This window comes from Amycolatopsis sp. cmx-11-32 (assembly GCF_047608695.1).
GTDB lineage: Bacteria > Actinomycetota > Actinomycetes > Mycobacteriales > Pseudonocardiaceae > Amycolatopsis.
Window position 1 is genome coordinate 171,678 of sequence record NZ_JADNQN010000012.1, and the last position, 56,536, is coordinate 228,213.

The window sequence follows — 56,536 nt, forward strand, 5'->3', positions numbered from 1 at the left end:
GCTCGTAGTGGTCGGCGTCCTGCCGGGTCAATCCGCCGATATCCGCGAAGCCACTTCCTGCGGCTTTGAGGGAGAAGTACGAGTGATACAGCCTGGGCGAGCGCACAATGCGGATGGTTGTCGAAAACGCCTGCCCGAGGGTGGTCAGGACACGTTCGAAGACGTTCGCGAGTTCCGGTCCGGTACCGCGGCCGACGGCCAGTCCGATGGTGGGGTCCACCGTGCTCCTTTCGCTGCTCGGAGGCCGGGTTCAGGCTGTGGGCGCGCCGCTGACCAGGTGATCGCCGGCGATGCCCGTCTTCGTCGGGCTGTAGTAGTCCTTGATCCCGGTCACCCAGGTCGAGACGGTGATCTGGTCATCGGCGGACGGGCCGAAAGCATCGAAGAGCGCGTCGATGTTGGCCCGTTCGAAACCGATCGCCGTCATAAGCGCGTGGAAGACGTGCCGCTCGATGAATCCGTCCCCGTCGGGGTCTCCCAGCGCCGCGAGCGACTCGGCGAAAACACTGATGGTCGAATCGAACCGTTCCGGTGACAGCACGACTGCGGTGTACTCGTCGAAGCTGACCTCGCCGTCACGGTCGACGTCCAGTTCCTCGGCCAGGGTCCGCCAATACTGCTGGAACGCCGCCCGCATCGCGTCCTTGGCCGCTGCACTGGATTCGGGTGCCGCCTCGACGACATCGATCGCCATGATCTCGAAATCATCGGCTTCGAGATGCCCGTTTCCGTTGCGGTCGAACAGATTGAAGATGAGCGTGACACGTTCGAGGGCATCCGTCTGCATCAAGGAACCATCCTTCACTCGGATCGAAATGGGGAATGGTGAAATACTCGGTCGTGACTATGCCAGCGGCGACGCCAGGGAAAAATACGAAGAACCCGGCCACCACCGTAAAGTGTGGTTTCCCGCCGAAAGCGTCCAGAACGCCCGAAAGCCCGTTGATTCACCCCCGGCCAGTGTGCAGCGCCCACACTGGGCCGGCACCGAAGCAACTCTCGGTCTTCACTCTCACGCCGAGGCTCCTCCCCCGGCAGCACCCGAGTCCTGATCGGGTCCCCGGCCGCGACCCACCGTCACCCGGTTCGAGTCGACGCCCTACTCCGATATGCAGGTCACGCGGTGATACGCATGACCGTCGAATGCCGGAGCACCACCCCGGATCGCATTGCCCATGAAGCATGGATGGAGCGCATCGGCACAGCTGTGGCGCGACGTCACCCGCGGCTGCGCACGCACCGACAGCGCCGGCGCGCCGATGCCACGGTGGCCCGCCTTGTCCTCATTCCGGCGTGACGTCCGTGCAGGACTGGGCTGACGATCTCGAGTACCGCCCAGCTGCGGGTTTGTCCCGTGGTCCTGGCGAGGTGTCCCGGACAGTGAGGTGGACCGGGCCGATACCCACAGTGGGCCAGTGCACAGCCATCGGTAACGCTCCTCGATCTCACATGTCAGGGTCGCCCGAAACGTCCGGCGGATTTGCGCGAAGATCGGGCGTAACCAGCTCAGGGAAATCGCCATCACGCCGGTGATCGCCAAATCCTTGGCCAGTTCCAGGCGTGGGCCGCCAGTCACCACGGCGACGGTGATTCCCATTCCGAAGCGGACAAGGTAAATCTTATTGGTACGCTGGAAAGTCACGATCGAGCCGAGCAGCGACACGGACGTGGCGCCGACCAGCGCTACACCACAGGCCAGCAGTCCGAAGTAGACGATTAAGAGAAAAGCGACGTTTTTCCTATCGCAAGCCAAAATCGCTGCGTCCCCTGCCACAAGGTGTAGCGCGCGTCAGGAGATCACGCTCGATCGGAGTCATCACCACCGAGCCGGTGAAGATCCCGTCGCGATCGTGGTGCGAGAACCCCCAGCACCGAACGCACCTACCCCTTCCGCGGCACGGTCTTTCACAGCTACAGAAGGCGCATGGCTGGTGACACGAAACACAACAGGCTCTTCTACTACCTGCGCTGGCCGGGAGGGAACAACCGCGGCGACGCCGGGCTTCCGTCAGCCATCCGGCTCCGGGAGGACGAATTACTCGAAGCCGACCTGACCGAGGTGGCACGCGGCAGGGCTCGGTTCTGCGGCAGACGCGAAACGACGTTCCTGACGACCCCTTCGCCAGAACTACAACAAGCTCGAGGACGACAAGATCACAGCACTGGCCGCGATCGCCCACCTCGACGCGGAAGACAAGAAGCAGTCGGCGAAGGCCACGTTGGCAGATCTGGCCTTGGGCGCTACTCCGCCGTCTCTTCGAGGTCACCCAGCTCACCGTCAAGGTGCGTGGCGTGGGTGACCATTACCATCGAACTGCCGGTCGACTGCCGGAAACCGCGGAAAGGATCGGCGACACGATGACTTCATCCAAATGCAAGAAGTCCCGACCGAAACGGTCGGGACTTCTTGGGTGGAAGCTGTCTGTACCCCCGATGGGATTCGAACCCACGCTACCGGCGTGAGAGGCCGGCGTCCTAGGCCGCTAGACGACGGGGGCTAGGATCTTCCTCCTGCGAGAGGAGGGTTTTCAGTTGTTCACCTGCGGTGTTGCTGTGGAGAAACTTACCAGACCGGATTCCCCACCTTCTCAGGGGGGTCACTCTGTGTTTCACTCCGGAGAGTTCTCCAGCTGGGGTACCAGGACTCGAACCTAGACTAACTGGACCAGAACCAGTCGTGCTGCCAATTACACCATACCCCAGTGAGGTACCGTTCCGGTCTCGACCGGCTCAGTACCGCACGAGAAAGAATACTAGAGCACGCTGTTCCCCACCGTGAAAGCGGGGGTCTCACTAGCACGCTGAGCCGGGACGCCGAGTTTCGCGAACTCGGAAACGAGCAGCTCAGGCAGCTCTTCGAGGCCGGAGATGGTGTGCACGCCCGCCGGGGCGCGCTCGGCGATGCCGTCCCTGTCGAGCCAGACTGCGCCCAAGCCGGCGTCGCGCGCGCCGATGGCGTCGGTGTCGAGCTTGTCGCCGACGTGGACAGCCTGGGCCGGGTCGCAGCCGAGGCCGAGGCAGACCGAGTGGAACATCGCCGGGTCCGGTTTGGCTACTCCGAGTTCACCGGCGATGGCCACGTGGTCGAAGAACCGGGCGAGCCCGAGGTCGGCGATCTTCTTGCGTTGATGCGTGCCCGAGGCGTTCGTGACGGCCGCGACGAGGACACCGGCGGCTCGCAGCCATTCCAGGCACGGGAGGACATCTTCGAACAATTGCCACGAACGGGTGAGGATTTCACGGCGACGCCTTTCGAAGCCGGCGACCTGGTCTTCGTCGGCCAGAATGCCGATCTCGTCGAGGAAGCATTCAGTACGACGGTGATGCATGGTCGCGTAATCGATTTCACCCGCCACCACCAGCGCGACATGCTCTTCGGTGATCAGATCCCACAGTGGCCAAAGGTCGTTCTGGCCGGTGAGCGCGCGCAGGCTGAGCCGGATCGCCGCCGTGCAGTCGATCAGCGTGTCGTCGATGTCGAGGCACACCAACCGTAATTCCGGGGGCTCCCAAGGGACGCCGTCCCGAACGTCCGGCGTGGTTCGTGACGGGGTCCGGGGCACGAGAGCGAAATTCACCAAGTGAGGCTAGGGCACTCAGCGCGATCGCGACTCTGCCGATGAGGTGATTAAGGCTGCTCTGTTCCGGCGCGGGCACTCTACTCCCAGTTGGTGAGATGTCGTGTTTTAGTTACCGGGCAACGACTAAGCGGGCGCCCGAGTGAATTGTCGATACCCGGCGGCCCGTCCGATTCGCGGCGCGTACACCCTGTGACGACAACGAAATCCTTACGCGGCTTGCGGCGTCGACCGTCCACAAGGGCGCTTCGCGGCCGTTGTCCTTCCAGGACCATCCGGGCTTCTTGAGTCCTGTTTGGACAGTCGGTCGGGCGTCCGCCGAACACACGCGGACCGGTGAGACCTCGACCATGGCCCGAACAGCGTATCTGCCCGGATGGCGCTTGACGCGTCGGTCGAGCAGGTGCATGCTGAGCTTATTCAACGAGTGATGAATAAGGATTCGAAGGGGTGGGACGGATGAACGAACGCACGAACTGCGTGGTCGTCGGCGGTGGCCCCGCGGGCATGGTCGCCGGATTGCTGCTGGCCAGGGCCGGGGTCGAGGTCACGGTGCTGGAGAAGCACAAGGACTTCCTGCGGGACTTCCGCGGCGACACGGTGCACCCGTCGACGCTGACCCTTCTCGACGAACTGGGGCTCGGCGAAAAGTTCCTCAGCTTGCCGCACAGCGAGATCGCCTACGCCGGCTTCCCGACCGAGGACGGCACGATGATGCGACTGGCCGATTTGACCCGGCTGAAGGTGGCGCATCCCTTCATCGCCATGGTCCCGCAGTGGGACTTCCTGGACCTGCTCGCCGACGCCGGCGCGAAGGAGCCCACGTTCACGCTGCGACAGAGCACCGAGATGACCGGGCTGATCCTCGAGCGGGGCCGGGTGACCGGTGTGCGTTACCGCGACACCGAAGGGAAGACCGGCGAACTGCGTGCCGACCTGGTGATCGCGGCCGACGGCCGCTGGTCGCAGGCCAGGCGGGAGGCCGGGCTGGTTCCGAAGGAGTACGACACCCCGTTCGACGCGTGGTGGTTCCGGATCTCGCGGCGTGACGGGGAACTCGAGGGCAGGCTGGCCCCGAAGATGCGAGACCGCCGGTTCGCCGTGCCGCTGCCACGCAAGGGCTACTTCCAGATCGCCTACCTCAGCCCCAAAGGCGACGACCTGCGTGACAAGGGCATCGAAGCGTTCCGGGCCAACGTGGCCGCGGTCCTGCCCGAACTGGCCGACCGCGTGGACGAGCTGAAGACGACCGACGACATCAAATTCCTGGACGTCAAGCTGAACCTGTTGCGGAAATGGCATCTCGACGGGCTGCTGTGCATCGGTGACGCGGCACACGCGATGTCACCGGTCGGCGGAGTCGGTATCAACCTCGCGGTGCAGGACGCGGTCGCGGCCGCCACCCTGCTCGCCGGCCCGTTGCGCCGGGGGCGGCCGTCGGTGGCGGATCTGGCGAAGGTCCGCAAGCGCCGTCTCGCGCCGACGATGCTGGTGCAGGGGCTGCAGCGCATGCTGCACAAGAACGTCCTGCGGCCGGTGATGGAGGGCAGGCGTAATGGTCCGCCCGCGCCGATGGTGAAGCTGTTCAGCCGTTTCCCCGTGCTGTCCTACGTCCCCGCGCGGCTACTGGGCCTCGGCCTCCGGCCCGAGCACGCCCCGACCTTCGCGCGGCGGGCGATGGAGCCAGTGGACGGTTAGCCTCCGGATGCTATGAACGGTCCGTTACTTGCGAATTTTGCAAGTAACGGACCGTTCATAGCACGCTTCAGACGCTCTGCACCGGGTTCGTCAGGGTGCCGATGCCCTCGATGGTGATCGAAACGGACTGACCGTCCTCGATCGGGCCGACGCCCTCGGGAGTACCCGTCAGGATGATGTCGCCGGGCAGCAGGGTCATCACGCCGGACACGAACTCGACCAGCTCGGGGATCTTGTGCACCAGGTCCGACGTCCGGCCGTTCTGCTTCAGGACACCGTCCACCTCGGACTTGAGCGCGAGGTCGGCCGCGTCGATCGAAGTCTCGATCCACGGACCGAGCGGGCAGAAGGTGTCGAATCCCTTCGCGCGGCCCCACTGACCGTCGGCCTTCTGCAGGTCACGCGCGCTGACGTCGTTCGCCACCGTGTAGCCGAGGATCACGCTCGCCGCGCGGGCGGCGGGCACGTTCTTCACCGGCTGGCCGATGACGATGGCCAGTTCGCCCTCGAAGTCGACGCGGCCGATGCCGTCGGGAACGCGAATGGGCGTGTTCGGGCCGATCACCGTGGTCGACGGCTTGATGAACAGCATCGGGTCCTGCGGGACCTCGTTGCCGAACTCGGCCGCGTGCTTGGCGTAGTTCCGGCCGACCGCGATCACCTTCGACGGCAGGATCGGCGCGAGCAGCCGGACATCGGCGAGCGGCCAGCGCTTGCCGGTGAAGTTGGGGTTGCCGAAGGGGTGCTCGGCGATTTCGAGTACCTGGGCGTCGTCGCCGTCCCCTTCGACCGAAGCGAACGCGACACCACCGGGATGAGCAATACGGGCTAGACGCACTCCCCCACTGTACGACTCCTCAGGCCGGGGCCGCGGAGAGGGACTTGTGCACCAGCGCGTCGCACAGCGCGAGCCAGCTCGCTTCGACGATGTTGCCGTGCACGCCGACGGTGGTCCATTCCCGCTCGCCGTCGCTGGTCTCGACGAGCACCCGTGTGACGGCGTCGGTGCCCGGATGGCCGGGCAGGATCCGCACCTTGTAGTCGGCCAGCTCGACACTGTCCAACCAGGACAGATGCGGGCTGAGCGCCTCGCGCAGGGCGGCGTCGAGCGCGTGCACGGGGCCGTTGCCCTCGGCGGTGGCGATCACCCGCTGCCCGGCGACGTGCACCTTCACCGTCGCCTCGGAGACGACCTCGCCGTCGGAGCGGTGGTCCAGTACGACCCGGTACGACTCGAGTTCGAACGGCGGTTCGTCGAGGACGTCGCTCTGCGGGCCGTCGACCTCCCGCCGAAGCAAGAGTTCCAGTGAAGCGTCCGCAGCCTCGAAGGACCAGCCTTCGGCTTCGAGTCGCTTCACCTTGCGTATGGCGCTAGCCAGTGCCTCGGGCTGGCCGGCAAGGTCGACCCCGAGCTCACGTCCCTTGAGCTCCAGGCTGGCCCTGCCGGCCATCTCGGTGACCAGTACCCGCATGCCATTGCCGACAGAAGCTGGATCGATGTGGTTGTACAGCAACGGATCCACCTTGATCGCGCTCGCGTGCAGTCCCGCCTTGTGAGCGAAAGCCGACGCCCCTACGTAAGCCTGGTGGGTGTAGGGGGCGAGGTTGGCGATTTCGGCGAGAGCATGGGAGACCCGGGTGAGCTCGGCGGCGCCTCCGGTCGGGAGCACCTCCATTCCGAGCTTGGTCACCAGATTTCCCGTGACGGCGAACAGATCGGCGTTACCCGCCCGTTCGCCGTAACCATTGGCGGTGCACTGGACGTGCGTCACGCCTGCCTGCACGGCGGCGACGGAGTTCGCCACCGCGCAGGAAGTGTCGTCCTGACAATGGATTCCGAGCCGGAATCCGGTCCTTTCCTTGACCTCGCGGACGGTTTCCGCGAGGCCGAGCGGCAACTGGCCGCCGTTGGTGTCGCACAGCACGGCGACGTCGGCGCCCGCGTTCATCCCCGCGTCGAGCACCTTCAGCGCGGTGTCCGGGGAGAACGCGTAACCGTCGAAGAAGTGTTCCGCGTCAAGGAAGACGCGGCGACCTTCGCCGACGAGGAACGCGACGGTGTCCCGCACCATCGCGCAGGCTTCGTCGACGTCGACCCGCAGCGCGCGTTCGATGTGGCGGAGGTCCGATTTGGCCACCAGCGTGATCACCGGCGCCTGCGAATCGAGCAGGGCCCGCACCTGCTTGTCCTGATCCGCGGTGGTGCCCGCCTTCCGCGTCGCGCCGAACGCGACGAGTGCCGCGTGGCGCAGCTTCAGTTCGCCCGAAGCCGCGCGGGCGAAGAATTCCGTGTCCTTGGGCAGCGCGCCCGGCCATCCGCCTTCGATGAACCCGACCCCGAGGTCGTCGAGCAGCCTCGCCACCGCCAGTTTGTCCGTGACGGAGTAGGAGATCCCCTCGCGCTGCGCGCCATCGCGCAACGTCGTGTCGTACAGATGGAAGGCGTCGCCGAGCGGCGTATCGGCGGGCTCCGTGCGGGTCACGGGGGACTCCTCGTGGTGACAAAGCTGATTCGGGCAACAAAAAAACCTCCCGCATGGGTGCGAGAGGTTGCGCGCCGGGGGCTCTTGTGGAGCTGTTATCCGGCGCGCTCGGCGATAATGATGGTGCAGGAGGTCACGGACGCATCATCGCACACGCTCCGTCGGGCGTCCACAAGCCGGGCGACAGTTCCCATTCGCTGAGACGGCGGCTGAAGGGGACTTTGCCCGCGTCTCACGCGGTGAAGGGGACTTTCCCCGCATGACATGCGGGGAAAGTCCCCTTCAGCCGACCGGCAGAGGCAAGAAGCGTGAGTGGCGATTCGTGTATCGGGCGAAGGTGCCGTGTCGGATCGCAGGTCCGTAAAGGCCTCCTTAAGGGACTCTGGGTCCCTCAAGGAGGCCTTCACGGACTTCGTAGCCGAGCCACTGACGTCACGGGCGTCCCAGTGTCACCCAGGGATCACATCAGCGGGTGGTGAAAGCCTCCTAAACGCACGCGGGCGCGGGGCGACCAGGCACCACAGCGTTCGCCCTCGGACGCGATGAACGGGACTCTTCTTGCGAAATTTGCAAGGAAGGTCCCGTTCATCACACGGTGACTAGTGCGTGACCGGGCGCACGTTCGATGAGACGAGCGCCGCCAGCCGGTCACCGATCGCGTGCGTCGCACCGGGCGACGCCTGGTCGCGGGTCGCCAGGTCGAAGGCCACCGAGGCCTCGATCCGCCGCGCCGCTTCCTTCTGTCCCAAGTGGTCCAGCAGCAGCGAGACCGACAGCACCGCGGCGGTCGGGTCGGCGAGACCCTGGCCCGCGATGTCCGGCGCGCTGCCGTGCACCGGCTCGAACATGCTCGGGTTCCGCCGGGTGATGTCGAGGTTCCCGCTCGCCGCCAGCCCGATGCCACCGGTCACCGCCGCCGCGAGGTCGGTGATGATGTCGCCGAACAGGTTGTCCGTCACCACGACGTCGAACCGCGAGGGATCGGTCACCAGGTGGATGGTCGCGGCGTCCACATGGGAGTAGGCGACCGTCACCTCCGGGTGCTCCAGAGAGACCTCTTCGACGATCCGTGACCACAGCGAACCCGCGTACTCCAGCACGTTCGTCTTGTGCAGGAGCGTCAGGTGCTTGCGAGGCCGCGCCTCGGCACGGTTGAACGCGTCGGTCACCACGCGCCGGACGCCGAACGCCGTGTTGACGCTGACCTCCGTCGCGATCTCGTGTTCGGTGTCCTTGCGCAGCAGGCCACCGTTGCCGGCGTACGGGCCCTCGGTGCCCTCACGCACGACGACCATGTCGATCTCGCCCGAGTCGGCGAGCGGGCCACGCACCCCCGGGTACAACCGGGCGGGCCTCAAGTTCACGTGGTGGTCGAGCTCGAACCGGAGCCGCAGCAGCAAACCACGCTCCAAAATGCCGCTCGGCACCGTCGGGTCGCCCACCGCGCCCAGCAAAATCGCGTCGTGCTGACGGAGTTCGCCGAGCACGGACTCCGGAAGCAGCTCACCGGTGGAGTGCCACCGGGCGGCGCCGAGGTCGTAGTTCGTGATCTCCGCCGTCGGCGCGACCTCACCGAGCACTTTGAGCGCCTCGGCGACCACTTCGGGCCCGATCCCGTCTCCTGGGATCACCGCGAGCCGCATCCACACACCTCCGTAGACCAGGCCACCGACAGTCCGGATGGCCCATCCGCAAGAAAACGCCAGCAGCGGAAGGTTACCGGCCGTAGCCCGGTAGCCGTAGCCGCACCACCCTTATGCCGGAATCTCCCACAGAGCGAGACAGCCGAAAGAGTGAATACAAGAAGGGACGCCCTGGCGGAAAGCATGCCGCCAGGGCGTCCCTCACCTCATTGAACGCGGGTTACCGCACTACCGCGTCAGCCCACACCGATCGGCTGGCGCCCGGTGTGCCGTCCGCCGTTGCCCGGCCGGTCGACGCCGGCGTTGCCGTTACCGGCGTTCACCTGGATCTTCACCACGTTCGCCCGGTTGCCCGAGGCGTTGTGGTGATCGATCGCCAGCAGGCCGAGGACGGTGTCCTGTGCGGCCGTGTTGCGGTTGACCACCAGCGCCGTGCCCGGCTTCGCGACGTAGCCCAGCGCGGAGTCGCCGCCACCCTGGACCGTGTACGCGGGAGCCAAGGCGTCGAATGAAAGCGGCGTGCCGACGTGGTCGATCGTCGACGAGTCCGCACCCGGCGCCGCGTAGAACCCGGAGGTCCCGACCGTGTAGCTGATCTTGTGCGAAGCGGCGTTCGGGTCGATGCCCAGCGCGGCGATGCTCACCGGCAGCACGACGACGTTGGTGTCGTACACGTTCGTGTCGACGTCGCCGAGCTGGCCGTTGACCGGCTGGATGTCCACCTGCGGGAAGCCCGGCTTCAGTGCCACCGTGACGGCCACCAGCACATCGGTGGCGGTCACCTTCGTGACATAGGTCTCGAAGTCCGGCTGCCCGTCGCCCGTGGTGTCGATGTCCACGAACGGCGAGGTGTTGCTGCCCAGGTTGGCCAGGTCGCTCCAGGTGGTGAGACCGAAGGCCAGCAGCGCGTTCTCCGGCTCTCCCTGCGCCTTGGCCAGCGGAGCCGTGGACGCCGCTCCGACGTAGCGCAGGTCGGCACCCTTGGCGGTCTGGTTCAGCGTGCAGTCGGTGGTGACACCGCCGTCGCACTCGGGCAGCTGCGGGGATTCCGCCTGCAGCTCGAGCACGCTGATCAGCGAGCGGTACCGCTGCGGGCCGGTGCCCTGGTCCACGCCCTTGCCGGTCAGGTTCAGCACGGCCTGGGTCTGGCCGTCGCCGAAGTTGACCGTGCCCGGGGTGTTGATGGCCGAGACGGGCTTCGGCGCGGAGTACACCGAGAGTCGCAGCGGAACGGTGGTTCCGCTCTTCGGAGTGAACGCGATCCGGCCGGAGGCGTCCGCCACGAACTGCCGGGCGAGGCCGACCTGCGAGGCCGCCATGGTCGGGTCCATGACCTTGCGCAGCGCCTTGGGGTCGGCGATCTTCAGGGTCACCTTCACCAGCGCGACACCGCGCGGGTTCAGCTTCACGGTCGGCTTGTCCACTGTGTATTCGACACCGGGGAGCGAGTTCACGGCTTCGTAGCCCACCGAGTACTCGACCGGCTTGATGCCCTTGTTGACCACCTTGACCGTCTTGGTCAGGGTGACCGGGCCGCCCGCTTCGACGACGCCGAAGTTGACCGAGACGAAGCCGGGGTTGTCGACGACGTAGGCCAGGACCTGGTTGTCCAGCGCGGCCTTCGCGTCGATCCGGCCACTGCCGACGCGCTGCGGCCCGTACGTGCGGCCCGACGCGTCGTGGATGTCGTGCCCGGCGGTGTTGATGACCGAGGCCTTGACCTCTTCGACCGACCAGTCGGGGTGCGCCTGACGGATCAGGGCGGTGATACCCGAGGTGTGCGGAGCCGCCATCGACGTCCCGGAGATGACCAGGCGACCGGCCCCGCTTCCGCTCAGCGCGGACGAGATCGAGTCACCGGGCGCCGCGACGTCCGGCTTGAGCGCCGGCCCGCGGCCGCCACGCGAGGTGAACGAGCTCGGGGTGTCCACAATGGACTGGTCGGTGGTCGGCACGGACACGCGGCCCTTGCCGGTCATGCGGACCTGCAGCGTGCCGGCGGCCAGCGCCGGGCGGACCGAGGCGGTCGCGCCGCCGGTCAGCTGGAACGTCGGCAGTGCCGCGTTGCCCGCGATCCCGGCCGAGAAGTGCTCCAGTGTGGACGAGAACAGCGCGCCCTTGGCGCCGGCGGCCTGCGCGTTGTTCGAACGGGCGCCGGAACCGCAGGCGCGGGTCGCGTCGTTGTCGTCCCATTCGAGGAACACGATCTTGCCCGCGGCGGCCGCCTTGTCCGCGGCGGAGTACGGGTTGCAGCCCGCCGCGTTGGCGGCGGACAGTTTGACCACCGGCGCCGTGACGTCGAGCGTGTCGTAGGCCGCGTAGTTCTGGCTGAACTGCCCGGTTTTCGCGCCCTTGACACCGTCGGGAGCGACGGCTTCGACGGCGTCGCGAAGGACGGACGCGTCACGGCTGCTGGCGACGGTCAGCGCCTCGGGCGTGTTGCCCGGCGCGCCGCCGACGTCGTTGAGGTCGCCGCCGTTGCCCGCGGAGAACACCGGCACGACGTTGTTCGCGGCGATCTTGCGCACGAACAGCGAGTCCGGGTCGTCCGGGGTGGCGAAGTCGCCGCCCAGCGACAGGTTGACCACGTCGAGGTGGTCGGTGAAGTCGCCGTCGCCGTCCGGGTCGAGCGACCAGTCGAGCGCCTGCGAGGTGACGTTGGTCGAGCCGTCGCAGCCGAAGACCTTGATCGCGTACAGCAGGGCCTTGGGCGCGGTGCCCGGCCCGATCTGCATCGCTTCGATCTTCTTCTTGTTCAGCTTCTTGTAGTCGCCCGTGAAGGTCTTGCCCGCTTCGTCCACACCGAATCCGGCGACCGTGCCCGCGACGTGCGTGCCGTGGTGGCCGCACGAGATCGGGTTGGGGTCCGGCTTCGGGGTGTTGAGTGCCGGGTCGTCGCTACCCGAGTCGTAGGCGTCGCCGACCAGGTCGATACCGCCGACGACCTTGTCGGTCGGGAAGGCGGGGGTGGCCTGGTCGCGGTTGATCGCCTTGTACGCCTCGGCCGTGCCCGGGCCGCCGAAGGTGGCGTGGGTGTAGTCGATGCCGTCGTCGATCACGCCGACGCGGATGCCGTCGCCGTAGCGGCCGGTCTGCTGCCACGACGCGAGCGTGTTGGTCAGCTGGACCGCGCTGGAGTTCGTGCGGGTCTTCGGGACCACCTTCTTGACCGAGACGACGTCCGGCCGCTTCGCCAGCTCGCGGATCTTCGCCGCGTCGGCCGTGACGACCGCGCCGGCGACCGCGTTGGCGGTCTGGGTGACCAGCTGGGTGCCGGCGTCGGCGGCCTTGAGCTGACCGACGACGGAGTTCACCGTCGCGGCGGCGTCGGCCTTGGCGGCCTTCGCGGCCCGCTTCGCCTGGTCCCGGCCCCCGCCCTTGTTCTGCTCGGCGTTGAAGGCGTCGACGGCGGGCTGCTTGGCCAGCTCGACGAAGGCGGTGATCTTGCCCTGGGCGGCCTTGAGTTTCGGCTCGACCTTCCCCTGGAATCCGTTACGGTCGATCTTCGCCGGCGTGATGCCGTCCGCGAGGGGGACATCCTGTGCGGCTGCGGTCGCCCCGGTCACGGACGTCGCGAGCAACGCGGCGAAGACCGCGGCCGATGAGCGGATGGCCCACCGGGGTACGCGGGATCTGTTCATGAGTACGTGCCCTCACTCGAGGCCTTGACTCGGAACCTGCCTGCCGCTCGAACACACACCCCCGACGGTGAGCCCCGGCGCCGCGCCGTGCCCTTGACGGCGCGATGGTTCGGCCTCGCCGGAGAAACCTATCCGGGGACCAGCCCGACTTCAGTAGGCAATTTTCACCGTTACTGAATCTTGCTCATCACAAGTAGTCGACCACTTGCGCAACGTGACGGCAAATCGTTGCCATATAACGAAAGCCGCGTCCGTTGGACGCGGCTTTCGTTTACGGAATTCGCAGGTCAGCCGAAGTTGACCGCGCGGATCGTGTGCGCGCCCACGGTCGCGCCGATCGGCTCCAGCAGATGCGAGTCCACGGAACGGTCCACCCGCAGCAACATGACGGCGTCCGCGCCGTCGGTGGTCTGGCTGATCTGTGCGGCCTCGATGTTGAGACCGGCCTCGCCGAGCAGCGTGCCGACGCGGCCCATGATGCCCGGGCGGTCCGGGTACTCGAGCAGCAGCACGTTGCCCTCGGCACGCAGGTCGAAGTGGCGGCCGTTGACCTCGACCAGCTTCTCGACCTCGTCCTTGCCGGTGACCGAACCGGACACCGACAGGGTCGCGCCGTCGGCGTAGACCGCGCGGACGGTGACCAGGCTGCGGAACTTGGGGCTTTCGGTTTCGGTGACCAGCTCGACCTGGACACCCAGTTCCTCCGCCACCCGCGGCGCGTTCACGAAGGTGACCTGGTCCTCGACGACGCCGGAGAACACGCCGCGCTCGGCGGCGAGCGGGAGCACGCTGACGTCCTCGCTGGACAGCTCGCCCTTGACCACGACGGTGACCGAGGACGGCGCCTTCGGGTTGAGCGCGGTGAGCACGGTGCCGAGCTTCTGGGTGAGCGAGAGGTACGGCCGCACGAGCTCGCCGACCGTGCCGCCGCCCGCGACGTTCACCGCGTCCGGCACGAAGTCGCCGCGCAGCGCGAGCAGCACGGACTTCGCGACGTCGGTGCCCGCGCGGTCCTGCGCCTCGGCGGTCGAGGCGCCGAGGTGCGGCGTGACGACGACGTTCGGCAGCCCGAACAGCGGGCTTTCGGTGGTCGGCTCGGTGACGAACACGTCGACACCGGCGCCGCCGACGTGGCCGGAGCGCACCGCGTCCGCCAGCGCCTCCTCGTCGATGAGGCCACCGCGCGCGGCGTTGACGATGATGACGCCCTGCTTGACCTTCTTGAGCGCCTCGGCACCGATCAGGCCCTTGGTCTCGGGGGTCTTCGGCAGGTGGATGGAGATCGCGTCGGCGCGCTCCAGCAGCTCGTCCAGCGTCACCAGCTCGATACCGAGCTGCGCGGCGCGGGCGGCGGAGACGTAGGGGTCGTACGCGATGAGCTTGGTGTCGAACGCGGCGAGCCGCTGCGCGAACAGCTGGCCGATCTTGCCGAGACCGACCACACCGATGGTCTTGCCCTGGATCTCGACGCCGGAGTAGGCGCTGCGCTTCCACGCGCCGCCCTGGAGGCTCTGGTCCGCGGCCGGGACCCGGCGGGCGACCGCGAGCAGCAGCGCGACGGCGTGCTCGGCCGCGGAGACGATGTTCGACGTCGGCGCGTTGACCACCAGCACACCGCGTTCGGTGGCGGCGGGGACCTCGACGTTGTCCAGCCCGACGCCGGCGCGGGCGACGACCTTGAGCGAGGTGGTGGCACCGAGGACCTCGGCGTCGACCTTGGTCGCGGACCGCACGAGCAGCGCGTCCGCCGTCTTCACGGCTTCGAGCAGCGCGGGACGGTCCGTACCGTCCACATGCTGGACCTCGACCTCGTCGGAGAAGACACTCAGCACGGAAGGCGCGAGCTTCTCGGCGATGAGGACGACGGGCTTGTTCGGCTTGGTCACGATACGGCTCCCACTATCTGGTCTGTGCCTGCGACTCACTGTTGACGGTCACGCCGTTGTGCCCGGTTGCGCCGCAGTTTAGCCCTGGTGACAGGGGATTGTTAACTCGCCCGTAATCCGGCGAAAACGAGATCAAGGAGCCGTTCGAGGCCCTTGTCACCCGAAAGGTGTTCACTGGCCCAGGAAAGCGCGTGCAGCAGCACCAGCAACTCGTGCACTGTGACGTCGGCCCGGAGCTCACCCGAAGCCTTCGCCCTTTCCACCAGGTGGGACACCTGGTCCCGCATGGCGTGACATGAGGCATACAGCGGTGAGGTCTCGTCGTCGAGGACGTCGACCATCAGTTCGGGCAGGCCGCGGTAGCGCGCCGCCTGTTCACCCATCCCGGCGAACCAGGCCTTGAGCGCTTCCACCGGATCCGGGGAGCCGAGAAGGTCGCGGGCCCCCGCGGCCTGCGCGTCGTAGCCCTCGCGGAGCACCGTCTCGACCAGAGCCTCCCGCGTCGGGAAGTGCCGGTAGAGCGTCCCGATGCCGACACCGGCCCGGCGCGCGATCTCTTCCAGTGACGCCTCTACCCCGCGCGCGGCGAAGGCACGCCTCGCCTCTTCGAGGAGGCGCTCGTAGTTGCGCCGGGCGTCCGCCCGCAGCGGCTTCTTCTGGGTTTCCATCGCGCTCCCGAGCCTAGTCTCGACAAATCGGAGGCAGCCTCCATATAGTCGGACGGCGTAAGCGGAGGCTGCCTCATTTTAACTGGAGAGACTTTGCGATGGACCTGATCGAAGAAACCCGGAACCGGCTGGGCCCGGTGGGTGTCTGGCTGCCGGTCGGCATGTTTACGCCGACACCCGACGAGGAACGGCGGGCGATACAACGGCTGGAAGAGCTGGGCTACCGGTCCGTGTCGGGCGGAGGGGGACCGGGAAACCGGGAGTTGCTCGCGTACAGCGCCATCACGCTCGCCGCCACCGACCGGGTGGTGATCGGCACCGGGATCGCCAACATGGGGTCTCGGCCCGCGTACACCGCCCAAAGCGGCGGACGGACACTCGCGCAGGCCTTCCCCGGCCGGTTCGTGCTCGGCGTCGGGATCGGGCATCAGGCGGCGAAGACCGGCTCGGACTACCGGCCGCTCGAACAGACCCGTAAGTACCTCGCGGCCCCGTCCGCCGCGGAAGCCGAATTCCCTTCACCGATCCCGTTTCCGCGCGTCCTCGCCGCCGTCGGCCTGAAGATGCTCGAACTGGCGAGGGAGATGACGGACGGCGCGCACCCGTTCGCGCAGCCCTTAGAGCACACGCCGTACGCCCGCGAGATCGTCGGGCCGGACAAGCCGCTCATCCCGGAGCATCCGGTCCTGCTCGGCGACCGGGAGGAGGCTCGGGTGCACGTGGCGAGGACCCTCGAACTGATGAAGCAGTACGACATTCCGCACTACTTCAAGGGCTGGAAACGGCTTGGCTACAACGACGCCGACATCGACGGGGTCAGCGACCGGCTCGTGGACGAGCTGACCGCCTGGGGCGACGAGGAGAAGATCGCGGGCCGGGTCAAAAAACTCATCGACGCCGGCGCGGACACCGTGCTCGTCAACCCGGTCGGCGACGGCCCGGAAGCCATCGTGGACCAGCTGGAACGACTGGCCCCGGCGCTGACGGCGGTGATCCGGTGAGCGTCGGCATCTGGACGTTCTCCTTCGACGGCAGGGAAATCGGCGAGGTTCGCGACGCGGCCTCGGAAGTCGAAGAGCTGGGGTTCGACACGCTGTGGTTCGGCGAATACCTGGGAAGGGAGGCGTTCACGCAAGCGGGCCTGCTGCTGGCGGCGACGTCCCGGCTGACGGTCGCCACCGGGATCGCGCGGTTCGGCCATCGGGAACCGATGGCCGCGGCGGCCGCCGAACGGACGCTCGCCGAGGCCTATCCGGGCCGGTTCGTCCTGGGGTTGGGCGGACACCTGCCGGGTGCGAAACCGCTGGAGGCGATGCGCGGATACCTCGACGGGATGGACAAGGCCGAACTGTCCACACCGGACTCTCCGCGTCGTCGGCTGCTGGCCGCTTTGGGGCCGCGAATGCTCTCCCTGGCCGCGGAACGCGCCGATGGGGCGCATCCGTACTTCGTCCCGGTCGAACACACCGCTCTCGCCAGGGAAATCATGGGCCCTTCGGCTTACCTGGGCGTCGAACAGGCCGTGGTTCTGGGCTCGGATCGGGAGATCGCCCGACGACACGTGTCGATGTACCTGGAGCCGGCGGCCCACCATCGGGCGAATCTGCGGCGGTTCGGCTTCACCGAGGAGGATTACGGCTCGGATCACCTCGTGGACGCGCTGGTCGCCGTCGGGGAGGACGCGATCTCCGCGCGGGTGCAAGCACATCTGGACGCGGGCGCGGATCATGTCTGCCTGCAGGTCCTGACCGGGGACGAGCGGATCCCGCTGACGGAATGGCGGCTTTTGTCGGGGGTCGCGGGTAGCGTGCGGAAGCGTGACGTCACCGGCTGAACTCGCTTTCGAACGGGCACGGGAACTGATCGACGCGCGGGACCTCGCCGGGCTCGCGCGCCTGATCGGCGACCTGCCCACGCTCGTCCACGCGCACGGGGAGAACGGGAATGATCTGCTCGGCATGGCCACCGCGACCTGCGACGAGCGGCTGTGCCGGATTCTGCTGGACCACGGGGCCGATCCGGCGTCGGCCAATGTGCACGGCTGGACGGCGCTGCATCAGGCGGGCTACGTCGGCCTGCCACTGCTGGTCACGATGCTGCTCGACGCGGGCGCCCCGGTCGATGTATCCGCGCGCGGCGACGGCGGGACGCCGCTAATGGTCGCGTTGTTCTGGGGTCACCGCGAGGCCGCCGAGGTACTGGCCGCGCGCGGCCTGTCCCCCGCCAACCTGCGCGTCGCCGCCGGTCTCGGCCGCGTGGACCTGCTCGACGCGTTGATCGCGCCGGATGGCACGCTTTCCCCCGCGGCGGGCGCACATCGCGAGTTCCACCGGCCGCATAGCGGTTTCCCGAAATGGCGGCCGAGCGAAGACCCCGCCGAGATTCTCGATGAGGCGCTTTCGTGGGCCGCGCGAAACGACCGCTCTTCGGCTGTCCGCACGTTGGTGGAGCGGGGAGCCGACGTGAACGCCGATGTCTATCGGGGAACGGCGCTGACGTGGGCCGCCGCCCAGGGAAAGGCCGAGGTGATCGGAACGCTCGCGGAGCTTGGTGCTTCGGTGAACCGTCAGGGCACCTTCGGCGGGCTGTCCCACGGGGAAGGTGTCACGGCGCTGCATCTGGCAGTGCAGGGCGGTCACGTCGCGGCGGTTCGCGCTTTGCTGGCGGCGGAGGCGGATGTGTCCGTTGAGGACTCTTTGTACTCGTCGTCGGCTTTGGGGTGGGCTGAGCACTTCGAGCAGGAAGAAATCCTGGCGGTGCTGCGGGACGCTTAAGCTTGGCACTGATGTCCCCAATGCGACATTGGAGACGCTGAGCGTCTCCAATGTGGCATTGGGGGCACTTCCGTTTCGTCTGCCTGGAAACCTCAATGACCACACGCGCGAAGCCTTAGACAAGCTTTCCGGAGGCATCACCGCCGGCCACTGGAAGGACCTTTTCGCGTTCTACGCGGAAGACGCCGTCGTCGAGAACCCGCAGCGCCCGCCCGTGCCGACCCGCTTCGAAGGCCGCGAGACCCTCCTCAAGACTTGGCGGATGAATCAACGTGCGGATGAGCAGGGCAGATGTCCTGATTTATGGGAAAACCGACCCGGAGGTGATCATCGCCGAGTACCGCGACGTCGGCGGTACTCGACACCGGAAAATTCCTTGACATCGCCAATATCCAGCTCCTCCGGGTGCGAGACGGGCTCATCGCGGCGATGGTCTGAAAGAACTGAAGAAGTGCTACGAGACCGCGGAGCGGGAAATCACGCCGGTTCCGCCACGGCCCACGTCGACGGCGGATCCGAAGCCCGCGTGGCGTGTTCGAACGGCTCGTGGACGGCGAGTGGGGCGAACTGTCAGAACTCTATGCCCGGGGCCAAGACGCTGAAGACCCGGCAGGACCTGCGTGAGCATTTCAAGTTCGGCGAGCGGCACGAGGTCGATTTCCAGATCCGTGATCTGGTGATCCACGAGACCCTCGCCCCCGCGGTCGTGATCGGCGAGTTCGATTGTCAGGGTACAGCGGGCGGCAGCCCGCAATTCCGTGCGCGACGGGTTGATCGTCGAATGGCGGCTGGACGAGCTGTTCGCGCTCGGTTAAGCGGGAAGGTCGAATTCGCCGTCCGCGATGCCTTTCACGAAGGCATCCCATTCCCTCGGGGTGAACACGAGGACATGGCCGTCCGGATCCGAGGTCTGGCGCATCGCGGTGTAGGTGACGCCGTCGGTGTGCGGCACCAACGCGTACTCGACGCAGTCTTCGAGGTCGGCACCCTCCGGCTCCGCCCGGATCCACGTCACTTCGGTCAGGTCCAGCTCTGGCCGGATTTGGGCCTTGTCATCCACCGGCTGCTCACTCATGGTTTCCACGCTATCGCTTTCCGGCACGCAAAACGAAGGGGCCCTTCACGATGAAGGGCCCCTTCGCGGTGACAACTAAGCGGTGAAACTAGGCGGTCTCGGTGATCGGCCGGTCCACCCACGACATCAGGTCGCGCAGCTTCTTGCCGGTCTCCTCGATCGGGTGCTGGTTGCCCTGCTCCTCGAGCTTGGTGAAGTTCGGCCGTCCGGCCTCGTCCTCGGCGACCCATTCGCGGGCGAAGGTGCCGTCCTGGATCTCGCCGAGGATCTTCTTCATCTCTTCCTTGACCGCCGGCGAGATGACGCGCGGGCCGCGGGTCAGGTCGCCGTACTCGGCGGTGTCGGAGATCGAGTAGCGCTGACGCGCGATGCCGCCCTCGTACATGAGGTCGACGATCAGCTTCAGCTCGTGCAGCACCTCGAAGTAGGCGATCTCCGGGGCGTAACCGGCCTCGGTGAGCACCTCGAAACCGGTCTGCACCAGCGCGGAGGCCCCACCGCAGAGAACGGCCTGCTCGCCGAAGAGGTCGGTCTCGGTCTCCTCGGTGAAGGTCGTCTTGATGACACCCGCGCGGGCTCCACCGATGGCGGCGGCATAGGACAGCGCGAGGGCCTGCGCGTTGCCGGAGGCGTCCTGCTCGACCGCGATGAGCGCCGGAACGCCCTTGCCGTCGACGAACTGGCGGCGGACCAGGTGGCCCGGGCCCTTCGGCGCGACCATGGCGACGTCCACGCCTGCCGGCGGCTTGATCAGGTCGTAGCGGATGTTGAAGCCGTGCCCGAAGAACAGCGCGTCACCGTCCTTGAGGTTCGGCTCGATGTCCTTTTCGTAGATCGCGCGCTGCTTGGTGTCGGGCGCGAGGACCATGATCAGGTCGGCTTCGGCGCAGGCCTCGGCCGGGGTGAGCACGCGGAGACCCTGTTCCTCGGCCTTGGCCCGCGACTTCGAGCCCTCGGGCAGGCCGATGCGGACGTCGACGCCGGAGTCGCGCAGGCTGAGCGAGTGCGCGTGGCCCTGGCTGCCGTAGCCGATCACGGCGACCTTGCGACCCTGGATGATCGAAAGGTCCGCGTCGTCGTCGTAGAAGATTTCCACTGCCATGAGGGGTACTGTTTCCTTTCCTGACTTACAAAATTAAGGCGCCCTGTGAAGCGCAGCTTCTCTGTTGAGGGTGGCGGCGGGGCATGGATGGATTATCGAGCGGAGGTGGCGGTTATCGACCGCGCGCCACGGCCGACCGCGACCATTCCGGACTGGACCAGTTCACGGATGCCATAGGGCTCCAGCATCCGCAGCAGGGCACCGATCTTGTCCGAGGTCCCGGTGGCTTCGACGGTGAGCGCCTCGGGAGACACATCCACCACTTTCGCACGGAAAAGCTGCACCGTTTCGAGGACCTGGCTGCGCACGGTGGCGTCGGCCCGGACCTTGACGAGCAGCAGTTCGCGCTGCACGGCTGTGGACTTTTCCAATTCCACGATCTTGATGACGTTGACCAGCTTGTTGAGCTGTTTGGTCACCTGTTCGAGCGGTAGCTCTTCGACGGCGACCACGATCGTCATCCGGGACACCTCGGGATTCTCCGTGGGTCCGACGGCGAGGGATTCGATGTTGAAACCGCGCCGGGAGAACAGTCCGGAAACCCGCGCGAGGACACCGGGCTTGTTCTCCACCAGAACGCTCAGGGTGTGCACGCTCATCGGGCGTCTCCTTCTGTGGCGGCGTTCAGCTCCGCCTCCTCGGCGACTTCATCGTCGTCGAAGAGCGGGCGGATCCCGCGCACGGACATGATTTCGTCGTTACCGGTGCCCGAGGCCACCATGGGCCACACCTGGGCATCCTTCCCCACCACGAAATCGATCACGACGGGGCGGTCGTTGATCTCCATGGCGCGCCGGATGGTGGCGTCGACGTCCTCCTTGGTCTCACAGCGGAGCCCGGCGCAGCCGAGCGCCTCCGCGAGCAGGGTGAAGTCGGGGATGCGGTGCTTGTGGGTACCGAGATCGGTATTGGAGTACCGCTCCGAGTAGAAGAGGTTCTGCCACTGGCGGACCATGCCCAGGTTGCCGTTGTTGATGACGGCGACCTTGATCGGCGCGCCCTCGATGGCGCAGGTGGCCAGTTCCTGGTTTGTCATCTGGAAACAGCCGTCGCCGTCGATGGCCCAGACCTGCTTGTCCGGCATACCGAACTTGGCGCCCATCGCGGCGGGGACGGCGAAGCCCATCGTGCCGAGGCCGCCGGAGTTGATCCAGGTGCGCGGGTTCTCGTACTTCACGAACTGCGCGGCCCACATCTGGTGCTGGCCGACGCCCGCGGTGTAGACCGCGTCCGGGCCGACGAGCGAACCGATCCGCTCGATGACGTACTGCGGGGAAAGCGTCCCGTCCTCGGGCCACTCGTAGCCGGCCGGGTAGTCGTCGCGCCAGGAGCTGACCTGCGTCCACCAGTCCTTCAGATCCGGCTTCGCGGACTTGTCGGTCTCGGCGCGGACGGCCTCGATCAGCTCGGTGATGATCTCCGCGCAGTCGCCGACGATCGGCACGTCCGCCTTGCGGTTCTTGGAGATCTCGGCCGGATCGATGTCGGCGTGCACGATGGCGGCGTCGGGTGCGAACGAGGACAGCTGCCCGGTGACGCGGTCGTCGAAGCGGGCGCCGAGCGCGATCAGCAGATCCGCTCGCTGCATCGCGGCGACCGCGGAGACCGAGCCGTGCATGCCCGGCATACCGAGGTGCTGCGGATGCGAATCGGGGAACGCGCCGCGGGCCATCAGCGTGGTGACGACCGGGATCCCGGTCAGCTCGGCCAATTCCATCAGCTGACGCGAGGCGTCCGCCTTGATCACGCCACCGCCGACGTAGAGGACCGGGCGACGCGACTTGCTGATCAGCCGGGCGGCCTCGCGGACCTGCTTGCCGTGCGGGCGCAGCGTGGGGCGGTAACCCGGCAGCCGCATCTCCGTCGGCCAGGAGAAGGAAGTCATCTCCTGGAGGACGTCCTTGGGGATGTCCACCAGGACCGGGCCGGGGCGGCCGGTCGAGGCGAGATGGAAGGCCTCCGCGATGGTGCGCGGGATGTCCGCCGGGTCGGTGACCAGGAAGTTGTGCTTGGTGATCGGCATCGTGATGCCGCAGATGTCGGCTTCCTGGAAGGCGTCCGTGCCGATCAGCGCGCGGGACTGCTGACCGGTGATGGCGACCACCGGCACCGAGTCCATGTTCGCGTCGGCCAGCGGGGTGACCAGGTTGGTCGCGCCGGGACCCGACGTGGCCATGCACACACCGACCTTGCCGGTCGCCTGCGCGTACCCGGTGGCGGCGTGGCCGGCGCCCTGTTCGTGGCGGACCAGGACGTGGCGGACCTTCGTCGAGTCGAGCAACGGGTCGTACGCCGGGAGAATGGTGCCGCCGGGAATACCGAACACGACTTCCGCGCCCACCGCCTCGAGCGAGCGGACGAGCGACTGCGCGCCCGTGACCCGCACGGGGGTCCCGGCCGGCGGTGCCGGCTTGGGTCGGGACCCGGATGTTCCGGTGTTCGCTTCAGCTCGCGAGGTGGCACTAGTCATCGCTGTTTGCCTCGTCTTGTCTAGTCACTCGTTCGGGTATTCATTGGCTGGTTCGGCGGATGAAATTGTTCCAGGCAACGCTGCGCCAATGTTTTGAACATCAAAAAACCCCCGCCGACCGGAGTGGTCGCACGAGGGTCGCGCGTCGACGCAGCGGAGACTTCCCTAAGCGTCGACGCGCTTGGGAAGTACGAGGCCGGTCTGCGTTGTCACGAGAGTGAAGCTAGCCGGTCCCCGTCAAGAGTGTCAACTCTGCGGGACGGCGATTCCGCATGCTGGACACTGTCGGTGTACTACAAGACCCGCGTTCGAGGTCCAAAGGGACGCGGTGCACCATCTTTGACGTGGCAGAAGAAAAGCAGCAGGAACAGGCGAACGAGGCTCCCAAAGCCGTCTTCAAGATTCCGAACACGGCGTTGTTGGCGATCGCTTTCCTCGTCGTTTGTGTGACGCCTGTCGCGTTCGGCGACGTGCCGTACCTCCAATGGCTCTACGTCTTCCCGATCGCGCTCGCGGTGTTCGTCATCCGGACCCGCACGACCGCGACGGCCGAAGGACTGGAAGTCCGCACGGTGTTCGGACGGCGGGACCTGCCGTGGTCCTCCCTCAAGGGCCTCGCCATCACCGACAAGGCGAAGGTGCAGGCGGTGCTGAAGGACGAGACCAAGGTCGCCCTCCCGGCCGTGCGCACTCGCCATCTTCCGGTGATGTCGCTGGTCAGCGCGGGCCACATGGCCGATCCTTCCGGGCTGACCGACGACGCGGGCGAGGCTCCGGAAAAGACCGGCGATTCCGGGGAGTAGGATTGGTAGGACCAGTTTGGCGCTCGTTCACCCCGGTCCCCACCCCGAACCTTGGAGTCAGCCGTGCCCCCACTCCGTTCCCGGACCACCACCCACGGCCGCAACGCGGCGGGCGCCCGCTCGCTCTGGCGCGCCACCGGGATGACCGACAGCGACTTCGGGAAGCCGATCGTCGCCATCGCGAACTCCTACACCCAGTTCGTGCCGGGGCACGTGCACCTCAAGGACCTCGGCGAGATCGTGGCCGGCGCGGTGAAGGAGGCGGGCGGTGTCGCCCGCGAGTTCCACACGATCGCCGTCGACGACGGGATCGCCATGGGGCACAGCGGAATGCTGTACTCGCTGCCCTCGCGCGAGATCATCGCCGACGCGTGCGAATACATGGTGAACGCGCACCAGGCCGACGCGCTGGTCTGCATCTCCAACTGCGACAAGATCACCCCCGGCATGCTGAACGCCGCGATGCGGCTGAACATCCCGGCGGTGTTCGTCTCCGGCGGGCCGATGGAGGCCGGGAAGGCCGTGGTCGTCGGCGGGGTCGCCCAGGCGCCGACCGACCTCATCACCGCGATCGCCGCGTCGGCCAACAGCGAGGTCGACGAGGACGGGCTGTCCATTGTGGAGCGCTCGGCCTGTCCGACCTGCGGCTCGTGTTCGGGCATGTTCACCGCGAATTCGATGAACTGCCTCACCGAGGCGCTCGGGCTCTCGCTGCCGGGCAACGGTTCCACCCTCGCGACGCACGCCGCGCGCAAGGCGCTGTTCGAGAACGCCGGGCGCACGGTCGTCGAACTGTGCAAGCGCTGGTATGAGCAGGACGACGAGTCCGCGCTCCCGCGCTCGATCGCCTCGAAGAAGGCGTTCGAGAACGCGATGGCCCTCGACATGGCGATGGGCGGTTCGACCAACACCGTGCTGCACGTCCTCGCCGCCGCGCAGGAGGGCGAGGTCGACTTCACCATCGACGACATCGACGCCATCGGCCGCCGCGTGCCGTGCCTGTCGAAGGTCGCGCCGAACTCGGACTACCACATGGAGGACGTCCACCGCGCCGGCGGAATCCCGGCCATCCTCGGTGAGCTGTACCGCGGTGGGCTGCTGAACACCGACGTCCACTCCGTGCACTCGCCGGACCTCGACTCGTGGCTGTCCACTTGGGACATCCGCGCGAAGGAGCCGTCGGAGCGGGCGGTCGAACTGTTCCACGCGGCGCCGGGCGGGGTCCGGACCACGAAGGCGTTCTCCACCGAGAACCGCTGGTCCTCTTTGGACACCGACGCCGCGGACGGCTGCATCCACGACGTCGAGCACGCCCATACCAAGGACGGCGGGCTCGCGATCCTGCGCGGGAACCTCGCCGAGAACGGCGCGGTCATCAAGTCCGCGGGCATCGACGAGGAACTCTGGCGCTTCGAGGGCCCGGCCCGGGTGCTGGAAAGCCAGGAGGAGGCGGTTTCGGCCATCCTCAAGAAGGAGATCCAGCCCGGCGAGGTGCTGGTGATCCGCTATGAAGGTCCGGCGGGTGGCCCCGGGATGCAGGAGATGCTGCACCCGACGGCGTTCCTCAAGGGCTCCGGCCTCGGCAAGAAGTGCGCGCTGATCACCGACGGCCGGTTCTCCGGCGGTTCGTCGGGCATCTCGGTGGGGCACATCTCCCCCGAGGCCGCCGCGGGCGGGGCGATCGGCCTCGTCCAGAACGGCGACCGGATCCTGCTCGACGTCCACGAGCGCCGTCTCGAGCTGCTCGTCGACGCGGACGTGCTGGCCGAGCGGCGCGCGAAGATGGAGGCGAGCGAACGGCCTTGGCAGCCGGTCTCGCGGGACCGGCCGGTCACCGCCGCGCTGCGGGCTTACGCGCGGATGGCGACTTCGGCCGACACCGGCGCCGTGCGAGACCCGAGCAAGTAGTCCTCTGGTTGCGGGGGCTCACGTGTGATGCGAGCCAGGACCGCAACCAGAGGACTACTCGCGGACCGGTCCGTCAGCGGCAGAGGACGATCACCACGACCGAAGCCGCCGCCGCCAGCAGGAGCCCGATCAGCCCGAACGGAAGCGGCCGCTTTCGCCAAGGCGTGTTGACGTCCAGCGCGATCCGGCCCGAGCCCGCGAGCAGGACGGTCAGCGAGGCCGCGCCCAGCAGGAGTTCGAACTCGAAGCCCTGCCCCTCCTTCTGGAAGAACCCGCCGCCGAACTTCACGAACACGATGTTCGCGCAGACCCCGAGCAGGGCGGCGGCACCGACCGGGGTGAACAGGCCCACCAGGACGAGCGCGCCGCCGAGCACCTCGCTGATCCCGGTGATCCACGAGAGCAGCGTGGTCTGGGTGGTGTAGCCGAAGTTGCCGAGCACCCTGGCGAAGCCGCTGACCCCAGGCCCGCCGAAGGCGCCGAAGAGGTGCTGCAGCCCGTGCGCGCCCATGGTCACGCCGAGCACCACTCGCAGGACGAGCAGACCGAGGTCGATCCCACCCCTGGTCTCCGCCGGGGCCGGGCCGCTGTCGGAGTCGGCCACGTCCGAGATCATGCCGGTCTGGTAGTCATCGCTCACGCGCGAAGGGTAGGCGAAACCGGCCCGTCAGGCGACTGAACCGCCGGACCGGTGGCAAAGCGGCTCAGAACAGGGTCGCGGGCTCGACCGGTTCGGGCTCGGGCAGCGGGTCGAGGCCCGGCACCAGGGCGCGCACGTCGTCGTGGAACCGGCGGGCGAGCGCCGGTGCGTCGTCGTTGTCCGGGGTGTGCAGGAAGACCGTCGGCGACCGGCCCGCACGCAGCCATTCGGCGACCACCTCGGTCCACGGTCCCCATCCCTGGACGGTCTCCTCGGTCGAGTCCCGGCCGAGGTAACGGACGATCGGCCGGTCGGTCAGCGCCCGCGTCCGCCGCGGCAGCCGGGGTTTCTTGGCCCAGGCGTCCTGTTCGGCCTCGCTTATCGGCGGGCTCTGGAAGAAGACCGTGGTGTCGAACGGCACCCATTCCGCGTCCGCGTCGGTGAGCGTTCTCTCCAGCAGCGACGTCGAGCGGGCGTCGGTGTGGAACTCCGGGTGGCGTACCTCCACGGCGCGCCGTCGGCCGGCGGGGAGCCGTCGCAGGAAGCGGCCGAGGGAGTCGACGTCCGACGGGCCGAACGAGGCGGGCAACTGGGTCCACAGGACCGCCCGGTCGCCGAGGGGTTCGATCGCGTCCAGGAACGCCCGCATCTCGGTCTCGACACCGGCGAGCCGTCGCTCGTGCGTGACGACCTTGGGCAGCTTGACCACGAACCGGAAGCCGGGGTCGGTCTGCCGTGCCCACGTCGCGACGGTGTCCCTGGCAGGGGTCGCGTAGAAGGTGGTGTTGCCTTCGACCGCGTTGCACCAGCCGGAGTAGGCCCGCAGGCGCTCCCCTGCCGTCGACGACCGCGGCAGGAACCGTCCGGCCCACGCCTTGTGCGTCCACATCGCACAGCCGACATGAAGACCTGTCACACCCGTCACCCTGCTCAGTATTCGCCGTGGACCAGGTTCTTCGGCAGCTCTCCGCTCAGATAGTGGCTCAGTTCCCGCACCACCACCGCGTAGGCGCGCTGCCGCCGCCCGCTCACCGCGCCCGCGACGTGCGGCGTCAGCAACAGCCCCGGCACCTCCCACAGCGGATGTCCCTCGGGCAGCGGTTCGGGATCGGTGACGTCGAGGGCGGCGCGCAGCCTTCCCGACGCGAGTTCCGCGACGAGCGCGTCGGTGACGACGACCGGTCCCCGCGAAACGTTGACGAGGATCGCCCCGTCCGGCATCGCGGCGAGGAACTCCGCGTCGACCAGACCCTGGGTGTGCTGGGTGAGCGGCACCATCAGGACCGCGATGTCGTGTTCGGGCAGCAGGCCGGGGAGTTCGCCGACGCCGTGAACGCCCTCGCGAGCGGTCGCGCCGACCATCGTGCACCGCACGTCGAAGGTCTCCAGCCGTCGCCGCAGGTGCTTGCCGAGGTCGCCCGCGCCGACGATGAGGGCTCGCTTGCCCTGCAGGGTGTCGGTGATCCGGCGTTCCCAGTGCTTCCGCCGCAGGCCATCGGCGAAACCGTCGAGACCGCGGTAGATCGCCAGGAGGACCGCGACGACCCACTCGGCGGAGCTTCCACCGTGCGCGCCGCGGCAGGTCGAAAGCAGGACGCCGTCCGGCACTTTGCCGATCCAGTCCTCCGCCCCGGCCACCAGCAACTGCACGAGTCTGACGTTCGGCAGTTCGCGCCACATGTCGTCACTGGGCTGGTCACCGGTCACGAGGACTTGGGCCTCGGCGGCTTCGGCAGGCGCCGGCTCTCCCCGGCGGTACACCACCGGACGCACACCTTCGATCTCCGAAAGCGCGGCCACTCCGTCTTCGTCGGGTACGAGCACGGTTACCGTCATGATCACCACGGTAATCCAGTGCCGCTTACCCGTGGCTCACGCAGGCCCACCTAGGCTGGGCCCCGTGCGTACCAGGTACCGGCGGAAATGGACCGCGCCGCTGGCTCTGCTGACCTGCGGCGCCCTGCTTCTCTCCGGCTGCGCCGATTTCGACAACACGGCTGCCGGGCAGAAGTTCACGCCGGTCAACCCGCCGTCTCCCGAGGTCCCGCCGCAGGCCGGGCCTGGCGGTGAGGCGGGTGACTCCGGTCCCGGCCGTGGCAGCGGACCGAACCAGACGCCGACCCCGGTTCCACCGCCGCAGGGCTGCAAGGACTTCGACAAGGCCGTCATCGCGACCTGTCTGGACACCGTCGCCGCCGTGGCCGCGATCCCCGGTGACGGCTCCGCGCCCAGCGCGCTCGCGGGGGAACGCAAGAGCGGCCGGATCATGCTCGCCGCCGCCGAGAAGGATCCGGCCGACTGGGCCACCATCCCCGTGGACGGTTCCGGCGACGGGGGCCTCACCTCGCTCGCGCTGTCCCCCGGTTTCGCCGAAGACCAGCTGGTCTTCGCGTACATCACCACGCCGACCGACAACCGGGTCGTCCGGCTGGCGAAGGGTCAGGCGCCGAAGCCGGTGCTGACCGGCATTCCCAAGGGCGCCACCGGCAACCGTGGCGTGATCGGCACCGACGCCAAGGGCGCGCTCCTGGTCGCCACCGGCGACGCGGGCAACGCCGGACTCGCGGCCGATCCGGCGTCGCTGGCCGGGAAGGTGCTGCGCGTCGACACCTCCGGCAAACCGGCGCCGGGCAACCCGACGGCGGGCTCGGCGGTCTTCTCGACCGGCGTGCACTCGCCCGGCGGCTTGTGCCGCGACCAGGCCGGTTCGCGGGTGTGGCTGACCGACAGGCTGGCGGACAAGGACGTCGTCTACCGGCTTCACGCGGGCCAGCCGCTGACCACCCCGGCGTGGAGCTGGCCGGACAAGCCCGGCGTCGCGGGATGCGCGGACTTCGTCGGAGCCACCGGCTATCTCTCCGTGGCGACGTCGATCGCGGGGAATCTGCAGAACCTGCCGGTGACCCCGGACGGCGCGATCACCGGCAAGCCCAACGTCAACATGGACGGCAAGGTCGGCAAGCCGCCGAAGACCTTCGGCCGCCTGGCTTCCATGAGCATGATCAACCCGCAGATCGCGCTGGCCGGCACGGTCAACAAGGACGGCGGGGCGCCGGTGTCGAGCGACGACCGCGTCGTCATCATCACGCCGAGCGCCGCGTCCGGCGGGGGCGGCAAGGACTAGGTGTACTGCCTCGGACACACGAGAGTGGCCGGGCCGATATCGGCCCGGCCACTCTCGTAGTCGGATCAGCCGCCGATCGTGTAGGCGTAGAGGTGCCACCCGTCCATCTGGGTGTACTGGCACCTGGTACGCACATCGCTGCTGGCCCAGGCGTCAGCGGCCACCAGGCACTGCCCCTCCGTGGGGTAGCTGCCGATGAAGACCCAGTCGACTGCTGCCGCGGTGCCGGTGGCACCGCCGAACAGGATGGCTGCGGATGCGGTCAGAATGGCGATTCGCCCCAGTATCTTCTTCACCGCGAGATCATCTCAGGGACGAGCCCGCCGTGTTGCCTTTTGTCGGAAATTCCCTTACCTGGACGGTCGCGGGAACACCGGCGGGGTGAACCGGACGAACGAGGGCGGGACGGGCTTTCCTTGCCCTGCGGGTCGAACAGGTCCGGTACCAGCTGATGATCCTGGCCATAGGCGGACGCGGCGGCGGTGAGCCGGTGCGGGTCCGTGGCAGGCCGGCGTCCACTGTCCACACGGGACAGCAACGTGCGGAGCAGGACGATCTCCTCCGCCGCGTTGAACGAGCAGTGGCCGCCCCTGTTGACGTAGGTCTGGCGCGACCGGGCGGGATCGCCGCGCCGTCTCGGACCTGGTCGGCGTACGAGCGGACCTGGTCCGAGACGGCGCCGCCGTCGCCGGTGGTGTGCACGGTCAGCACGGGCGACGGGGTGGTGCCGCCCACCACCGTGTAGCGGTGCATGTACGCCTCCGCCTTCGAGTCGGCCGTGATCCGCGGAGCCGCGGCGAGCCTGTCGAGGTCGGTGTGAGGGCGTGACTCGCGTGCTCAGAGGCGTATCTCGCGTGCTTGGAGACCGAACTCGAGTGTGCGGAGTCTGAGCACGCGAGATCCGCCTTCAAGCACGCCTGGGGCGCAACTAGAGGACTAATTGCGGGAGGGGTGTCAGCGGCGGGTGCGGGTCTCGGCGCGCAGGACCCGGACGTCGAAGAAGGCGACGACGGCGGAGACCACACCGGCGAGCAGGCCGAGGTAGCGGCCCAGTCCGGTCCCGATCTCGACACCGGCCGCGGAGAGGATCCCTCGTTGGTCAGCGTCGAACTGCCAGTCGAGGGTGACCCAGCCGAGCACCATCAGCAGGAGCGCGCCGATCGCCGCCAGCAACCACAGATGCGGCAAACCCGCGCGGCGGACGGCGTCGACGCGGCCGAACAGCGCGACGGCGAGGCTGGGCAGGAACAGCAGGAAGAGCGGCGCCCAGGCGAGGAAGCCCGCGCGCCACGCGTCACGCGTGACGTCGGCGGCGGGCAACGTCGTCAGCACGTCTTCGATCTCCGGGCGCGACGCGGTCAGCGTCGTCCACGGCAGGAACAAGGCCACCAGCGCGAGCAGCCCGGCCGCGAGGCCGAGCCACTCACGCCAGGTGACCTTCTTCAAAGCGAGGTCAGGCACCGACCCGCTCGACGATCAGTTCGCGCACGCGCTTCGCGTCGGCCTGGCCCTTGGTGGCCTTCATGACCGCGCCGACGATCGCCCCGGCCGCGGCCACCTTGCCGCCGCGGATCTTCTCGGCGACGTCCGGCTGCGCGGCCAGCGCCTCGTCGACCGCCGCGATGAGCGCGGAGTCGTCGGAGACGACCTTCAGGCCGCGCTTCTCGATGACCTCGGCGGGCGAACCCTCGCCGGCGAGGACGCCCTGCACGACCTCCTTGGCCAGCTTGTTGGTCAGCTCACCGGATTTGACCAGCCCGATGACGTCGGCCAGCTGTGACGGCGTGATCGTCAGCTCGGCGAGCTCGATCTCGCGGGAGTTGGCCTCCTGCGCCAGCGTGTTGACCCACCAGCTGCGGGCCTCGTCCGGTGTCGCGCCCGCCACGACGGTCGCGGCGACCAGGTCGACCGCGCCGACGTTGAGCAGGTCGCGCAGCGCCTCGTCGGTCAGGTTCCACTCGCGCTGGATGCGCTTGCGGCGCTCCGCGGGCATCTCCGGCAAGGTCTTGCGCAGTTCCTCGACCCATTCGGCCGACGGCGCGATCGGCACCAGGTCGGGCTCCGGGAAGTACCGGTAGTCCTCGGCGGTCTCCTTGGTGCGGCCGGGTGACGTGGTGCCGTCGGCCTCCTGGAAGTGTCGCGTCTCCTGCTTGATCGTGCCGCCCTCGGCGAGGATCGCCGCCTGCCGGGTCATCTCGTAACGCACGGCGCGCTCGACGCTGCGCAGCGAGTTGACGTTCTTGGTCTCGGTGCGCGTGCCGAACTCGGTCGCGTCCTTGGCCATCAGCGACACGTTGGCGTCGCACCGGACCGAACCCTGGTCCATCCGGACATCCGAGACGTCGAGCGCGCTCAGCAGATCCCGCAGCGCGGTGACATACGCCCGCGCGACCTCGGGAGCGCGTTCACCGGTGTGCTCGATCGGCTTGGTGACGATCTCGATCAGCGGCACGCCGGCGCGGTTGTAGTCGAGCAGCGAGTGCTCGGCGCCGTGGATGCGACCGGTGGCGCCACCGACGTGCAGCGACTTGCCGGTGTCCTCCTCCATGTGCGCGCGCTCGATCTCCACACGCACGACCTCGCCGTCGTCCAGCGTCACGTCGAGGTAGCCGTTGAAGGCGATGGGCTCGTCGTACTGCGAGGTCTGGAAGTTCTTCGGCTGGTCCGGGTAGAAGTAGTTCTTCCTGGCGAACCGGCACCACGACGCGATCTCGCAGTTGAGCGCCAGGCCGATGCGGATCGCGCCCTCGACGGCCTTGCCGTTCACCACCGGCAGCGAGCCGGGCAGGCCGAGGCAGGTCGGGCACACCTTGGAGTTGGGCTCGCCGCCGAACTCGTTGGCACAGGCGCAGAACATCTTGGTGTTCGTGTTCAGCTCGACGTGCACCTCGAGGCCCAGCACCGGGTCGAACCGCTCGATGACGTCGGCGTAGTCCATGAGTTCCACTACGGCGGTCACTTCTTTCCTCCCAGCTCAGGAACCTGGTGCACCAGCGAACCGCCGTTGGCGGCGTCCCGCGCGACCTCGTAGGCGGCGCCGACGCGGTACAGCTTGTCGTCGGCCATCGCCGGGGCCATGATCTGCAGGCCGACCGGCAGGCCGTCCTCGTGCGACAGTCCACTCGGGACGCTCATCGCGGCGTTGCCTGCGAGGTTCGACGGGATGGTGCAGAGGTCCGCCAGGTACATCGCCATCGGGTCGTCGACACGCTCGCCGATCTTGAACGCGGTGGTCGGCGTGGTCGGTGAGACCAGCACGTCCACCTTCTCGTACGCGGCGTCGAAGTCGCGCGTGATGAGCGTGCGGACCTTCTGCGCCGAGCCGTAGTAGGCGTCGTAGTAGCCCGAGGACAGCGCGTACGTGCCGAGCATGATGCGGCGTTTGACCTCGGGGCCGAAGCCCTTCTCTCGGGTCAGCGACATGACCTCTTCGGCGCTGTGCGCGCCGTCGTCGGACACCCGCAGGCCGTAGCGCATGGCGTCGAACCGGGCGAGGTTCGACGAGCACTCGCTCGGCGCGATCAAGTAGTACGCGGGCAGCGCGTAGGTGAAGTTGGGGCACGAGACCTCGACGATCTCGGCGCCGAGCGCGCGCAACTGTTCGACGGCGGCCTCGAAGGACCGCAGGACTCCGGGCTGGTAGCCGTCGCCGGCGAACTCCTTCACCACGCCGACGCGGACGCCCTTGAGGTCTCCGGTCAGGCCCTGGCGGGCCGCGGCGACCACCGGCGGGACCGGCGCGTCGATCGAGGTCGAGTCCATCGGGTCGTACCCGGCGATGACCTCGTGCAGCAGTGCGGCGTCGAGCACCGTCCGCGCGCAGGGGCCGGCCTGGTCCAGCGACGAGGAGAAGGCGACGAGACCGTAGCGGGAGACACCGCCGTACGTCGGCTTCACGCCGACGGTGCCGGTGACCGCGCCGGGCTGGCGGATCGAGCCACCGGTGTCGGTGCCGATCGCGATCGCGGCCTCGAACGCCGCGATGGACGCCGAGGAGCCACCGCCGGAACCACCGGGGATACGGGCGTGGTCCCACGGGTTGTGCGTCGGGCCGAACGCGGAGTTCTCCGTGGAGGAGCCCATCGCGAACTCGTCCATGTTGGTCTTGCCGAGCACCACGACACCGGCCTCGCGCAGCTTGCGCGTCACGGTGGCGTCGTACGGCGGGATCCAGTTCTCCAGCGTCTTCGAACCGACGGTGGTCGGGATGCCCTTGGTGGTCAGCACGTCCTTGAGCGCCAGCGGCACCCCGGCGAGCGGCGACTTCGGCGCCTTGCCCTCGGCGACGTCGGCGTCCACCGCGCGGGCCGCGTCGAGCGCGCCCTCGGTGTCCACGTGCAGGAACGCGTGGATGTGCTCGTCGACCTCGGCGATCCGGTCCAGGTGGGCCTTGGCGACCTCGACCGCCGAGACCTCACGGGCCTGGATCTTGTCCGCCAGTTCGGCGGCGGTCAGTTTGATGAGTTCGGTCACTGCTCTTCTCCCAGAATCCGCGGCACCCGGAAACGACCCTCTTCGCCGGCAGGCGCACCGGCCAGCGCCTGCTGCTGGGTCAGCCCCGGTCGGACCGTGTCCTCACGGAACACGTTGGTCAGCGGGACGGCGTGCGACGTGGGCGGGACGTCCTCGCCTGCGACCTCGCTCACCTTGGCCACCGAGTCCAGGATCTGGTCGAGCTGGCCTGCGAAGACGTCCAGCTCCTCCTCGGTGACGGCAAGCCTGGCCAGCTTGGCGAGGTGTGCGACCTCGTCGCGGGAAATGTTGGGCACGCGGGTGACTCCCGGGGTGTGCTGTGCGGGTTCTGTCGGAAGCTGCAAGTCTATGGTGGCGGCGTCGGCGAACTCGACTGGGTTATGCCGCGGCCTGTCACTCCCACGTCGGGTAAGGAGTGCCTGGTTCGTTATCCCGCGCCCCGGACGTCGATCCCCATTACCTCGTCCGGTCTGTCACAATCGGCGCCCGGCGTAGCGCGTTCCACGGCGAGGCTGGAACGCCTGAGGCGAGAGGGGCGCGTGTGTCGTTCCTGATCCGGGTCCAATTACCGGACACCCCGGGGACCCTCGGCGCGGTCGCCACCGCGCTCGGCACCGTCGGCGCCGACATCCTGAGCGTGGACGTGGTCGAACGAGGCGGCGGTGTCGCCATCGACGACCTCGTCGTCGAAATCCCCTCCGGCAGGCTGCCGGACGCGCTGATCACCGCCGCCGAAAGCGTCGACGGCGTCGAGGTCGACGCCGTCCGCCCGTATGCCGGGGTACTGGACACCCACCGCGAACTCGAACTGGTCGAGGAAATCGCCGCGAAGCCCGCTTCGGGGCTGGAGATCCTCGCCGAGGGTGTGCCGCGGATCATCCGGGCGGGCTGGGCCGTCGTCGTCGAGCACTCGGAGTCCGGCGCCCTGCGGCTGGCGTCGTCCAACGCCGCGCCCGAGACGCCGATCACCGACCTGCCGTGGCTGCCGCTGGAACGCGCCACCATCCTCGACGCCGAGGAGGCCTGGGTCCCGGAGACGTGGAAGGAACTGGGCACGGAACTCGCGGCGACGCCGCTGGGGAAACCAGGGAAGGCGCTACTGGTCGCGCGGCCGGGCGGGCCGAACTTCCGGGCCGCAGAGGTGGCGCGGTTGGCGCACTTCGCGGGGATCGTGGCCGTCGTGCTGGATAGCTGAGCTTCGCGGGCAAGCGGCGGCGGTACCGAGTCGGTCGGCCTTGTTGCGGGATGGCCGTGAAGGCCTCCTTCGCTACCTTCAGAGTCAGGGTCTCGGCAAAGTCGAGGTCTTGTAGGTCAGGCGGCTCTTCGTCGCTGTGCGAGGCTGATGATGTAGGAGTTGGGACGTTGAGTCTCCCCATTCCTGCATCGTCGCGGGATCACACCGGTCACGGAACCCGATCACCAGAGGTTCAGGGGCATGCCTCCCCCGAGGAACCCCGGCACACGCCCGAGCGGGGAGGATTTCGGACGTTCAACGTCCCAAAACGTCCCCACTCGGCCCTTGCAGGCACCAGAAATGCCGGACTACCGCCAGCAGCGCTGACCAGCAGCTCTTCGACTTTGCCGGGACCCTGACCTTGAGAGCAGGGAAGGAGGCCTTCGCTACGTGACCGACGAGGCGAGGAGGCGGAACTCCCGCGACCTCGCCGCGCGAAGGACGCTTTCCCCGCATGCCATGCGGAGAAAGTCCCCTTCAGCCCCCTCACCCGTAACCCAGGATGACAAGCGCAATGAAGGGGCCCTTCGTAGCAAAGGTCGCGGCTAGGTGAGCTCCAGGCGGTAGGCGATCAGCGACACCCCAGGGTGCGGTTCCCAGTCCCGCTCCGGCATCCGCACGAAACCGAGCCGCTCGTACAGCCGGTGCGCCCGCGCCATCGTGACCAGACTGCACAGCACCACCCGGTCGACGTCCAGTTCCCGTGCCCGCGTGACGACCGCCCTGGTCAGCGCCTCGCCGATACCGCGCCCGGTGGCCGAGGGGAGCACGCCGAGCATGCGGAACTCCAGTTCGCCCTCGCGGGACAGCTCGGCGAACGGCGTCCCAGGCCGCGCGATGGTGACCGTGCCGACCAGCGTGCCGTCGCCGTCCACCGCGACCAGGAGCTCGGCCTGCTTCGCCCGCTTCGCGGCGTCGACGAGTTCGGCCGCGTAGCCTACGCCCTCCACGAGACCCCGTTCCGCGGCGTACGCGGCCAAGGTGAGCTCCCCGACCGCCTTCAGTTCGCCGTCACGGGCGGGCCTGATCTCCAGGTCACTCACCACTCTCCTCCTCGGCGGGCTCGTCGGTGGGCAGCGCGAGTTCCGCGGCCGCCTCGGGGCCGCTCTCCAGCAGCACCCGGAAGCCGTTCTCGTCGAGCACCGGTACCTTCAGCTGGACGGCCTTGTCGTACTTCGTCCCCGGCGCGTCCCCCACGACGACGAACGCCGTCTTCTTCGACACCGAACCGGCCGCCTTCCCGCCTCGGGCCATGATGAACTCCTTGGCCTCGTCACGGGAGTAGTCGTTCAGCGAACCGGTGACGACGATCGACAGGCCTTCGAGGTTGCGCGGGATGGACTCGTCGCGTTCCTCCTCCATCCGCACGCCCGCCGCGCGCCATTTCTCGACGATCTCGCGGTGCCAGTCGACCTCGAACCATTCCTTCGCGGCTCGCACGATGGTCGGGCCGACCCCGTCGACACTGGCGAGCTCCTCCTCGGAGGCGTTCTCGATCCGTTCCAGTGAACCGAATTCCCTCGCGAGCGCCTGCGCCGCCGTCGGGCCGACATGCCGGATCGAGAGCCCGACGATGACCTTCCACAGTGGACGGTCCTTGACGGTTTCGAGGTTCTCCAGCAGTTTGCGCCCGTTGGCCGACAGCTCCCCAGCCTTGGTGCGGAACAGTTCGACTTCGAGCAGCTTCTCCTCGTCCAGGTCGAAGATGTCGCCTTCGTCGTGCACGACACCGGCGTCCAGCAGCGCCACCGCGGCCTCGTACCCGACCACCTCGATGTCGAAGACGTTCCGGCTCGCCAGGTGGAACAACCGCTCCCGCCGCTGCGCCGGGCAGAACCGCGCGTTCGGGCAACGGATGTCGATGTCGCCCTCCTTCTGATACGCCAGTTCCGTGTCGCAGTTGGGGCAGCGCAGCGGCATGACGAACTCGCGCTCCTCACCGGTGCGCGCGTCGGCGACCGGGCCGAGCACCTCGGGGATGACGTCGCCAGCCTTGCGGATCACGACCTTGTCCCCGATCAGCACGCCCTTGCGCTTGACCTCTTCCTGGTTGTGCAGCGTCGCCATCGCCACCGTGGACCCGGCGACCTTCACCGGCTCCATCACCGCGAACGGGGTGACCCGCCCGGTGCGGCCGACGTTGACCTGGATGTCCAGCAGGGTGGTGATCGCCTCTTCCGGCGGGTACTTGTAGGCGATCGCCCAGCGCGGCGCGCGTGAGGTCGTCCCGAGACGGCGCTGCAGCGCGACCTCGTCGACCTTGATGACCACGCCGTCGATCTCGTGCTCGGCGTCGTGGCGGTGCTCGCCCCAGTACTCGATGTGCTCCAGCAGTTCCTCGCCAGAGGTCAGCACCTTGCTGTGCGGCGAGACCGGCAGGCCCCACGCGGCGAGCGCGTCGTACGCCTCGGACTGGCGCTTCGGCTCGAACCCTTCGCGTTTCCCGAGGCCGTGGCAGATCAGCCGCAGGTTGCGGGACTTCGTGATCTTCGGATCCTTCTGCCGCAACGATCCGGCGGCGGTGTTGCGCGGGTTCGCGTACGGGTCCTTGCCCGCCTCGACCATCTTCGCGTTGAGTGCCAGGAAGTCCTCGACGCGGAAGAACACCTCGCCGCGGACCTCGACCAGTGCGGGCACCGGGAACTCATCGGTGCCTGTCAGCCGATCCGGCACCTGCTCCAGCGTGCGGACGTTGAGCGTGACGTCCTCGCCGGTGCGGCCGTCGCCCCTGGTCAGCGCGCGGGTCAGGCGGCCGTTCTCGTACAGCAGGTTGATCGCGAGCCCGTCGATCTTCAGTTCGGCGAGGTACTTCGTCGTGCCGATCTCCTTCCGCACCCGCTCGACCCAGGTCTCGAAACTTTCGCTGTCGAAGACGTTGTCCAGGCTGAGCATGCGCTCGAGGTGGTCGTGCGCGAGGAACTCGGTCGAGAACGTGCCGCCGACGTTCTGCGTCGGCGACTCCGGCGTCACCAGCCCCGGGTGCTCGTCCTCGATGGCCTGGAGTTCGTTGAGCAGCGTGTCGAACTGGCCATCGGACACGATCGGTGAGTCCAGCACGTAGTACCGGAACTGGTGCCCGCGGATCTCCTCCGCCAGTTCGGCGTGCCGTTCGCGGACCTCGGCGGGGACCTCGGTGATGTCCTGCGCCGGCTCGGGGTTTTCGGGAAGTTCGCTGCTCACGGGGGTAAGCCTAGTCGGGGGTACCGACATTTCCGGACGTACCGGAGCCGAGTCGGCCGACCACTTCACGAAGCTCCAGAAGGGTCAGCTGTCCCTCCTGCGCCTCGGTCACCAGCTCGACCTTGCCCAGCCTTTCGGCCGCGACACGCTCACCCAGCGTGGCGTCCAGCGGCAGGAAGGTCATGGTCGTCCGGGTCTCCGGCCGGAGTTCTTCGATCAGCGGATGGAACACGGTCACATCCACCCGTCCGGCTGATTCGTCCACCTTCGCGGTCACCCGGACGTCGGCGAGCGCGATGCGGGTCTCGCCGAGGTTGACGGTGACCTCACTCGGATCGGGGACCGGCGGCACGGAGTCGTGGTACTCCCAGATCGCGTCCTCCGGCGGCGCGGCGGCCTTCCACGCGTCGGTGTACGGGCGCAGTTCCGGATCCTCCTGGCCGGTGACCACCAGCGAGTAGATCGCCCGGTGCCCACGATCGAGGGAGAAGTGCAGCCGCGGGTGCAGCGCCTCGACGATGGTGCAGAGGTCGTGTTCCACGCGATGCGGTTCGCGGTCGCCGAGCGCGGCGCTGACCTCCGGCAGCAGTGCGAACCACGCCTCCCAGAACGTCACCGCCGCGGCGGCCGCGTCCTCGGGGACCGGCTGCTCCGGCCAGGCGGTGCGGGGGTCGGGGACGTCCTCGGCCTTACGGGAACGGCGGAACAAACGCATGCGGGCACGCTACCGCGCCGGTCACCAGCCTTCAGGCGGTTCGAGGAAAGCCTTGCCCGCCTCCCGGCCGAGCGTGAACGCGTGGCGCATCCAGTCGGGGGTGGCGCCCGCGAGACCGCACGCCGGCGTCGGCACGACGCGTTCGGCGAGGATCTCGCGACGGAATCCGAGCCTGTCGACGAGTTTGAACACGGGCGTGACCACGTCACGCAGCGCCACCGGAACACCGGGGTCGGCTGTGGGGACGAGCCCGAGCATCAGCGTCGTGCCGGAGTCCAGCGTCTCGCCGATCTCGTCGAGCTGCGCGGGCGAAGCACCCTTCAGCAGGGTGAAGTCGAAAGCGATCGCTTTCGCCCCCGCCGCGCGCAGCAACGAGATCGGTGGCTTCTCGGCGCAGCAGTGCACCGCGACCGGCTGCCCGGTGATGCGCTCCGCCCCGGAGATCACCGTCGAAAGCAGTTCGCGGGCTTCCGGCGCGGGGACGGCGGAAACCGTGCCGTACCCGGACGCCGTCGGAAGATCGCCGGCGAGGACCGCGGGCAGCGAGGGTTCGTCGAACTGCAGCACCACCGGCGCTCCGATGCGCGACTTCAGCTCCGCGACGTGCTCGGCCAGGCCGTCCAGCAAGGACGCGGTGAAATCACGCAGCGCACCCCGATCGGTGAGGATCCGGTGCCCGCGCTGGAGTTCGATGTTCGCGGCGAGGGTCCAGGGGCCCGCGACCTGTGTCTTGAAAACCGGCGGCGCGGCACCCGCCTTCTCCCTGGCCTCCTGTACGGCGTCGAGGTCCCAGTTCATCAGGTCGACGGCCCGGCGGTGGTCGTGCCCCGGGTGCGCGGCGACCCGATAACCGCTCGGCACCACCTCGACGGCGAGATCGACCAGCAGCGCCGCCGTCCGGCCGATCAGGTCGGCACCGACGCCACGCGCGGGAAGTTCGGGCAGATAGGGGAATTCGGGCAGTTCGCCGAACACGATCGACGCGGCCTCGACCGGATCGGTACCGGGCTGGGAACCGATCGCGGTCGCGGCGCCAGGGGGCCAAGGTCGTTCGTTCACCCCCGGATTCTCCCCTTGGTCCCACTCGGCGGGGCGGCGGGGCACGTGACGACACGGACATTCGCCGCAATTGCCGTCGACAGGCCCGCGGGGGCGCCTCGCGCATTACGCTGACCTGCCATGACGAGCTCTCCACAGCCCGCCGGCTGGTATCCCGACCAGCAGGACCCCCGGGTGTACCGGTGGTGGGACGGGCGGGCCTGGACGGCCAACACGCGGCCGTCCCACGATGCCGAGATGATCGAATTGGACATCGAAGGCGCGCGAGACCCGAACAAGATCCGGGCGCAGGCGGCCAAGGGGACGCAAGGCCGGGCGAACGGACTCACCGGCGGCGGGACCCTGTTCGCCGAACCCGTGCTGGTCGTCAACCAGCGCGCGAAGCTCATCGAGATGGCGGGCGAGTTCGGGGTGTTCGACCAGAACGGCAACCGCCTCGGCGGCGTCGTCCAGGTCGGGCAGAGCACGTTGAAGAAAGCCATCCGGCTGCTCACGAACTACGACCAGTTCCTGACCCACCGCTTCGAAATCCGCGACGCGAACCACAGCACCGTGCTGAAGGTGACGCGGCCGGCGAAGGTGTTCAAATCCCGGTTCCTGGTCACGAAGGCCGACGACACCCCGATCGGGGAGATCGTGCAGGAGAACGTCTTCGGCAAGATCCGGCTGGGTTTCGTGGTCGACGGCCAGAAGGTCGGCGGGATCTTCGCGGAGAACTGGCGAGCGTGGAACTTCGTGATCAAGGACCACGCCGACGTCGAGATCGCGCGGATCACCAAGACCTGGGGCGGTTTCGTGAAGGCCGCGTTCACCGCCGCCGACAACTACGTCGTCGAGATCCACCGTCCGCTGCGGGATCCGCTGGCTTCGATGGTGGTCGCTTCGGCGCTGACCATCGACACCGCGCTGAAGCAGGACGACAACCGCTGACCTGCCGCAATTAGTCCTCTAGTTGCGGTCCTTGCGCGTGCAACTACCGCAACTAGAGGACTAAACGCGTGGGGGGCTAGTGACACGGGTCTCACCCCGGTCAAGTGGACACTCGGCTTCCGGCGGCACAAAGTGGAAGAACCGGTCGGCACGCCGGAGTGCGTCCGGGGACGGAGGACACCATGGAGCCGTTGCCCGAAGACGGCGAACGGGACTGGGCCGAACCAGGCGTGTACACGGTTTCGCCGGGGGTCCACCGGATCCCGCTGCCCCTGCCGCACGACGCGTTGCGCGCGGTCAACGTCTACGTCGTCACCGACGGCACCCGCCTGGTCCTCATCGACTCGGGCTGGGCCCTGGAGTCGGCGCGTGAGCGGCTTTCACGCGGGTTGAAGGCGCTCGGCGCCGATCTCGGCGACATCGACGAATTCCTGATCACCCACGTGCATCGCGATCATTACACCCTCGCGGTGGAACTGCGCCGCGAGTTCGGCGGCAAGGTCGGGCTCGGGAAGCTGGAAGAACCTTCACTGGTGCGCTCCGGTGATCCAGACCGCTTCCCGATGGAGGCGCAGGTCGACCTGCTGGAGCGTTGCGGCGCGGCCCCTGTCGTCGAGGTGCTCGCCAAGGCCTTCGGCGACGTCCGGCACACCGAGGCGCATCTGTGGGAGCAGCCCGACGAATGGCTCGGCCCCGGCAAGCGCACGATCGTGCCTGGCCGCGAGTTCGACATCGTGCACACGCCGGGTCACACCGCCGGGCACGTCGTCTTCGTCGACGACGAGGCGGGGCTGGTGTTCTCCGGCGACCACGTGCTGCCGCACATCACGCCTTCCATCGGGTTTCAGCCGGTGCCCGCCGACCTGCCGCTGAGCGACTACCTCGACTCCCTGCGCCTAATGCGCGAGATGCCGGACCGGCGCATGCTGCCCGCGCACGGCCGGGTGACCGACAGTGTCCACGCCCGTGTGGACGAACTGCTGGAACACCACCGCGACCGGCTCGAGGTCATGGGTGCCGAGATCACCGCGGACGTCACGACCGCGTACGAGGTCGCGCTCCGGCTGGGCTGGACGCGCAGGTTGCGCAAGCTCCCGGAGATGGACCCGTTCAACCAGATGCTCGCCGTCCTCGAGACCGGTTCGCATCTGGATCTGCTGGTGGCACAGGGGAAGCTCACCGCGACCGAGACCGATGGAGTGCGACACTACGCCTCATGATCATCCGTCAAGCGCGCCAGGAAGACGTCGCGGCGATCGTCGGGATGCTCGCCGACGACCAGATCGGCAGCACCCGCGACTCCACTGACGACCTCACGCCGTATCTCAAAGCCTTCGAGGAGATCGACGCCGATCCGGCGCAAGTGCTGATCGTCGCCGACGACGCCGGGGAGGCCGTCGGCACGCTCCAGCTGTCGATCATTCCGGGCCTGGCGAGGAAAGGCGCGCTGCGCGGGCAGATCGAGGCGGTCCGGGTGCGGGCGAGCCATCGCGGGTCCGGGCTCGGCGGCGAGCTGATGACCTGGGCCATCGACGAATCCCGGCGCCGGGGCTGCGCGCTCGTGCAGCTGACGTCGGATGTGAAACGCGAGGACGCGCACCGCTTCTACGAGCGCCTCGGTTTCGAGGCCACTCATACCGGCTTCAAACTCAAGCTCTAACCCGCCACCCGCCGCGTTTAGTCCTCTAGTTGCGGTAGTTGCACGCGCAAGGACCGCAACTAGAGGACTAATTGCGGGAGTTAGCGGGTCCCCGAGATCTTCGCGCTGCCGAGCACGAGATCGCCTTCGGCGGCGTCGGTGCGGTAGAGGACGACGACCTGGCCCGGCGCGACGCCGCGTAGCGGCTCGCGAAGCTGAACGGTCACCTCGTCGCCCGAAACCTCCGCGACGGCCTCGACGATCCCGCCGTGCGCGCGCACCTGGACGACGCATTCGGTGGGCCCGTCCAGCGGGCGCTCGCTCGGCCAGATCGGGCGGTTCGCCTCGATCACGTTCACGCCGAGGTCCCGCGCGGAACCGACCTTCACGGTGCCCGAAACCGGCTCCAGCGAAAGCACGTAGCGCGGCCGCCCGTCCGGCGCCGGTGCCTCGATACCGAGACCCTTGCGCTGGCCGACGGTGAACCCGTGCACGCCGGTGTGCTCACCGAGCACGGCACCGGTCTCGGCGTCGACGAGCTGCCCGGGACGCTGGCCGAGCCGCTTCTCCAGGAAGCTCTTCGTGTCCCCATCCGGGATGAAGCAGATGTCGTGGCTGTCCGGCTTGTTCGCCACCGACAGGCCGCGGCTCTCGGCCTCGGCACGCACGTCGGTCTTCCACGAGTCGCCCAGCGGGAACAGCGAATGCCGCAGCTGCTCCGGAGTGAGCGAAGCCAGCACGTACGACTGGTCCTTGCCGGAGTCGACGCTGCGCCGCAGCTCCGGGACACCGTCCACAAGGGACAGCCGGGCGTAGTGCCCGGTGGCGACGGCGTCGAAACCGAGCGCCATCGCCTTGTCAAGCAACGCCTCGAACTTGATCTTCTCGTTGCAGGTGACGCACGGGTTCGGTGTGCGGCCCGCCGCGTACTCCCCGACGAAGGTCTCGATGACCTCTTCGGTGAAGCGCTCGGCGAAGTCCCAGATGTAGAAGGGGATGCCGAGGATGTCGGCCGCGCGGCGCGCGTCGCCGGAGTCCTCGATCGTGCAGCAACCACGGGAGCCGGTGCGCAGCGTGCCGGGCTTCGCCGACAGCGCCAGGTGCACGCCGACGACCTCGTGTCCGGCGTCCACGGCGCGCGCGGCGGCCACCGCCGAGTCCACTCCCCCGCTCATCGCGGCCAGTACGCGCATTTCCCTCACACCTCTTGCTTCTGCGTCTGCTTGCGCATTCCCGCGAGTCCCGCCTGCCTCGCCCTGTCGACGACACCCGCGATTTCCCTCGAAACCGCTTCAACGTCTTCCGGCGCCGAGGTATGCCCGAACGAGAACCGCAGCGACCCGCGCGCGGCCGCCGGATCGGCACCCATGGCCAGCAGCACGTGGCTCGGCTGCGCGACACCCGCCGTGCACGCCGATCCAGTGGAACATTCGATGCCCTTGGCGTCCAAGAGCATCAACAGGCTGTCACCCGCGCAACCGGGGAAGGTGAAGTGGGCGTGCGTCGGAAGGCGCTCGCCCTCACCGCCGTTGAGCAAAACGTCCGGCACCTCGCGCCGGACGGCCTCGATCAGGTCGTCCCGCAGCTCGGCGACGCGTTTGGCGTACTCCTCGCGGCCGTCGACCGTGGCCTTCACCGCCGTCGCGAACGCGATCACCGCCGGCACGTCGAGGGTGCCCGAACGCACACTGCGCTCCTGGCCACCGCCGTGCAGCACCGGCACGCACGCGGTGTCACGCCCGAGCAGCAGCGCGCCGACGCCGTACGGGCCGCCCAGCTTGTGCGCGGTCAGGGTCAGCGCGGAAACACCGCTCGCGGCGAAGTCGACCGGCACCGCGCCGACGGCCTGGACGGCGTCGGAGTGCAGCGGAATCTCGTGGTCGGCGCAGACGGCGGCGAGTGCGGCGATCGGGTTGATCGTGCCGACCTCGTTGTTCGCCCACATCACGGTGGCCAGCGCGACCGTCTCGGGGCTGTCGCCGATGGCGGCGCGCAACGCCTCCGGGGAGACCCGGCCCGCCTGGTCGACCTCTACCCAGACGATCTCGGCGCCCGCGTGCTGCTCAAGCCACTCGACGGAATCGAGGACGGCGTGGTGCTCGACGGTGCTGCACAGCACCCGGCGGCGCTTCGGCTCCTCGCCGTTGCGGGCCCAGAAGATGCCCTTGACCGCGAGGTTGTCGCTCTCCGTGCCGCCACCGGTGAAGATCACCTCGGACGGCCGGGCGCCCAGCGCCTCCGCGATCACCTCGCGGGCCTCTTCGACCTTGCGGCGGGCCCGGCGACCCGAGGAATGCAGCGCGGAGGCGTTGCCCACGGTGGACAGCGCCTCGGACATCGCCGCTACGGCTTCGGGCAACATCGGGGTGGTCGCCGCGTGGTCGAGATAGGTCATCGCCATACCAGGGTAGACCGCTCCGGGGCGTGATCAAGCCCACCCTGGTCAGCGGGTGGTGGCGCTCATATCCGACGGCCACCGGCCGGTCAGCCGCACCCCGAGCAAGGCGATGCCGGCCAGCAGCACCGAAAGCACCAAGATCGCCACCGAAGGCTCCTTCGCCGAGGCCAGTGAGGCGAGCAGAACTCCACCCAAACCGATGGTCAGGGCCGATCCGACCCAGTCGCCGAGTTGCAGCGCCGAGGTGTTGAAGCCACGTTCGGCCGCCGGCGAGTAGCGGAGCAGCAGAACCGAGATCGCGGGCATCGCGATGCCCATCCCGGCACCGCCGACGGCCGACGCCACGAACGCCATCCAGCCGGGGAACCACGGCAGCGGCACGAAGACGAAGATCGCCAGATCGGCCGCGACCAGCGCGAACCCGATCCGCAGGGATACCTCGCGCGACCAGTCGAGCATGCGGCCCTGCAGCATCGACCCCGCCGACCAGCCCAGCGCGGTCACCGTCAGCGGCAGCCCGGCCAGTGCGGGGCTGTAGCCGTGGACCTCGGACATCGTGAGCGGCAGGTAGGCCTCCATCCCGGCGTAAGCGCCGGCGATCAGCCCACGCGAGGCGATCACTGTCGGCAACCCCGGCCGTGACGTCAGCGTGCCGGCGGGCAGGAGTTTGCGGAGCGCGTACGCGAGGGCGACGAGACCGGCGCCGCCATAGGCGAGGGCGGCCAACGAGGGATGCTGCGCCGCCCACGTGAGCGTGGCGACGCCGAGCGCGGCGATCACCGCGGGTACCACCCCGGCCCGGACGGCGGATTCGCCGGGCACGTGGGCGGGCAGCTTGCGTGTGACCAGGACCAGCAGGGCGAGCCCGATCCCCGTCAGCGGGATCAGCCCAAGGAACACCCAGCGCCAGCCGACGCTCACGGTCACCACGCCCGCGATCGAGGGCCCGATCACCGCGGGAAGCACCCAGGCGGCGGCGTTGGCGGCGTAGATCACCGGCCGCTCACGGTCGCTGAAAGTGAGGGCGATCAGCAGGGACACCGAGACCAGCAGGAGTCCCGAACCGAAGCCCTGCAAGGCCCGGCCGAGCAGGAGCACCGGCATGTCGTGCGCGAGGCCCGCCACCAGGAGCCCGGACGCGAACAACGCGGTACCGGCGAGCAGCGCGGGCGCCGGGCCTTTGCGGTCGCCGAGCCGTCCGGAAAGGACGGTCGCGACCACGCTGGCGACCAGGAACGTGGTGAAGGGCCACGCGTACAGCGCGAGGCCGTCGAGGTCGGCCACCATTGTCGGCATCGCGGTGGCGACGCCCATGCTCTCGAACGCGATGAGCGTGACCATGAGCAGCAACCCGATCGTGGTCGCCCGGTGCTCCGGCGTCCAGAGCACGCCCTTCGGCTTCGCCTTGTCCCCAGCGATCGTCATACGATGAGCGTGCAACCTCCAGTCGAGTGGAGGTCAAGCGCCGGCGGACTCCAGGCGCAGCTCCCGCGCCAGCATCGCGGCCTCGCCGCGCGAGGTGACTTCCAGCTTCCCGAGGATCTTCCGCACGTGAAACTTCACCGTGTGCTCGGTCAGGCGCAGTTCTTCGGCGATCTGCCGGTTGCGCCTCCCGCGCGCGATCCCGGCGAGAACCTCGAGTTCACGGGAGTTCAGCCGGTCCAGCGGGCGCAGTTCCGGCGTTTCCTGGACGCCCAGCGGCAGAACGGCGGTGATCGTGGTGCCCCAGCCGGGTACGGCGTCGACCTCCCAGCGGCCGCCGAGCGGGGTGATCCGCTCGGTGAGGCCGATGGCGGGCACGGCGCGGGCGACGTCCGGGCCGTCGTCGCGCACGGTGATCCGGAGGGCCTGCCCGTCGATCTGCCAGGACGCCCTGGCGCGGGCACTGCCACGTTCCAGCGCAGCGAGCACGAGGCCGCGGGTGACCGTGCGCGCGGTGTGCGCGATGTCCTGCGGGAGTGGCCGATCGTCGCCGGGCCCGGCGAGGTCGACGGTCACGTCGTTGTGGCGCACCAAGGGATCCAGCTGCGCGACGAGGGTGTCGAACGCCGCCGACGCCGGCTCCGCCGAAAGCTCCTGATCACGGTCCGCGATCGAGCGCAGTTCGACCAGCGCTGCCGCGGCGAGGTCGGTCGCGGTCTGCCGGGCGGCGGCGTCGCCGAGCCTTCGGGACCGCAGCACCGAAAGCAAGGACGCCAAAGTGGTCCCGTGGGTCTGCCCCAGATCGGTGATCGCCCGCGCCCGCGCGGTCGCCGCCGCGATGTTGCTCTCCAGGACCGCGGGCTCGGGGTCGCTGGCGCGCTGGGCGGCGTTCACGCTGACGATCTCCCACAGCTTGGCGACGATGTCGAGCGCGCGGTCCGCGGGCGCGTCCTCGGTGGGGACGAGCGCGATCATCGCGCCCTTGCCGATCACCGGAGCCGACGTCAGGACGACGAGTCTCCGGCGCTTTCCGCCGAGCGTCTCCTCGGCCACCACGGCCTCACCCGGGACGCCGAGCGCGGCGAGCCGCCGCAGCTCCGCGCTCGTGACCGAGCCCACGATCATCGGGTCGCCGTCGACCTTGATCGGCAGGCGGGAGCAGTCACCGGTCTCCATCGCGGCGGCCCGGTGCGGCAGGACGGCCGCGGCCGTCGCGGAGAAACGCGGCAGGAGTTCGGGGCGCGGAGCGGCGAGCATGTACTCGACCTGGCTCAGCACGTACAGCGGATCCGACCACTCGTCCATGACTCCACAGTAAGCGCGTTCTCCGTCCGCGACGCTGCTCGCCCGGCTAACGAACACTGCTCGTCCGAGCGGTTCGGGCGGGGTCCGGGCGCCGGTTGACTGATCGCAGCGAAGAAATCCGAAATAGGAGTGAACATGCGAGCGATCATCATCACCCAGTACGGCGAACCGGACGTTCTGCGGTCCGCCGAGGTCCCGCTGCCGGAGCCCGGCCCGGGCCAGGTGCGGGTCGCGGTCAAGGCCGCCGGGGTCAACCCGATCGACTGGAAGATCCGGTCCGGTGCCATGGCGGAGGTCCGCCCGCTCGACTTCCCGCACATCCTCGGCCTGGAACTGGCGGGAGTGGTGGACGCGGTGGGCGAAGGCGCCGGATTCGCCGTCGGGGACGAGGTCTTCGGCTGGTCCGACACCGGGACGTACGCGGAGTACGCGTTGGCGACCAACGTCATCCGCAAGCCCGCCGGGCTTTCGTGGCCCGAAGCCGCCGCGCTGCCCATCGCCGGTGAGACGGCGTTGCGAGTGCTGGGCGAACTCGAGGTCAAACCGGGCGAAACCCTGGTGATCCATGGCGCGAGCGGCCAGGTCGGCCGGATCGCGACGCAGGCAGCCGTCGCACTGGGCGCCACGGTCATCGGACTCGCCGGAGCATCGTCGCTGGACGAGGTGAAGGCGCTGGGCGCGGTTCCGGTCCAGTACGGGGACGGGTGGGTGTCGCGGGTCCGCTCGGTGGCGGTGGGAGGGGTGGACGCGGTGTTCGACGCGGCCGGATTCGGCGTCCTGGGTGATTCCGTCGACCTGCTCGGATCACCCGACCGGCTGGTCACCATCGCCGATCCGGCGGCGTTCGCGCAGGGGTTGCGGTTCTCGGCTTCCGGCTCGGAAAGCGCTGCGGTGCTCGAAGATCTGGTCGCGCGCGGGCTGAAGCTCAAGCTGGGGTCGAGTTACGGGCTGGCGGAGGTCGCGGAGGCGCACCGGGAGAGCGCGACCGGGCACGCGGGCGGGAAGATCACGCTGACGCTGAGCTGAAGGGGACCATGCCCGCATAGGACGCGGTGAAGGGAGCTTTCACCACGTCCTATGCGGGGAAAGTCCCCTTCGGCCGCTCGATCTCACGCGAGGGTCACGGGGAGGGCACTTTCGCGACAGGGGTGACCGGAGTGGGAGCCAGCACAGCGGGAGCGGAGGAAGCGCGACGCCGCCGCGTCTGCGCCGGGATCTGCACCCGCCCGAGCGCCGCCTGCACCGCGGATTCCGCCAGCGCGGCCAGTTCCCGCCGGTCCGAAGCCTTACCGGGCGCGATCTCCGGGCACACGTGCACCTCCAGCACCAGACCGCGCAAAGCGGCGACCCGGCGCAGCGACGCGATGAGCGACTCCGGCCCGATGAACGCCGGTTGCGTGGTCTCGCGGCCGTCTGCGAGCCGGAACCGCAGGGCCAGTGGCCGCACGGGGACACCGCCGTCGATCGCGGCCTGGAAGGTCGCCGAGCGGAACCGGCCCGACGCCAGACCGCACCAGGTGGTCCCCTCCGGCGTCACGCTGACGAGTGAACCGCCGCGCATCGCGTCGGCCAGTTCGGCCATCGTCGCGGGCAGGCTTCGCAGGTTCTCGCGGTCGAGGAAGATGCTGCCGCCGCGGCGCACGAGCAGGCCGAGCACCGGCCAGGCGCCGACCTCCTTCTTCGCCAGCGCCCGCATCGGCTGGATGGCGTTGACCGCGACGATGTCCAGCCACGAGATGTGGTTGTTCACCACCAGCGCGCCACGGCCCGGCACGGCGCGGAAACGCTCGTCGCCGCATACCACGAGGCGCACCCCGAACGAGCGCAGGATGCCGAGGAACAGCAGACGCACCAATCGTTCCCGCGGCATGCCGCGCAGCGCGAGCACCAGCGGCGCGCTCAGGAAAGCACCGAAGATGACGCTGATCGCCGCGGCGAACCGCAGCACGCGCCGGCCGAACGCCACCGTCGGCACCCCTTCGCTGAGGCATCCGTCGCCGCACGGCGACTTCGGCATCCAGGCGTGGGTCATCCCTGCACTCCCAGGAAGAACTTGAGGTACCGCTCGTCGACGTTGTGCAGATCCAGCAGGACGAAGAAGTCCGCGACGCCGAAGTCCTCGTCCAGCGCGGGCGGGCCGTAGATCTTGGCGCCCAGGCGCGTGTATCCCTTGATGAGCGGCGGCAGGAGCGCGCGGGCGGGCCGCTCGATCTTCTCGGTCGGCCACGGGTTCAGCGGCGTGACCCGGAGCGACTCGTCCGCGTAGTGTCTGGCGCGCAGGAGATCCCAGACTCCTGCCGCGTATTCCCCGCCTCCGGTCAGCGGCACGGACGCGCAGCCCGCGAGGTACCGGTGCCCGGCCAGCAGCATGTAGCGCCCGATACCCGCCCAGACGAGGCTCACGACGGCGCCGCTGCGGTGGTCGGGGTGCACGCACGAGCGGCCCGTCTCGACCAGCGAAGGACGCAGCGAATCGAGTGCCGTGAGATCGAATTCGCTGTCGGAGTAGAGCTTTCCGGCCCGCGCCGCCCGATCGGGCGGCAACATCCGATACGTGCCCACGATCTCGCCGGTGTTGTCGTCGCGCACCACGAGGTGGTCGCAGAACTCGTCGAAGTAGTCGACGTCAAGGCCGGGTTCGAGCGAATTGAGCTTCGCGCCCATTTCCTCGGCGAACACCTGGTGACGAAGGCGTTGCGCGGCAACGACTTCCTCGTTTCCGTTGGCTACGAGGAGCGAGTAACGCGGTGTGTCGGCCGGGAGTTCGACACCTGCCTGGTCAGTACTGACGAGGAGCTGTGACGTCGTCATAAGCAAGGTCTACCCCTCGCTGGGTACCAACGACGATGCGCCCGATGGCCGAACAGTGCACGTTCAGTTAAATGCGGGTTCTCAGGCTTCTCTCAGGGTGCAATATCACTCTCGGATCACAGAAAAGGGGCCGTCCGGGAAACTAATCCCGGACGGCCCCTTCAGGATGAAACTCAGCCCTTGCGCTTCTGGACCTCTTCGGTCAGCTGCGGCGCGACGTTGAACAGGTCGCCCACCACACCGAAGTCGGCGATCTCGAAGATCGGCGCCTCGGCGTCCTTGTTGACCGCGATGATGGTCTTCGAGGTCTGCATGCCCGCCCGGTGCTGGATCGCGCCGGAGATGCCCAGCGCGATGTACAGCTGCGGCGAGACCGTCTTACCGGTCTGGCCGACCTGGAACTGCGCCGGGTAGTAGCCCGAGTCGACGGCGGCGCGGGAGGCGCCGACGGCCGCGCCGAGCGAGTCGGCCAGCGACTCGACGACGTCGAACTTGTCGGCCGAGCCGACACCGCGGCCACCGGAGACGACGACCGAGGCCTCGGTCAGCTCCGGCCGGTCGCCGCCGACGATCGGCTCGATGCCGGTGATCTTGGCGGACTTCGCCGGGTCACCCGCGGGGACCTCGACGGTCTCCTCGGCGGCCGCACCTTCGGCCTGGGACGCCTCGACCGCGCCGGGGCGGACCGAGATGACCGGGACACCCTTGGTGGCCTTGGACTTCACGGAGAACGCACCACCGAAGATGGACTGGTCCACGCTGCCGTCGCTGTTCACACCGACGGCGTCATACAGCAGACCGGAGCCGAGGCGCACCGCGACACGAGCGGACACCTCCTTGCCCTCGGCGCTGGCCGCGACGAGCACGGCGGCCGGGGAGGACCGCTCCGCGAGCGCGGCGAGGACGTCCACCTTGGGGGTGACCAGGAAGCCGGTGGCGTTGTCGCCCTCGGCGACGTACACCTTGGCGGCGCCGTGCGCGGCGAGGGCTTCCTTCGCCTTGGCGGCGGTGCCGGTCGGGCCGACGACGACCGCGGACGGCTCACCCAGCTCGCGAGCGGCGGTCAGCAGTTCGAGCGTGACCTTCTTGACTTCACCGTCGACGTGGTCGACGAGGACGAGTACTTCAGCCATTTCCTATTCCTCCTCGAAACCTGTCTCAGCGCTGTCTTGGAACCCGCGACCGCGATCGCGTCGCCAGGGCGCGCCTTGTCCTGTTCGCTCACCTGACGCCGTCTGGCGCCCTGCCGCCGCGATCGCGGGGCCTGCCGACCGGAGTGGGTTCGCGTTCCTACTTCCGCATTTCATCCGCGTATTCACGTCTCCGTCAGATGAGCTTCTGCGCGACCAGGTAGGCGGCCACCTTGCTGCCGCCGTCACCCTCGTCCTCGACGCGCTCACCGGCGGTGCGCGGCGGCTTCGGGGAGGCTTCGAGCACCGACGACCAGGCGTTGCCGAGGCCGACCTCGCCCGCGTCGATGCCGAGGTCCGCGACGGTCAGCGTCTCGACCGGCTTCTTCTTCGCGGCCATGATGCCCTTGAAGGAGGGGTAGCGCGGCTCGTTGATCTTCTCGCCGACGCTCACCAGCGCGGGCAGGTTCGCCTCGAGGTGCGTGACACCGTCCTCGGTGTAGCGGTCGGCCTTGATCGCGGTGCCGTCGACGGTCAGCTCGTTCACGTGGGTCAGCTGCGGCAGGCCGAGCAGTTCGGCGATGATCGCCGGCACGGCGCCACCGCGGCCGTCGGAGGCCTCGTTACCGGTGATGACCAGGTCGTAGCCTTCGACCTTGCCGATCGCGGCGGCCAGCACCTTCGCGGTGGCGATCGCGTCGGAGCCGTGGAGAGCCGCGTCGGAGACGTGGATGGCCTTGTCGGCGCCCATGGACAGCGCCTTGCGGATCGCGTCGGTCGCGCGGTCGGGACCCACCGAGACGACGGTGACCTCACCCTCGCCGGCTTCCTTGATCTTCAGGGCTTCTTCGACGGCCTTCTCGTTGATCTCGTCAAGCACGGCGTCGGCGGATTCGCGGTCAAGAGTGTTGTCGGCACCGGAGAGCTTCCGCTCCGAGTAGGTATCCGGTACCTGCTTGACCAGGACAACGATATTCGTCATGGGTCTACTTCGACCTCCCGTTAGTGGCCGGCGTCGGCCACGGGGCAACAGCTCTACTGGCCGGTAGATTAGGGCCATTTCAGCGCCGCGGCCCGCCGAGGTGACCTCATTCACCTGGATGCACGTTTTATTGGGACCATCGTCCAGGTATTTCACCCGGAAGTGAGTGTTACCGGGCGACTAACCCGAACGGTCGTATTCCGGGGTACTCCCAGTGCGGGCGACGGGCTAATCTGCCCCACCATGCGTTCCATGCCCGGCCCTGTCGCCGTGATCACGGACTCGACCTCCTGCCTCCCCGCCTCGGTCGCCGAACGCTGGGGAATCGGCGTCGTTCAGGTCCGATTGCAGGTCGGAGAGCAGTCCGACGAAGAGAACCGCTACGACCGCGACGAAGTCATCGGCCAGCTGCGCGCCGGGACGCCGGTGAAGACGGCGCCGCCGGAGGTCGCCGCGTTCTTCTGGGCGTTCCAGGACGCCGCGAGCAAGGGCGCCTCGGCGATCGTCAGCGTCCACATCTCGGGACGGATGTCGGAGACGGTGAACGCCGCCCGCGAAGCCGCCCAGCAGGTGAGCGTCCCGGTCCACGTCCTCGACAGCGGGACCACCGGGATGAGCCTCGGTTTCGCGGCGACCTCGGCGGCCAGGGTCGCCGCCGCCGGCGGGCAGGCCACCCGGGTCATCGACGCGGCCGAACGCCGGTTCCGCGCCGGCCGGGAGATCCTCTACGTCGACACGCTGGAGTTCCTGCGGCGCGGCGGCCGGATCGGCGCCGCGCAGGCGTTCCTCGGTTCCGCGTTCTCGATCAAACCTCTGCTGACGCTGAAGAACGGCGAGGTCGCCCCGCTGACCAGGGTGCCGGGTCAGCGGCGGGCGCTCACCAAACTCGTCGACCTCGCGGTGGAATGCGCGGGCGATCAGGACGTCGAGATCGCCATCACCCGGTTCGGCCCCGACGAACGCGACCTCGAGATCGGCGGACGGCTGCGGGCGCGGCTGCCCCGGATGGTCGACAGCACCCTGGTCGACGCGAGCATGATCCTCGGCGCCCACCTCGGCCCTGGCGCCATCGGCATCACGGTGTCACCGGTGTAGCTCGCTTCCCGGGGATCAGTACGAGCACCAGCGGGAGTACCGCGCCCAGCGCCGTCGTCGCGACGATGAGCACCTGGTCCACCGGCTCGAAATGCGAGACGTGGCCGAGGTGGTAGAGGAAGTGCGGCAGTCCGAAGAGGAAGGTCGCGAGCGCCGCGAGCCTGGCCACGGCGGTCGTCCCGATCACGGCGGCACCGAGCAGGATGGCGGAAAGCGCCAGGTTGAGGCCGCCGAAGTCGCGGAGCAGGTGCTCGTTGAAGGGGCCGTCCATCGCCACCCAGCCGGTGCGGAAACCGGGGAAATCCCGGTAGAACCCGTCCGGGCTGAGCAGCGGCCACAGCCCGACCGGCAGTTCGATCAGGCCGAAGACGACGAGCAGTACGCGAGTGAGTGTCCGTTGCATACCTCCTGGACCGCGCGGCGCCGCGAAACGTGACACCGCAATTCGTCCTCTAGTTGCGGTAGTTGCACGCGCAAGGACCGCAACCAGAGGACGACTTGCGGAGGGGAGGGAAGTGACCGGCCGGTAGGGTCGCGGCGTGACCACCCCAGCCACCAGGGCCGAAGCGCTGCACCTCACGGGTGAACGCACCGTGCCGGGCATCGCCGAGGAGAACTACTGGTACCGCCGCCATGAGGCCGCGTATCACAAGCTCCTCCCCTTGTGCGCGGGCAAGACCGTCCTGGAGGCAGGCTGCGGCGAGGGCTACGGCGCCGGGCTCATCGCCACCGTCGCCGAGCGGGTGCTCGCGCTCGACTACGACGTCCCCACCACCGAGCACGTCGCCCACCGCTACCCCGGCATCGGCGTGGCCAGGGCGAACCTGGTGTTCCTGCCGCTGCGGGACGCCTCCGTCGACGTCGTCGCCAACTTCCAGGTGATCGAGCACCTCTGGGACCAGGCCGCGTTCCTCGCCGAATGCCGACGCGTGCTCTCCCCCGGCGGACGGCTGATCGTCACCACGCCCAACCGGCTCACCTTCACCCCGGACAGCGACACCCCGCTCAATCCCTTCCACACCAAGGAACTCGCACCGTCCGAATTGGACGAACTGCTGTGCGACGCCGGGTTCGAGGTCGAGACGCTGCACGGTCTACACCACGGCGCGGGTGTGAAGGAACTCGACGACAAGTACGGCGGCTCGATCATCGACGCCCAGCTCGACGTCGTGATGGGGCAGCTGCCCGGACAGGCGACCTGGCCGGTGGAACTGCTCGCCGACGTCGAAGGCATCCAAACCACGGATTTCGCCATCCACGGTGAAGACCTCGACGCCAGCCTCGACCTCGTCGCCGTGGCAGTGCGCCCATGAGCGAGTACGAAGGCACGTTCTGCCTCGTCGTGCACAGCCACCTGCCGTGGCTGCCGCACCACGGGTCCTGGCCGGTCGGCGAAGAATGGCTTTACCAGGCCTGGGCGCATTCGTACCTGCCGATGGTCGACCTCTTGCGCCGCTTCGCCGACGAGGGCCGCGAAGACGTCCTCACCCTCGGCATGACACCGATCCTCGCCGCGCAACTCGACGACCCGTACTGCATCGACGCCTTCCACGACTGGCTCGGTCATTGGCAGCTACGCGCCTGGCACGCGTCCACGCTCTGGCGCGGCGACCCACTGCTACGCGACCTCGCCGCGAGCGAATACCAGACCGCGCTCAAAGCGTCGGAAGAACTCGAAACCCGCTGGCGTCACGGCTTCTCACCGATCCTTCGATCCTTTGTGGACAACGGGACGATCGAACTGCTCGGCGGGCCGCTGGCGCATCCGTTCCAGCCGCTGCTCGACCCGGCGGTGCGCGACTTCATGCTGCGCGGTGGCCTAGCCGACACCGCGCTGCGGATCGGTCGGCGCCCGGAAGGCATTTGGGCACCTGAATGCGGGTACAACCCCGGCATGGAGGCGGGTTACGCCGCCGCGGGCGTCCAGCGTTTCCTCGTCGACGGCCCGTCTCTGCACGGCGACACCTCCGCCGCGCGGACCGTCGGCGATTCCGACGTCGTCTGCTTCGGCCGGGACCTCGAGGTCACGTACCGCGTCTGGTCACCGAAGGCCGGATACCCCGGCCACGCCACCTATCGCGACTTCCACACCTGGGCGCACGAAGTCGGCCTCAAGCCGTCGCGGGTGACCGGCAAGACCATCGACCCGCCGGACAAGGCGCCGTACGACCCGGCGATGGCGGCGGGCACCCTCGGCGGCCACGTCCAGGACTTCGTCGACACCGTCGTCGCCCGGCTGCGCTCGCTCCAGGCCGAGCACGGCCGCGAGTCGCTCGTCGTCGCCGCGTACGACACGGAACTGTTCGGTCACTGGTGGCACGAGGGTCCCGCCTGGCTCGAAGGCGTCCTGCGCGCACTGCCGGAGGCCGGGGTCCGCGTCACCACCCTCAAGGGCGCGCTCGAGGCGGGCCACCTCGGCGGACGGGTCGACCTCCCGGCGTCGTCGTGGGGCTCTGGCAAGGACTGGCGTGTCTGGGACGGCGAGCAGGTCGCCGACATGGTGCGGGACAACACCGCACTGCAGCACCGGATGCTCGACCTCGTCACCGGAATGGACACGACGACCCGAGACGCCGTCCGCGACCAGGCCGTCGCCGAGGCGATGCTGGCGCTTTCGAGCGACTGGGCGTTCATGGTCACCAAGGATGCCGCCGCCGACTACGCGCGGCG

51 protein-coding genes and 2 tRNA genes (2 of these 53 only partly in view) are annotated in these 56,536 nt (G+C 68.5%); 16 read left to right on the forward strand and 37 right to left on the reverse strand.

Translation table 11 applies throughout. The features are described 5' to 3' along the window. The 6 genes from ACM6LR_RS30370 to ACM6LR_RS30395 form a co-directional block, all read right to left on the reverse strand. A protein-coding gene (locus ACM6LR_RS30370) for an isocitrate/isopropylmalate family dehydrogenase (RefSeq protein ID WP_414941389.1) crosses the window boundary here: on the reverse strand, positions 1-220 show its 5' end (the start). It extends 863 nt beyond the left edge of the window; the window shows 220 of its 1,083 coding nt (coding positions 1-220); it begins with the start codon at positions 218-220; the stop codon falls past the left edge of the window. Between the two features lie 30 nt (positions 221-250). Beyond that, positions 251-787, reverse strand: a complete 537-nt coding sequence (locus ACM6LR_RS30375; protein ID WP_414945032.1) for an EF-hand domain-containing protein — start codon at positions 785-787, stop codon at positions 251-253. Positions 788-1,099: 312 nt separating this feature from the next. Then, positions 1,100-1,774, reverse strand: a complete 675-nt coding sequence (locus tag ACM6LR_RS30380; RefSeq protein ID WP_414945033.1) for a hypothetical protein — start codon at positions 1,772-1,774, stop codon at positions 1,100-1,102. Positions 1,775-2,425: 651 nt separating this feature from the next. Then, positions 2,426-2,498 (reverse strand) — tRNA-Glu (locus ACM6LR_RS30385). Between the two features lie 132 nt (positions 2,499-2,630). Then, positions 2,631-2,702: transfer RNA gene (locus ACM6LR_RS30390), tRNA-Gln, on the reverse strand. Positions 2,703-2,753: 51 nt separating this feature from the next. Further along, the gene (locus tag ACM6LR_RS30395) at positions 2,754-3,488 is read right to left on the reverse strand and encodes an HAD family hydrolase (RefSeq protein ID WP_414941514.1); all 735 of its coding nucleotides are present in this window, start codon (positions 3,486-3,488) and stop codon (positions 2,754-2,756) included. Between the two features lie 549 nt (positions 3,489-4,037). Here ACM6LR_RS30395 and ACM6LR_RS30400 point away from each other — a divergent pair. Then, on the forward strand, positions 4,038-5,276 hold the full coding sequence (locus tag ACM6LR_RS30400; protein ID WP_414945034.1) for an FAD-dependent oxidoreductase: 1,239 nt from the start codon (positions 4,038-4,040) through the stop codon (positions 5,274-5,276). A gap of 67 nt (positions 5,277-5,343) precedes the next feature. On the opposite strand, the gene ACM6LR_RS30405 is transcribed toward ACM6LR_RS30400, so the two are convergent. From ACM6LR_RS30405 to ACM6LR_RS30430, 6 genes are all read right to left on the reverse strand, one after another. Next, positions 5,344-6,114 (reverse strand): fumarylacetoacetate hydrolase family protein, encoded by a 771-nt coding sequence (locus tag ACM6LR_RS30405; protein ID WP_414941393.1) that lies wholly within the window; start codon positions 6,112-6,114, stop codon positions 5,344-5,346. Between the two features lie 19 nt (positions 6,115-6,133). After that, positions 6,134-7,759, reverse strand: a complete 1,626-nt coding sequence (gene cimA, locus ACM6LR_RS30410) for a citramalate synthase (RefSeq protein WP_414945035.1) — start codon at positions 7,757-7,759, stop codon at positions 6,134-6,136. 599 nt (positions 7,760-8,358) lie between these two features. Further along, a complete protein-coding gene (locus tag ACM6LR_RS30415) occupies positions 8,359-9,402 on the reverse strand; it encodes a 3-isopropylmalate dehydrogenase (protein WP_414941395.1) in 1,044 nt (347 codons plus the stop codon). A gap of 236 nt (positions 9,403-9,638) precedes the next feature. Further along, on the reverse strand, positions 9,639-13,043 hold the full coding sequence (locus ACM6LR_RS30420) for a S8 family serine peptidase (RefSeq protein WP_414941396.1): 3,405 nt from the start codon (positions 13,041-13,043) through the stop codon (positions 9,639-9,641). A gap of 287 nt (positions 13,044-13,330) precedes the next feature. Further along, a complete protein-coding gene (gene serA / locus ACM6LR_RS30425; RefSeq protein WP_414941397.1) occupies positions 13,331-14,929 on the reverse strand; it encodes a phosphoglycerate dehydrogenase in 1,599 nt (532 codons plus the stop codon). Positions 14,930-15,030: 101 nt separating this feature from the next. Continuing rightward, positions 15,031-15,597, reverse strand: coding sequence for a TetR/AcrR family transcriptional regulator (locus tag ACM6LR_RS30430; RefSeq protein ID WP_414945036.1), 567 nt, complete (start codon positions 15,595-15,597; stop codon positions 15,031-15,033). Positions 15,598-15,695: 98 nt separating this feature from the next. On the opposite strand from ACM6LR_RS30430, the gene ACM6LR_RS30435 reads away from it, so the two are divergent. Genes ACM6LR_RS30435 through ACM6LR_RS30445 form a run of 3 tightly spaced genes read left to right on the forward strand, consistent with a single transcriptional unit; the run spans position 15,696 to position 18,371 of the window. Further along, positions 15,696-16,598 (forward strand): TIGR03620 family F420-dependent LLM class oxidoreductase, encoded by a 903-nt coding sequence (locus tag ACM6LR_RS30435; protein WP_414945037.1) that lies wholly within the window; start codon positions 15,696-15,698, stop codon positions 16,596-16,598. Then, positions 16,595-17,431 (forward strand): TIGR03620 family F420-dependent LLM class oxidoreductase, encoded by an 837-nt coding sequence (locus ACM6LR_RS30440; RefSeq protein ID WP_414945038.1) that lies wholly within the window; start codon positions 16,595-16,597, stop codon positions 17,429-17,431. Before ACM6LR_RS30435 ends, ACM6LR_RS30440 begins: the two co-directional genes overlap by 4 nt. Further along, positions 17,415-18,371 (forward strand): ankyrin repeat domain-containing protein, encoded by a 957-nt coding sequence (locus ACM6LR_RS30445; protein ID WP_414941401.1) that lies wholly within the window; start codon positions 17,415-17,417, stop codon positions 18,369-18,371. The genes ACM6LR_RS30440 and ACM6LR_RS30445 overlap by 17 nt, the downstream gene beginning before the upstream one ends. A gap of 811 nt (positions 18,372-19,182) precedes the next feature. On the opposite strand, the gene ACM6LR_RS30450 is transcribed toward ACM6LR_RS30445, so the two are convergent. From ACM6LR_RS30450 to ACM6LR_RS30465, 4 genes are all read right to left on the reverse strand, one after another. Next, positions 19,183-19,446, reverse strand: a complete 264-nt coding sequence (locus ACM6LR_RS30450) for a DUF397 domain-containing protein (protein WP_414945039.1) — start codon at positions 19,444-19,446, stop codon at positions 19,183-19,185. 88 nt (positions 19,447-19,534) lie between these two features. Continuing rightward, a complete protein-coding gene (ilvC, locus tag ACM6LR_RS30455; protein ID WP_414945040.1) occupies positions 19,535-20,548 on the reverse strand; it encodes a ketol-acid reductoisomerase in 1,014 nt (337 codons plus the stop codon). Positions 20,549-20,640: 92 nt separating this feature from the next. Then, on the reverse strand, positions 20,641-21,147 hold the full coding sequence (gene ilvN, locus ACM6LR_RS30460; protein ID WP_076162709.1) for an acetolactate synthase small subunit: 507 nt from the start codon (positions 21,145-21,147) through the stop codon (positions 20,641-20,643). Then, positions 21,144-23,018: an acetolactate synthase large subunit gene (locus tag ACM6LR_RS30465; RefSeq protein WP_414941404.1), complete on the reverse strand. Its 1,875-nt coding sequence runs from the start codon at positions 23,016-23,018 to the stop codon at positions 21,144-21,146. Before ACM6LR_RS30465 ends, ilvN begins: the two co-directional genes overlap by 4 nt. A 344-nt stretch (positions 23,019-23,362) precedes the next feature. Between ACM6LR_RS30465 and ACM6LR_RS30470 the strand changes: the two genes are divergently transcribed. Continuing rightward, a complete protein-coding gene (locus tag ACM6LR_RS30470) occupies positions 23,363-23,821 on the forward strand; it encodes a PH domain-containing protein (protein ID WP_414941405.1) in 459 nt (152 codons plus the stop codon). Positions 23,822-23,884: 63 nt separating this feature from the next. Further along, a complete protein-coding gene (gene ilvD / locus ACM6LR_RS30475; protein ID WP_414941406.1) occupies positions 23,885-25,729 on the forward strand; it encodes a dihydroxy-acid dehydratase in 1,845 nt (614 codons plus the stop codon). A gap of 73 nt (positions 25,730-25,802) precedes the next feature. On the opposite strand, the gene ACM6LR_RS30480 is transcribed toward ilvD, so the two are convergent. The 3 genes from ACM6LR_RS30480 to ACM6LR_RS30490 form a co-directional block, all read right to left on the reverse strand. Continuing rightward, complete coding sequence (locus ACM6LR_RS30480; protein WP_414941515.1) at positions 25,803-26,345, reverse strand: DoxX family protein; 543 nt, start codon at positions 26,343-26,345, stop codon at positions 25,803-25,805. Positions 26,346-26,433: 88 nt separating this feature from the next. Further along, complete coding sequence (locus ACM6LR_RS30485; RefSeq protein WP_414941516.1) at positions 26,434-27,258, reverse strand: DUF72 domain-containing protein; 825 nt, start codon at positions 27,256-27,258, stop codon at positions 26,434-26,436. A 41-nt stretch (positions 27,259-27,299) separates the two neighbouring features. Beyond that, positions 27,300-28,205: a 2-hydroxyacid dehydrogenase gene (locus tag ACM6LR_RS30490; protein WP_414941407.1), complete on the reverse strand. Its 906-nt coding sequence runs from the start codon at positions 28,203-28,205 to the stop codon at positions 27,300-27,302. Positions 28,206-28,269: 64 nt separating this feature from the next. Between ACM6LR_RS30490 and ACM6LR_RS30495 the strand changes: the two genes are divergently transcribed. Further along, on the forward strand, positions 28,270-29,493 hold the full coding sequence (locus tag ACM6LR_RS30495; protein WP_414941409.1) for a PQQ-dependent sugar dehydrogenase: 1,224 nt from the start codon (positions 28,270-28,272) through the stop codon (positions 29,491-29,493). Positions 29,494-29,558: 65 nt separating this feature from the next. On the opposite strand, the gene ACM6LR_RS30500 is transcribed toward ACM6LR_RS30495, so the two are convergent. Continuing rightward, the gene (locus ACM6LR_RS30500; protein WP_414941410.1) at positions 29,559-29,789 is read right to left on the reverse strand and encodes a hypothetical protein; all 231 of its coding nucleotides are present in this window, start codon (positions 29,787-29,789) and stop codon (positions 29,559-29,561) included. Between the two features lie 155 nt (positions 29,790-29,944). Here ACM6LR_RS30500 and ACM6LR_RS30505 point away from each other — a divergent pair, with 155 nt between their 5' ends. Continuing rightward, the gene (locus tag ACM6LR_RS30505) at positions 29,945-30,238 is read left to right on the forward strand and encodes a hypothetical protein (RefSeq protein ID WP_414941411.1); all 294 of its coding nucleotides are present in this window, start codon (positions 29,945-29,947) and stop codon (positions 30,236-30,238) included. A 209-nt stretch (positions 30,239-30,447) separates the two neighbouring features. Here ACM6LR_RS30505 and ACM6LR_RS30510 read toward each other — a convergent pair whose 3' ends face one another. Genes ACM6LR_RS30510 through gatC form a run of 4 tightly spaced genes read right to left on the reverse strand, consistent with a single transcriptional unit; the run spans position 30,448 to position 34,262 of the window. Continuing rightward, positions 30,448-30,954 carry a hypothetical protein gene (locus tag ACM6LR_RS30510; protein ID WP_414941412.1) on the reverse strand — a complete coding sequence of 169 codons (507 nt, stop codon included), beginning with the start codon at positions 30,952-30,954 and terminating at the stop codon, positions 30,448-30,450. Next, positions 30,947-32,452, reverse strand: a complete 1,506-nt coding sequence (gene gatB, locus ACM6LR_RS30515; protein WP_414941413.1) for an Asp-tRNA(Asn)/Glu-tRNA(Gln) amidotransferase subunit GatB — start codon at positions 32,450-32,452, stop codon at positions 30,947-30,949. Before gatB ends, ACM6LR_RS30510 begins: the two co-directional genes overlap by 8 nt. Continuing rightward, positions 32,449-33,966: an Asp-tRNA(Asn)/Glu-tRNA(Gln) amidotransferase subunit GatA gene (gene gatA, locus ACM6LR_RS30520; RefSeq protein WP_414941414.1), complete on the reverse strand. Its 1,518-nt coding sequence runs from the start codon at positions 33,964-33,966 to the stop codon at positions 32,449-32,451. Before gatA ends, gatB begins: the two co-directional genes overlap by 4 nt. Further along, positions 33,963-34,262, reverse strand: a complete 300-nt coding sequence (gene gatC, locus ACM6LR_RS30525) for an Asp-tRNA(Asn)/Glu-tRNA(Gln) amidotransferase subunit GatC (protein ID WP_414941415.1) — start codon at positions 34,260-34,262, stop codon at positions 33,963-33,965. Before gatC ends, gatA begins: the two co-directional genes overlap by 4 nt. A 245-nt stretch (positions 34,263-34,507) precedes the next feature. On the opposite strand from gatC, the gene ACM6LR_RS30530 reads away from it, so the two are divergent. Beyond that, a complete protein-coding gene (locus ACM6LR_RS30530) occupies positions 34,508-35,161 on the forward strand; it encodes an amino acid-binding protein (RefSeq protein WP_414941416.1) in 654 nt (217 codons plus the stop codon). Between the two features lie 584 nt (positions 35,162-35,745). Here the strand turns inward: ACM6LR_RS30530 and ACM6LR_RS30535 are convergent. The 4 genes from ACM6LR_RS30535 to ACM6LR_RS30550 are packed head-to-tail and all read right to left on the reverse strand — an operon-like array spanning position 35,746 to position 40,154. Further along, a complete protein-coding gene (locus ACM6LR_RS30535) occupies positions 35,746-36,243 on the reverse strand; it encodes a GNAT family N-acetyltransferase (RefSeq protein ID WP_414941417.1) in 498 nt (165 codons plus the stop codon). After that, positions 36,236-38,410, reverse strand: coding sequence for an NAD-dependent DNA ligase LigA (ligA, locus tag ACM6LR_RS30540; RefSeq protein ID WP_414941419.1), 2,175 nt, complete (start codon positions 38,408-38,410; stop codon positions 36,236-36,238). The genes ACM6LR_RS30535 and ligA overlap by 8 nt, the downstream gene beginning before the upstream one ends. Continuing rightward, positions 38,391-39,095 carry a hypothetical protein gene (locus ACM6LR_RS30545; RefSeq protein WP_414941420.1) on the reverse strand — a complete coding sequence of 235 codons (705 nt, stop codon included), beginning with the start codon at positions 39,093-39,095 and terminating at the stop codon, positions 38,391-38,393. The genes ligA and ACM6LR_RS30545 overlap by 20 nt, the downstream gene beginning before the upstream one ends. A gap of 21 nt (positions 39,096-39,116) precedes the next feature. Beyond that, positions 39,117-40,154 carry a methionine synthase gene (locus ACM6LR_RS30550; protein ID WP_414941421.1) on the reverse strand — a complete coding sequence of 346 codons (1,038 nt, stop codon included), beginning with the start codon at positions 40,152-40,154 and terminating at the stop codon, positions 39,117-39,119. A gap of 120 nt (positions 40,155-40,274) precedes the next feature. Here ACM6LR_RS30550 and ACM6LR_RS30555 point away from each other — a divergent pair, with 120 nt between their 5' ends. The 3 genes from ACM6LR_RS30555 (at position 40,275) to ACM6LR_RS30565 (ending at position 42,744) form a co-directional block, all read left to right on the forward strand. Next, the gene (locus ACM6LR_RS30555; protein WP_414945041.1) at positions 40,275-41,084 is read left to right on the forward strand and encodes a phospholipid scramblase-related protein; all 810 of its coding nucleotides are present in this window, start codon (positions 40,275-40,277) and stop codon (positions 41,082-41,084) included. Between the two features lie 182 nt (positions 41,085-41,266). Next, positions 41,267-42,304, forward strand: coding sequence for an MBL fold metallo-hydrolase (locus ACM6LR_RS30560; RefSeq protein ID WP_414945042.1), 1,038 nt, complete (start codon positions 41,267-41,269; stop codon positions 42,302-42,304). Next, complete coding sequence (locus ACM6LR_RS30565) at positions 42,301-42,744, forward strand: GNAT family N-acetyltransferase (protein ID WP_414941423.1); 444 nt, start codon at positions 42,301-42,303, stop codon at positions 42,742-42,744. Before ACM6LR_RS30560 ends, ACM6LR_RS30565 begins: the two co-directional genes overlap by 4 nt. 80 nt (positions 42,745-42,824) lie before the next feature. On the opposite strand, the gene mnmA is transcribed toward ACM6LR_RS30565, so the two are convergent. The 4 genes from mnmA to ACM6LR_RS30585 are packed head-to-tail and all read right to left on the reverse strand — an operon-like array spanning position 42,825 to position 47,848. Then, the gene (gene mnmA / locus ACM6LR_RS30570) at positions 42,825-43,916 is read right to left on the reverse strand and encodes a tRNA 2-thiouridine(34) synthase MnmA (protein WP_414941424.1); all 1,092 of its coding nucleotides are present in this window, start codon (positions 43,914-43,916) and stop codon (positions 42,825-42,827) included. Positions 43,917-43,921: 5 nt separating this feature from the next. Then, entirely contained in the window at positions 43,922-45,118 is a 1,197-nt protein-coding gene (locus tag ACM6LR_RS30575; RefSeq protein WP_414941425.1) for a cysteine desulfurase family protein, read from the reverse strand. Between the two features lie 48 nt (positions 45,119-45,166). Continuing rightward, a complete protein-coding gene (locus ACM6LR_RS30580; protein WP_414941426.1) occupies positions 45,167-46,561 on the reverse strand; it encodes an MFS transporter in 1,395 nt (464 codons plus the stop codon). 18 nt (positions 46,562-46,579) lie between these two features. Then, positions 46,580-47,848, reverse strand: a complete 1,269-nt coding sequence (locus ACM6LR_RS30585) for a LuxR C-terminal-related transcriptional regulator (protein ID WP_414941427.1) — start codon at positions 47,846-47,848, stop codon at positions 46,580-46,582. A 135-nt stretch (positions 47,849-47,983) separates the two neighbouring features. Here ACM6LR_RS30585 and ACM6LR_RS30590 point away from each other — a divergent pair, with 135 nt between their 5' ends. After that, positions 47,984-48,874 (forward strand): NADP-dependent oxidoreductase, encoded by an 891-nt coding sequence (locus ACM6LR_RS30590; RefSeq protein WP_414941428.1) that lies wholly within the window; start codon positions 47,984-47,986, stop codon positions 48,872-48,874. A 94-nt stretch (positions 48,875-48,968) separates the two neighbouring features. Here ACM6LR_RS30590 and ACM6LR_RS30595 read toward each other — a convergent pair whose 3' ends face one another. From ACM6LR_RS30595 to ACM6LR_RS30610, 4 genes are all read right to left on the reverse strand, one after another. Further along, positions 48,969-49,880: a lysophospholipid acyltransferase family protein gene (locus tag ACM6LR_RS30595; RefSeq protein ID WP_414941429.1), complete on the reverse strand. Its 912-nt coding sequence runs from the start codon at positions 49,878-49,880 to the stop codon at positions 48,969-48,971. Further along, entirely contained in the window at positions 49,877-50,659 is a 783-nt protein-coding gene (locus tag ACM6LR_RS30600; protein ID WP_414941430.1) for a GNAT family N-acetyltransferase, read from the reverse strand. Before ACM6LR_RS30600 ends, ACM6LR_RS30595 begins: the two co-directional genes overlap by 4 nt. Positions 50,660-50,832: 173 nt before the next feature. Beyond that, entirely contained in the window at positions 50,833-51,792 is a 960-nt protein-coding gene (locus tag ACM6LR_RS30605) for an electron transfer flavoprotein subunit alpha/FixB family protein (protein WP_414941431.1), read from the reverse strand. A 193-nt stretch (positions 51,793-51,985) separates the two neighbouring features. Further along, positions 51,986-52,771 carry an electron transfer flavoprotein subunit beta/FixA family protein gene (locus tag ACM6LR_RS30610; RefSeq protein WP_414941432.1) on the reverse strand — a complete coding sequence of 262 codons (786 nt, stop codon included), beginning with the start codon at positions 52,769-52,771 and terminating at the stop codon, positions 51,986-51,988. Between the two features lie 243 nt (positions 52,772-53,014). Here ACM6LR_RS30610 and ACM6LR_RS30615 point away from each other — a divergent pair, with 243 nt between their 5' ends. After that, positions 53,015-53,866: a DegV family protein gene (locus tag ACM6LR_RS30615; protein WP_414945043.1), complete on the forward strand. Its 852-nt coding sequence runs from the start codon at positions 53,015-53,017 to the stop codon at positions 53,864-53,866. On the opposite strand, the gene ACM6LR_RS30620 is transcribed toward ACM6LR_RS30615, so the two are convergent. Next, positions 53,847-54,269, reverse strand: coding sequence for a hypothetical protein (locus tag ACM6LR_RS30620; protein ID WP_414941434.1), 423 nt, complete (start codon positions 54,267-54,269; stop codon positions 53,847-53,849). The genes ACM6LR_RS30615 and ACM6LR_RS30620 overlap by 20 nt on opposite strands. A gap of 136 nt (positions 54,270-54,405) precedes the next feature. On the opposite strand from ACM6LR_RS30620, the gene ACM6LR_RS30625 reads away from it, so the two are divergent. Both ACM6LR_RS30625 and ACM6LR_RS30630 read left to right on the forward strand, forming a co-directional pair. Continuing rightward, complete coding sequence (locus ACM6LR_RS30625) at positions 54,406-55,179, forward strand: class I SAM-dependent methyltransferase (RefSeq protein WP_414945044.1); 774 nt, start codon at positions 54,406-54,408, stop codon at positions 55,177-55,179. Continuing rightward, a protein-coding gene (locus tag ACM6LR_RS30630; RefSeq protein WP_414945045.1) for a 1,4-alpha-glucan branching protein domain-containing protein crosses the window boundary here: on the forward strand, positions 55,176-56,536 show its 5' portion. It continues 151 nt past the right edge of the window; the window shows 1,361 of its 1,512 coding nt (coding positions 1-1,361); the start codon lies at positions 55,176-55,178; its stop codon lies off the right edge, out of view. Before ACM6LR_RS30625 ends, ACM6LR_RS30630 begins: the two co-directional genes overlap by 4 nt.

Excerpts from the sequence above, each read along its gene's own strand:
- ACM6LR_RS30585 (WP_414941427.1), bottom strand. The coding sequence starts at position 47,848 with ATGGACGAGTGGTCGGATCCGCTGTACGTGCTGAGCCAGGTCGAGTAC.
- ACM6LR_RS30415 (WP_414941395.1), bottom strand. The coding sequence starts at position 9,402 with ATGCGGCTCGCGGTGATCCCAGGAGACGGGATCGGGCCCGAAGTGGTC.
- ACM6LR_RS30590 (WP_414941428.1), top strand. The coding sequence starts at position 47,984 with ATGCGAGCGATCATCATCACCCAGTACGGCGAACCGGACGTTCTGCGG.
- mnmA (WP_414941424.1), bottom strand. The coding sequence starts at position 43,916 with ATGCGCGTACTGGCCGCGATGAGCGGGGGAGTGGACTCGGCGGTGGCC.
- ACM6LR_RS30560 (WP_414945042.1), top strand. The coding sequence starts at position 41,267 with ATGGAGCCGTTGCCCGAAGACGGCGAACGGGACTGGGCCGAACCAGGC.
- ACM6LR_RS30450 (WP_414945039.1), bottom strand. The coding sequence starts at position 19,446 with ATGAGTGAGCAGCCGGTGGATGACAAGGCCCAAATCCGGCCAGAGCTG.
- ACM6LR_RS30620 (WP_414941434.1), bottom strand. The coding sequence starts at position 54,269 with ATGCAACGGACACTCACTCGCGTACTGCTCGTCGTCTTCGGCCTGATC.
- ACM6LR_RS30435 (WP_414945037.1), top strand. The coding sequence starts at position 15,696 with ATGGACCTGATCGAAGAAACCCGGAACCGGCTGGGCCCGGTGGGTGTC.
- ACM6LR_RS30555 (WP_414945041.1), top strand. The coding sequence starts at position 40,275 with ATGACGAGCTCTCCACAGCCCGCCGGCTGGTATCCCGACCAGCAGGAC.
- ACM6LR_RS30575 (WP_414941425.1), bottom strand. The coding sequence starts at position 45,118 with ATGACCTATCTCGACCACGCGGCGACCACCCCGATGTTGCCCGAAGCC.
- ACM6LR_RS30490 (WP_414941407.1), bottom strand. The coding sequence starts at position 28,205 with ATGACGGTAACCGTGCTCGTACCCGACGAAGACGGAGTGGCCGCGCTT.
- ACM6LR_RS30605 (WP_414941431.1), bottom strand. The coding sequence starts at position 51,792 with ATGGCTGAAGTACTCGTCCTCGTCGACCACGTCGACGGTGAAGTCAAG.
- ACM6LR_RS30375 (WP_414945032.1), bottom strand. The coding sequence starts at position 787 with ATGCAGACGGATGCCCTCGAACGTGTCACGCTCATCTTCAATCTGTTC.
- ACM6LR_RS30595 (WP_414941429.1), bottom strand. The coding sequence starts at position 49,880 with ATGACCCACGCCTGGATGCCGAAGTCGCCGTGCGGCGACGGATGCCTC.
- ACM6LR_RS30610 (WP_414941432.1), bottom strand. The coding sequence starts at position 52,771 with ATGACGAATATCGTTGTCCTGGTCAAGCAGGTACCGGATACCTACTCG.
- ACM6LR_RS30505 (WP_414941411.1), top strand. The coding sequence starts at position 29,945 with ATGATCCTGGCCATAGGCGGACGCGGCGGCGGTGAGCCGGTGCGGGTC.
- ACM6LR_RS30565 (WP_414941423.1), top strand. The coding sequence starts at position 42,301 with ATGATCATCCGTCAAGCGCGCCAGGAAGACGTCGCGGCGATCGTCGGG.
- ilvC (WP_414945040.1), bottom strand. The coding sequence starts at position 20,548 with ATGGCAGTGGAAATCTTCTACGACGACGACGCGGACCTTTCGATCATC.
- ligA (WP_414941419.1), bottom strand. The coding sequence starts at position 38,410 with ATGTCGGTACCCCCGACTAGGCTTACCCCCGTGAGCAGCGAACTTCCC.
- ACM6LR_RS30485 (WP_414941516.1), bottom strand. The coding sequence starts at position 27,258 with ATGTGGACGCACAAGGCGTGGGCCGGACGGTTCCTGCCGCGGTCGTCG.
- ACM6LR_RS30430 (WP_414945036.1), bottom strand. The coding sequence starts at position 15,597 with ATGGAAACCCAGAAGAAGCCGCTGCGGGCGGACGCCCGGCGCAACTAC.
- ilvN (WP_076162709.1), bottom strand. The coding sequence starts at position 21,147 with ATGAGCGTGCACACCCTGAGCGTTCTGGTGGAGAACAAGCCCGGTGTC.
- ACM6LR_RS30600 (WP_414941430.1), bottom strand. The coding sequence starts at position 50,659 with ATGACGACGTCACAGCTCCTCGTCAGTACTGACCAGGCAGGTGTCGAA.
- ACM6LR_RS30480 (WP_414941515.1), bottom strand. The coding sequence starts at position 26,345 with ATGATCTCGGACGTGGCCGACTCCGACAGCGGCCCGGCCCCGGCGGAG.
- ACM6LR_RS30545 (WP_414941420.1), bottom strand. The coding sequence starts at position 39,095 with ATGCGTTTGTTCCGCCGTTCCCGTAAGGCCGAGGACGTCCCCGACCCC.
- ACM6LR_RS30615 (WP_414945043.1), top strand. The coding sequence starts at position 53,015 with ATGCGTTCCATGCCCGGCCCTGTCGCCGTGATCACGGACTCGACCTCC.
- ACM6LR_RS30420 (WP_414941396.1), bottom strand. The coding sequence starts at position 13,043 with ATGAACAGATCCCGCGTACCCCGGTGGGCCATCCGCTCATCGGCCGCG.
- ACM6LR_RS30465 (WP_414941404.1), bottom strand. The coding sequence starts at position 23,018 with ATGACTAGTGCCACCTCGCGAGCTGAAGCGAACACCGGAACATCCGGG.
- ACM6LR_RS30400 (WP_414945034.1), top strand. The coding sequence starts at position 4,038 with ATGAACGAACGCACGAACTGCGTGGTCGTCGGCGGTGGCCCCGCGGGC.